Origin of the sequence: Dyadobacter sp. CY261 (assembly GCF_021440085.1) — a bacterium.
In the GTDB taxonomy this organism is placed as follows: domain Bacteria; phylum Bacteroidota; class Bacteroidia; order Cytophagales; family Spirosomataceae; genus Dyadobacter.
Genome location: NZ_JAKCPW010000023.1, coordinates 1 through 57671, shown reverse-complemented (window position 1 = coordinate 57671; position 57671 = coordinate 1). Strand labels below are relative to the sequence as shown.

Annotated in this window: 52 protein-coding genes (1 of these 52 running past the window's edge); 23 read left to right on the top strand and 29 right to left on the bottom strand. The window is 44.5% G+C overall.

Annotation, left to right across the window (positions count from 1 at the left end):
- The 5 genes from LZD49_RS33150 to LZD49_RS33130 all read left to right on the top strand — a co-directional run.
- Nucleotides 1-421: the 3' end of a xanthine dehydrogenase family protein molybdopterin-binding subunit gene (locus LZD49_RS33150; protein ID WP_234672638.1), read on the top strand. 1736 nt of this gene lie to the left of the window's left edge; 421 of the gene's 2157 nt are visible here — the last part of the coding sequence; its start codon lies off the left edge, out of view; the stop codon is at nt 419-421.
- Nucleotides 422-679: 258 nt separating this feature from the next.
- Nucleotides 680-1927 carry a PQQ-dependent sugar dehydrogenase gene (locus LZD49_RS33145; RefSeq protein WP_234672637.1) on the top strand — a complete coding sequence of 416 codons (1248 nt, stop codon included), beginning with the start codon at nt 680-682 and terminating at the stop codon, nt 1925-1927.
- A gap of 188 nt (nt 1928-2115) precedes the next feature.
- A complete protein-coding gene (locus tag LZD49_RS33140; RefSeq protein WP_234672636.1) occupies nt 2116-3096 on the top strand; it encodes an aldo/keto reductase in 981 nt (326 codons plus the stop codon).
- Between the two features lie 40 nt (nt 3097-3136).
- The gene (locus tag LZD49_RS33135) at nt 3137-4138 is read left to right on the top strand and encodes an aldo/keto reductase (protein WP_234672635.1); all 1002 of its coding nucleotides are present in this window, start codon (nt 3137-3139) and stop codon (nt 4136-4138) included.
- Between the two features lie 92 nt (nt 4139-4230).
- On the top strand, nt 4231-5076 hold the full coding sequence (locus tag LZD49_RS33130; RefSeq protein WP_234672634.1) for an aldo/keto reductase: 846 nt from the start codon (nt 4231-4233) through the stop codon (nt 5074-5076).
- Between the two features lie 87 nt (nt 5077-5163).
- Here LZD49_RS33130 and LZD49_RS33125 read toward each other — a convergent pair whose 3' ends face one another.
- From LZD49_RS33125 to LZD49_RS33095, 8 genes are all read right to left on the bottom strand, one after another.
- Nucleotides 5164-5787 carry a flavodoxin gene (locus LZD49_RS33125; RefSeq protein ID WP_234672633.1) on the bottom strand — a complete coding sequence of 208 codons (624 nt, stop codon included), beginning with the start codon at nt 5785-5787 and terminating at the stop codon, nt 5164-5166.
- Nucleotides 5788-5789: 2 nt separating this feature from the next.
- On the bottom strand, nt 5790-8042 hold the full coding sequence (locus tag LZD49_RS33120) for a xanthine dehydrogenase family protein molybdopterin-binding subunit (RefSeq protein WP_234672632.1): 2253 nt from the start codon (nt 8040-8042) through the stop codon (nt 5790-5792).
- Nucleotides 8043-8074: 32 nt separating this feature from the next.
- On the bottom strand, nt 8075-8530 hold the full coding sequence (locus LZD49_RS33115) for a (2Fe-2S)-binding protein (RefSeq protein WP_234672631.1): 456 nt from the start codon (nt 8528-8530) through the stop codon (nt 8075-8077).
- Between the two features lie 148 nt (nt 8531-8678).
- Entirely contained in the window at nt 8679-9659 is a 981-nt protein-coding gene (gene moaA, locus LZD49_RS33110) for a GTP 3',8-cyclase MoaA (RefSeq protein ID WP_234672630.1), read from the bottom strand.
- A gap of 321 nt (nt 9660-9980) precedes the next feature.
- Nucleotides 9981-10109, bottom strand: coding sequence for a hypothetical protein (locus tag LZD49_RS35670; protein WP_255721413.1), 129 nt, complete (start codon nt 10107-10109; stop codon nt 9981-9983).
- Between the two features lie 104 nt (nt 10110-10213).
- On the bottom strand, nt 10214-11176 hold the full coding sequence (locus tag LZD49_RS33105; RefSeq protein ID WP_026632549.1) for a hypothetical protein: 963 nt from the start codon (nt 11174-11176) through the stop codon (nt 10214-10216).
- An 846-nt stretch (nt 11177-12022) separates the two neighbouring features.
- Nucleotides 12023-14263 (bottom strand): molybdopterin cofactor-binding domain-containing protein, encoded by a 2241-nt coding sequence (locus tag LZD49_RS33100; protein WP_234672629.1) that lies wholly within the window; start codon nt 14261-14263, stop codon nt 12023-12025.
- 46 nt (nt 14264-14309) lie between these two features.
- Complete coding sequence (locus LZD49_RS33095) at nt 14310-15206, bottom strand: AraC family transcriptional regulator (protein WP_234672628.1); 897 nt, start codon at nt 15204-15206, stop codon at nt 14310-14312.
- Nucleotides 15207-15367: 161 nt separating this feature from the next.
- Here LZD49_RS33095 and LZD49_RS33090 point away from each other — a divergent pair, with 161 nt between their 5' ends.
- From LZD49_RS33090 to LZD49_RS33080, 3 genes are read left to right on the top strand one after another with little or no spacing between them, the layout of a single operon-like run.
- Nucleotides 15368-16468 (top strand): aldo/keto reductase, encoded by a 1101-nt coding sequence (locus tag LZD49_RS33090; protein WP_234672627.1) that lies wholly within the window; start codon nt 15368-15370, stop codon nt 16466-16468.
- A 54-nt stretch (nt 16469-16522) separates the two neighbouring features.
- Nucleotides 16523-17098, top strand: coding sequence for an NAD(P)H-binding protein (locus LZD49_RS33085; protein ID WP_234672626.1), 576 nt, complete (start codon nt 16523-16525; stop codon nt 17096-17098).
- 46 nt (nt 17099-17144) lie between these two features.
- Nucleotides 17145-18194, top strand: coding sequence for an NAD(P)-dependent alcohol dehydrogenase (locus LZD49_RS33080; protein WP_234672625.1), 1050 nt, complete (start codon nt 17145-17147; stop codon nt 18192-18194).
- Nucleotides 18195-18266: 72 nt separating this feature from the next.
- Here the strand turns inward: LZD49_RS33080 and LZD49_RS33075 are convergent, their stop codons facing one another.
- Nucleotides 18267-19460 (bottom strand): S8 family peptidase, encoded by a 1194-nt coding sequence (locus LZD49_RS33075; protein ID WP_234672624.1) that lies wholly within the window; start codon nt 19458-19460, stop codon nt 18267-18269.
- 147 nt (nt 19461-19607) lie between these two features.
- Complete coding sequence (locus tag LZD49_RS33070) at nt 19608-20087, bottom strand: nuclear transport factor 2 family protein (RefSeq protein ID WP_234672623.1); 480 nt, start codon at nt 20085-20087, stop codon at nt 19608-19610.
- A 232-nt stretch (nt 20088-20319) separates the two neighbouring features.
- On the opposite strand from LZD49_RS33070, the gene LZD49_RS33065 reads away from it, so the two are divergent.
- Both LZD49_RS33065 and LZD49_RS33060 read left to right on the top strand, forming a co-directional pair.
- Nucleotides 20320-21168 (top strand): SDR family oxidoreductase, encoded by an 849-nt coding sequence (locus tag LZD49_RS33065; RefSeq protein WP_234672622.1) that lies wholly within the window; start codon nt 20320-20322, stop codon nt 21166-21168.
- Nucleotides 21165-22385: an MFS transporter gene (locus LZD49_RS33060; protein ID WP_234672621.1), complete on the top strand. Its 1221-nt coding sequence runs from the start codon at nt 21165-21167 to the stop codon at nt 22383-22385. The genes LZD49_RS33065 and LZD49_RS33060 overlap by 4 nt, the downstream gene beginning before the upstream one ends.
- 348 nt (nt 22386-22733) lie before the next feature.
- Here LZD49_RS33060 and LZD49_RS33055 read toward each other — a convergent pair whose 3' ends face one another.
- The 3 genes from LZD49_RS33055 to LZD49_RS33045 all read right to left on the bottom strand — a co-directional run bounded on the left by LZD49_RS33055 (nt 22734) and on the right by LZD49_RS33045 (nt 25484).
- On the bottom strand, nt 22734-23054 hold the full coding sequence (locus LZD49_RS33055; protein WP_234672620.1) for a helix-turn-helix domain-containing protein: 321 nt from the start codon (nt 23052-23054) through the stop codon (nt 22734-22736).
- A 168-nt stretch (nt 23055-23222) separates the two neighbouring features.
- Nucleotides 23223-23780 (bottom strand): antirestriction protein ArdA, encoded by a 558-nt coding sequence (locus LZD49_RS33050; RefSeq protein ID WP_234672619.1) that lies wholly within the window; start codon nt 23778-23780, stop codon nt 23223-23225.
- 285 nt (nt 23781-24065) lie between these two features.
- Nucleotides 24066-25484 (bottom strand): HEPN domain-containing protein, encoded by a 1419-nt coding sequence (locus LZD49_RS33045; RefSeq protein ID WP_234672618.1) that lies wholly within the window; start codon nt 25482-25484, stop codon nt 24066-24068.
- 140 nt (nt 25485-25624) lie between these two features.
- On the opposite strand from LZD49_RS33045, the gene LZD49_RS33040 reads away from it, so the two are divergent.
- Nucleotides 25625-26029, top strand: a complete 405-nt coding sequence (locus LZD49_RS33040) for a helix-turn-helix domain-containing protein (protein ID WP_234672617.1) — start codon at nt 25625-25627, stop codon at nt 26027-26029.
- A 26-nt stretch (nt 26030-26055) separates the two neighbouring features.
- Here LZD49_RS33040 and LZD49_RS33035 read toward each other — a convergent pair whose 3' ends face one another.
- From LZD49_RS33035 to LZD49_RS32990, 10 genes are all read right to left on the bottom strand, one after another.
- The gene (locus tag LZD49_RS33035; protein WP_234672616.1) at nt 26056-26733 is read right to left on the bottom strand and encodes a nucleotidyl transferase AbiEii/AbiGii toxin family protein; all 678 of its coding nucleotides are present in this window, start codon (nt 26731-26733) and stop codon (nt 26056-26058) included.
- The gene (locus LZD49_RS33030) at nt 26691-27002 is read right to left on the bottom strand and encodes a DUF6922 domain-containing protein (protein ID WP_234672615.1); all 312 of its coding nucleotides are present in this window, start codon (nt 27000-27002) and stop codon (nt 26691-26693) included. The genes LZD49_RS33035 and LZD49_RS33030 overlap by 43 nt, the downstream gene beginning before the upstream one ends.
- 104 nt (nt 27003-27106) lie before the next feature.
- Nucleotides 27107-27580: a hypothetical protein gene (locus tag LZD49_RS33025; RefSeq protein WP_234672613.1), complete on the bottom strand. Its 474-nt coding sequence runs from the start codon at nt 27578-27580 to the stop codon at nt 27107-27109.
- Nucleotides 27581-27634: 54 nt separating this feature from the next.
- The gene (locus LZD49_RS33020; protein WP_234672611.1) at nt 27635-28480 is read right to left on the bottom strand and encodes a relaxase/mobilization nuclease domain-containing protein; all 846 of its coding nucleotides are present in this window, start codon (nt 28478-28480) and stop codon (nt 27635-27637) included.
- A complete protein-coding gene (locus LZD49_RS33015) occupies nt 28477-29136 on the bottom strand; it encodes a plasmid mobilization protein (RefSeq protein WP_234672610.1) in 660 nt (219 codons plus the stop codon). The genes LZD49_RS33020 and LZD49_RS33015 overlap by 4 nt, the downstream gene beginning before the upstream one ends.
- Nucleotides 29137-29345: 209 nt before the next feature.
- Nucleotides 29346-29870 (bottom strand): hypothetical protein, encoded by a 525-nt coding sequence (locus LZD49_RS33010; RefSeq protein WP_234672608.1) that lies wholly within the window; start codon nt 29868-29870, stop codon nt 29346-29348.
- Nucleotides 29863-30561, bottom strand: coding sequence for a hypothetical protein (locus LZD49_RS33005; RefSeq protein WP_234672606.1), 699 nt, complete (start codon nt 30559-30561; stop codon nt 29863-29865). The genes LZD49_RS33010 and LZD49_RS33005 overlap by 8 nt, the downstream gene beginning before the upstream one ends.
- Nucleotides 30551-30937, bottom strand: coding sequence for a hypothetical protein (locus tag LZD49_RS33000; RefSeq protein ID WP_234672605.1), 387 nt, complete (start codon nt 30935-30937; stop codon nt 30551-30553). The genes LZD49_RS33005 and LZD49_RS33000 overlap by 11 nt, the downstream gene beginning before the upstream one ends.
- Before the next feature lie 13 nt (nt 30938-30950).
- A complete protein-coding gene (locus LZD49_RS32995) occupies nt 30951-31259 on the bottom strand; it encodes a hypothetical protein (protein ID WP_234672604.1) in 309 nt (102 codons plus the stop codon).
- A gap of 361 nt (nt 31260-31620) precedes the next feature.
- Nucleotides 31621-32403 (bottom strand): hypothetical protein, encoded by a 783-nt coding sequence (locus LZD49_RS32990; RefSeq protein WP_234672603.1) that lies wholly within the window; start codon nt 32401-32403, stop codon nt 31621-31623.
- A gap of 831 nt (nt 32404-33234) precedes the next feature.
- On the opposite strand from LZD49_RS32990, the gene LZD49_RS32985 reads away from it, so the two are divergent.
- The 12 genes from LZD49_RS32985 to LZD49_RS32930 all read left to right on the top strand — a co-directional run bounded on the left by LZD49_RS32985 (nt 33235) and on the right by LZD49_RS32930 (nt 50370).
- Complete coding sequence (locus LZD49_RS32985) at nt 33235-33435, top strand: hypothetical protein (protein WP_234672602.1); 201 nt, start codon at nt 33235-33237, stop codon at nt 33433-33435.
- A 107-nt stretch (nt 33436-33542) separates the two neighbouring features.
- Nucleotides 33543-33776, top strand: coding sequence for an OB-fold nucleic acid binding domain-containing protein (locus tag LZD49_RS32980; protein ID WP_310590523.1), 234 nt, complete (start codon nt 33543-33545; stop codon nt 33774-33776).
- Between the two features lie 204 nt (nt 33777-33980).
- Nucleotides 33981-34181: a hypothetical protein gene (locus tag LZD49_RS32975; RefSeq protein ID WP_234672601.1), complete on the top strand. Its 201-nt coding sequence runs from the start codon at nt 33981-33983 to the stop codon at nt 34179-34181.
- Nucleotides 34157-34420 (top strand): hypothetical protein, encoded by a 264-nt coding sequence (locus tag LZD49_RS32970; protein WP_234672600.1) that lies wholly within the window; start codon nt 34157-34159, stop codon nt 34418-34420. Before LZD49_RS32975 ends, LZD49_RS32970 begins: the two co-directional genes overlap by 25 nt.
- Nucleotides 34421-34917: 497 nt before the next feature.
- Nucleotides 34918-35370 carry a very short patch repair endonuclease gene (locus tag LZD49_RS32965; protein WP_234672599.1) on the top strand — a complete coding sequence of 151 codons (453 nt, stop codon included), beginning with the start codon at nt 34918-34920 and terminating at the stop codon, nt 35368-35370.
- Entirely contained in the window at nt 35363-37078 is a 1716-nt protein-coding gene (locus LZD49_RS32960) for a DNA cytosine methyltransferase (protein ID WP_234672598.1), read from the top strand. The genes LZD49_RS32965 and LZD49_RS32960 overlap by 8 nt, the downstream gene beginning before the upstream one ends.
- Before the next feature lie 6 nt (nt 37079-37084).
- Nucleotides 37085-38824, top strand: coding sequence for a nuclease-related domain-containing DEAD/DEAH box helicase (locus LZD49_RS32955; protein WP_234672595.1), 1740 nt, complete (start codon nt 37085-37087; stop codon nt 38822-38824).
- A gap of 68 nt (nt 38825-38892) precedes the next feature.
- Complete coding sequence (locus LZD49_RS32950) at nt 38893-41304, top strand: hypothetical protein (RefSeq protein ID WP_234672593.1); 2412 nt, start codon at nt 38893-38895, stop codon at nt 41302-41304.
- Nucleotides 41297-45556 carry a helicase-related protein gene (locus LZD49_RS32945; RefSeq protein WP_234672591.1) on the top strand — a complete coding sequence of 1420 codons (4260 nt, stop codon included), beginning with the start codon at nt 41297-41299 and terminating at the stop codon, nt 45554-45556. The genes LZD49_RS32950 and LZD49_RS32945 overlap by 8 nt, the downstream gene beginning before the upstream one ends.
- 1 nt (nt 45557) lies before the next feature.
- Complete coding sequence (gene drmB / locus LZD49_RS32940) at nt 45558-47828, top strand: DUF1998 domain-containing protein (protein WP_234672589.1); 2271 nt, start codon at nt 45558-45560, stop codon at nt 47826-47828.
- A 601-nt stretch (nt 47829-48429) separates the two neighbouring features.
- Nucleotides 48430-49425, top strand: coding sequence for a DGQHR domain-containing protein (locus LZD49_RS32935; protein WP_234672587.1), 996 nt, complete (start codon nt 48430-48432; stop codon nt 49423-49425).
- 3 nt (nt 49426-49428) lie between these two features.
- Entirely contained in the window at nt 49429-50370 is a 942-nt protein-coding gene (locus LZD49_RS32930; protein ID WP_234672585.1) for a hypothetical protein, read from the top strand.
- Between the two features lie 134 nt (nt 50371-50504).
- Here LZD49_RS32930 and LZD49_RS32925 read toward each other — a convergent pair whose 3' ends face one another.
- From LZD49_RS32925 to LZD49_RS32900, 6 genes are all read right to left on the bottom strand, one after another.
- Entirely contained in the window at nt 50505-51281 is a 777-nt protein-coding gene (locus LZD49_RS32925; protein ID WP_234672583.1) for a hypothetical protein, read from the bottom strand.
- Between the two features lie 230 nt (nt 51282-51511).
- Entirely contained in the window at nt 51512-52984 is a 1473-nt protein-coding gene (locus LZD49_RS32920; RefSeq protein ID WP_234672581.1) for a carboxypeptidase-like regulatory domain-containing protein, read from the bottom strand.
- Nucleotides 52981-53814 (bottom strand): FUSC family protein, encoded by an 834-nt coding sequence (locus LZD49_RS32915; protein WP_234672579.1) that lies wholly within the window; start codon nt 53812-53814, stop codon nt 52981-52983. Before LZD49_RS32915 ends, LZD49_RS32920 begins: the two co-directional genes overlap by 4 nt.
- Nucleotides 53815-54806: 992 nt before the next feature.
- The gene (locus LZD49_RS32910) at nt 54807-55520 is read right to left on the bottom strand and encodes an SDR family oxidoreductase (RefSeq protein WP_234672577.1); all 714 of its coding nucleotides are present in this window, start codon (nt 55518-55520) and stop codon (nt 54807-54809) included.
- 80 nt (nt 55521-55600) lie between these two features.
- Nucleotides 55601-56530 carry an AraC family transcriptional regulator gene (locus LZD49_RS35900; protein ID WP_234672573.1) on the bottom strand — a complete coding sequence of 310 codons (930 nt, stop codon included), beginning with the start codon at nt 56528-56530 and terminating at the stop codon, nt 55601-55603.
- 878 nt (nt 56531-57408) lie between these two features.
- On the bottom strand, nt 57409-57671 hold a 263-nt coding region (locus tag LZD49_RS32900), incomplete at its 5' end, for an integrase core domain-containing protein (protein WP_234672571.1).

Sequence of the window (57671 nt, the reverse complement as noted above, 5' to 3'; positions counted from 1 at the left end):
CGTGGCGATCACTGAATGTTTTGCCAGCACGGTTGGTCAGGTTGTGAAAATCTCCAAAGTAGCTGGCGGCGGTGTAAAGATTGATCAGGTATGGGCTGTAATGGATTGTGGCTGGTATGTAAACCCCGATACCGTGCGTGCCCAGGTCGAAGGCTCAATCGTGATGGGTCTTGGCGCGGCGACAACACATCAGGTAACTTTCAAGGACGGAATGGCCGTCGACCGGAATTTCAGTACCTATAAAATGCCGCGAATTAATGAGATTCCACCCATTGAAATCCACATTATGGAAAACGATGAAAATGCCGGAGGTGTTGGGGAGCCAGGCTTGCCCGCATTTGCACCCGCATTGACCAATGCGATTTTTGATTTGACCGGTAAGAGGATTAGAAAGCTGCCATTTAGTTTAGGGAGTGTGTAGGCAGCAGTGTTTCAAATTTTCTCATCAAAAGCGCGATGAACATGGCAATCATCGCGCTTTTGTTTTCCGATATGCCTAAAACAGGATTGTCGTTGGACTAATCAACGCTGTTTTTCGGAGGGCAAATGTTACCGTTTGGCTAAATGCGTAATTTTCTCCTAACGAAAGCCTCACATCAGGCGTAACTATTTACAATTAATGCCCGAATTGTCGGCAAGCGAAACGATAACATCACCTAACTCACAAATTTAAAACAACATGCAGTACTACATTTTTAAAGCACTACTTATTTCGTCACTATTATTAGCCTCTTGCAAGCAGGAAGAGGCTAATTCTTCCGATCCATCGCCAGGGGGCGGCACCGAGCAGGAAGGCGACTCCACGAGCGTGGAAACCAACGCACCAAATGCTACTTACTCGCCAGCATTCGCTGGTCAGACGCGCATACGTGCGGTAAAAACGCAGGCGCAGTACGCTTCAAGGATCCTGACCGAACAACTAAGCAGTCCCTGGGGAATCACATCCCTGCCCGACGGTCGCTTTTTGATAACACAGAAATCAGGGGAAATGCGGATTGTGAACGCCAGTGGGGTGATTGTCGCTTCAATTTCCGGTTTGCCCGCTGTAAATGCATCGGGGCAGGGCGGTTTGCTAGGATTGTGCATTGACCCGAATTTTGAATCCAACAAACTCGTCTATTGGGTGTTTTCGCAATCGGTGTCGGGAGGAACGCTCACAGCAGTGGCAAAGGGCAGATTATCCAGCGATGAGACAAGAATGGAAAGTCCCACTGTGATATACCAAGCAACTCCTGCATTCAATAGTAGTGCGCATTACGGCGGCCGGATTCTCTTTGACCAGACAGGCCACTTGCTGGTCAGCACCGGTGAAAGATCCTCGACTGTTACCAGACCTCAGGCCCAATCAATGAGTTCGGGGCTGGGTAAGATTGTGAGAATCACTACAAATGGTGCGCCAGCCACTGATAATCCATTTGCAGGGCAATCCAGCGCAAGGCCTGAAATCTTTTCGCTCGGCCATCGCAATCCCCAGGGCTTAGCTCTTCACCCGGTAACCGGCGACCTCTGGCAGAGCGAGCATGGGCCACGCGGGGGCGACGAGATCAACCGCGTACAAGCTGGCCGAAACTACGGCTGGCCCACCATTACCTACGGGATCGAATACAGTGGACAACCTGTGGGAGAAGCTGCCCAGCAGCGCAACGGACTTGAACAACCCGCCTACTATTGGGACCCGGTGATATCGCCTAGCGGGATGGCCTTCTTTTCGGGAACATCTATTCCTGAATGGCAGAACAATCTATTTATTGGCTCATTAAGCGGGATGCACATCGCACGGCTTGTAATCGAAAATAACCGAATTGTAGGAGAAGAAAGATTGCTTGCTGACCAGAATCAACGCTTTCGGGATATTACCCAGGGTGCGGACGGTGCATTATACGCGATTACCGACGGTGGTCGCCTTTATAGAATTGGATTAAACTAAACTTCGGACTATTACAAGGCGGGGGCTGTCGGAACTGACGGTTCCCGCCGTTTTTTTGAGGGCATTGGTGTACGGTAATATTGGTAGACATACCCGTAATCTGTGTAAGTGGTGTATCCCAGATAAGGCTGAAATTTGTGTCATCAATTTGAAAGATCAGAAACACAAACAAAAAGCCATTATCAAATATGAAAACTCGAAAATTAGGAAGTAGCGGATTAGAAGTTTCCGCGATCGGCATGGGATGCATGAATCTGAGCTTCGGCACAGGGATGGCAGTCGAAGTGAGCGAAGGCGTTAAAGTGATACGGGCAGGGTATGAAAAGGGCATTACTTTCTTCGATACTGCCGAAGCTTATGGGCCTTTTACAAATGAAGAACTCGTTGGCGAGGCATTAAAGCCTTTTCGTAAAGAAGTAATTATTGCCACCAAATTCGGAATGATTTCCGACACAGGAATTAACAGCCAGCCCTCCCACATCCGCAAGGTGGTTGAATCTTCATTAAAGAGGCTACAAACGGATTATATTGATTTGCTTTACCAGCACAGGGTCGACCCCAACGTGCCCATTGAAGATGTGGCAGGCACAGTCCGTGACTTGATTCAGGAGGGCAAGGTAAAATACTTTGGGCTTTCCGAAGCTGGTGTCGACACAATCAGAAGGGCTCACGCAGTGCAAGCGGTTACCGCAGTACAAAATCAATATTCTGTCTGGACGAGAGAACCGGAAGCAGCGGTAATCCCTCTCTGCGAAGAACTTGGCATCGGTTTTGTGCCATGGGGCCCGTTGGGAACGGGATTTTTAACCGGCACAATTTCCTCTGACGCAACTTTCGATGCCGCAAATGATTTGAGGGCGTCATTCCCAAGATTTACGAAAGAAGCCATGAAGGCAAATATGCCTCTTGTAACAATGCTGGGCGATATCGCCGCACGAAAAGGCGCATCTACCGTTCAGATCGCACTTGCCTGGTTGCTCGCTCAAAAGCCCTTTGTCGTCCCAATACCTGGAATGGATAAGATCCCCTACATCGATGATAACATTAAATCCGCAGATGTGTCCCTTACCACGGAAGATCTACAGGAAATCGAGAACGGACTTTCTCAAATCAAAATTCAGGGTGAAAGACTCCATAAGGACTTGCTGGACTTGTCAGAAAAGCAGTAAGAAGCTTCATCAATTTTTATCATTTAACTAAGAAATCAATATGAAAACTCGAAAGTTAGGAAGCCACGGGTTAAAGGTATCAGAGATAGGTTTTGGCTGTATGGGCTTAAATTTCTCATATGGTCACAGTATCAGTAAAGAAGATTCCATCTCCCTATTACGGGTAGCCGTAGAGAAGGGAATTACTTTTTTCGATACGGCGGAAGTGTACGGCCCATACACCAATGAAGAAATTGTGGGCGAGGCATTCGCACCAATTCGTGAGCAGGTAGTGATCGCGACAAAATTCGGTTTCAATATTCAGGATGGAAAAATGGCAGGAACTGACAGCCGCCCGGAGCAGATTAGAAAAGCGGTCGAGGGTAGCCTGAAACGATTGGGCACAGAATATATTGATCTCTTATACCAGCACCGGGTCGACCCTAATGTTCCTATCGAAGATGTCGCCGGAACTGTAAAAGAATTGATTAGCGAAGGCAAAGTAAAATACTTTGGACTATCGGAGGCCGGGGCGGACACGATCCGGAAAGCACATGCCGTGCAACCCGTTTCCGCTCTGCAAAATGAATACTCACTGTGGTTCCGTAGGCCGGAAGACGAAATAATTCCGCTACTGGAAGAATTGGGCATTGGCCTGGTGCCTTACAGTCCGCTGGGCAAGGGCTTTCTGACAGGTGCATTTGATGAAAACACAGAACTTGCAGCAAACGATTTTCGCCAAAATTCTCCTCGTTTTAGTCCGGAAGCGAGGAAAGCTAACCTGGCCTTTGTCGACCTGCTAAAAGATTTTGCATCCACAAAAAATGCGTCCGGCGCTCCGGCAACACCAGCCCAAATTGCCCTGGCCTGGTTGCTGGCCCAAAAGCCATGGATTTCCCCAATCCCAGGCACTACTAAGTTGCACCGGTTAGAAGAAAACATTGGCGCTGCCAGTGTAGAACTTGCGCAAGAAGATGTGAAAGCGATCACCGAAGCTGCCGATAATTTACAGGTAGTAGGCGGTCGTTATGTCGAAAGCATTGAGAAAACAACCGGACTGTGATAGAAACATCCAAATAGACAAAACCTTTGAAAACAGCATGTGTTCTCAAAAATAAACAGTGCTGAAAATCAACAGAATTAAAGCAGATTGATATGAAAACAGTAAGATTAAACAATGGCGTCGAAATGCCTATATTAGGTTTGGGCGTTTACCAAATTCCCGACCATTCAGAGTGTCAAAAAGTAGTTACCGATGCTCTGGAACTTGGCTACCGCTCGATCGACACGGCTGCGGGTTATCAAAATGAAGAAGCGGTAGGCGCGGCCATAAAGGAGAGTGGCATCAAAAGGGATGAGATTTTTGTGACCACAAAACTTTGGATTTCCAATAATGGTTATGAAAGAACCAAAGCCGCAATCGAAACCTCATTAAACAAGCTACAACTCAACTATTTGGATCTGTACCTGATCCATCAGCCTTATGGCGATGTCCATGGCTCGTGGCGGGCAATGGAAGAGTTGTACGAGGCCGGCAAAATCCGGGCGATCGGTGTCAGCAATTTCTTTCCTGACCGTGTCATGGATTTGATCGTCAACAACAAGATAGTTCCAGCAGTCAACCAGATTGAAACTCACCCCTTTTACCAGCGCGAAGAGGATCTTTCATTTTCGAAGGAAAATGGTGTCCAGCTCGAATCATGGGCTTCGTTTGCGGAAGGGAAGAACGACATGTTCACTAATGAAATGCTTTCTGCGATCGGTAAACAGTTCAATAAGTCCGTTGCCCAGGTAATTTTGCGCTGGCTCATTCAACGCGGCATCGTCGTGATCCCGAAATCGGTTCGGAAAGAAAGAATGAGGGAAAATTTCGAAGTTTTTGACTTTGAGCTGACCGCAGAAGATATGCAGGCGATACAGGCAATGGACACGAACCAAAGTCTGTTTTTCAGCCACCGTGATCCTTCGATCATCAAATGGTTTTCGACGATGATCAGGTAAGTAAAGTATTACCCTGAAAACCGAAACAGCCCGGAAGCTAGATCTTACGGGCTGTTTGCATTACTACTACACTATTCTCTAAATAGATCAGGGAAGTTTCAGGTTCCGCAGCCAACTTGCGACTTCATTGTTCACTTGCACCTGCTTGTCTCCCTGCATCACAAACAAGACACCGTCCCGCTCGATACCGCCCTGGGTCGAGAAACCATCGACTACATTACTGCGTGAGGCAAGGTTTCTAACCTGGTCGAAGCTGGTCCCGATGCCATAACCCGCGTTGGTGTTGAATGGGGCAATCGTTTTTCCTTCAAGGTTATACTGTGCCAGAAAGCTTTTAATTGGCGGCGGCAGCTGCATTCCCCAAGTTGGAAATCCCAGAAAGATCAAATCATATTTCTCTATCGAATCAATTTTGGTTGCTAGTGGCGGCAAAAAGCCTGACGCATTTTCACGGGCAACCTGATCGACCGTAGTCCTGTAATCGGCCGGATATGGGCTTTGTAATTCTAATGCAACAAGTTTACCGCCCACCTGCTGCTGGATCATTTCAGCTACTGCTTTTGTATTTTTTGTACGGGAAAGATAGACAATCAGGATCCGATCCGCAGATGCGTTTAGTGTCGGCGTTTCCGTAACTTCCGGCTGGCCACTGGTTGAACACGAAAGCACTGCTATCAGCAATACGATCGACATTAAAACACTGCTTTTCATACTTATATCGCTTTGTCCAGTTCAGGTTTGAATGGCTGGTTATAGAACCTCCGCCCTTTGTTTTTATACAACGCATTTGCAACTGCCCCAAACACTGGAGGGAACGGCGGCTCTCCCAGCCCGGTCGGATCTTTGTCGTTTTGCACGAAATGCACCTCGATTATCTTTGGAGCTTCGTTGTGACGGATGATGCGATAATTGTTAAAGTTAGTTTGCTGGGCGGCCCCGTCTTTGTGGGTCAATGCTCCGTAAAATGCATTTCCGATGCCGTCGACCACAGCGCCCTGCACCATGTTTGTAGCCGCATCGGGATTTATTACGATCCCGCAGTCCATCGCGCTGAAAACACGCTCCACATACGGCTGACCATCTCGGGTCACCATATCGACAATGTGCGCGGCATACGACGCGTGACAGAAATAGGCGGCTACGCCACGGCTGTATTTTTCGCTGCCCGGCTTGCCCCAGCCCGATTTGTCGCGTACCAGTTCCAGCACGCCTGCATAGCGGTCGGGATCATAATCATTGTTCTTGCCGACCGGGTTTTCCTTCGCCCTTTTCAAAAGATCTAGCCTGAATTCGATCGGATCTTTGCCCATTGCTTCGGCGACCTCATCCAGAAAAGATTGCTCGGCCGCCGCATTGAAATTCGAGCGCGGGGCACGGAAAGCCCCGATAGTGACATTGGATGGAATCTGCCAACCTTCTGCCAGATAATTATCTACGGCTCCCGCAGGAAAACGGTTTGGGTGTATCGGATGTTCGGGGACTCCTCCTCCTTTCACATGAAATGCGATCAGCTTTTTATCAGCATCCAGCGCGGCACGATACGTTGCTGTATACATGGGTCGGTAAATACCGTAAGTCATATCGTCCTCCCGTGTATACATCAATTTTACTGGCGCCTTAACCTTTCGCGAGATTAAAGCTGCTTCGGAAAGATAATGGCTGTAAGCCCTGCGACCGAAGCCGCCACCCATACGGGTCATTTGTATCTCGATTTTTTCAGGAGGCAGGTTCAGTAGTTTGCTAAGCGTGGGCTCTACCCATCCCGGAGCCTGTAAAGGCCCTACTAAAAGTGCTTTTTCATCGGTAACATGGGCGAAGAAGTTCATCGGCTCCATGCAGTTGTGCGCCAGGAACGGTGCGGTGTAAGTGCGCTCAATCACCTGTGCGGCATTTTTAAAAGCCGTTTCGGGATCGCCATCTTTGCGCAGCTCCTGGGCTGGCTTTTTGGCATATTCAACCATTTGCTCCATTTGAGATTGGGAGCTTTCCAATGCACCAGGGACGACCACTTCCCTTTTACCACCTCTTCCGCCGACCACATCTTTTACATCACCTGCCGGTTCCCATTGGGCCACCAGCTTTTTGCGCGCGTTCATGACTTCCCAAGTGCTCTTACCCACCACCACGAGCAGGTCGTTGAATGTGCGCGTATCGAAACCTGCCTGTTCAAAGCCTTCGGGGTACATTTTCAGGTTGAAAACATCTTTAATTCCCGGCATTTTTAATGCGTCTGCCGCATCGAAGGATTTCAATTTCATCCCAAAGGCTGGTGGGTGCTGGATCATCGCGATCAGCATGCCCTCGGTCCTGTAATCCAATCCAAAAAGCGGCTTACCGGTAACCACTTTTTGTCCCTCGACATTCTTTTTGGATTTTCTCACGATGGTAAAATCCTTTGGCGATTTCAGAATCAGATCCTTGGGCACGGGTAATGTCGCTGCTTTCGCTGCCATCTCCCCATATTTTGCCGTTTTTCCGCTTGAATGTGAAAGGACGCCCGCTTTGGTTGCTACCTCACTTGCAGGCACATTCCATGTTTGCGCCGCTGCCTCACGAAGCATTTGCCGTGCCGCCGCACCTGCTTCACGCAGGGGCTTCCAATAGGACCTTACAGAATTACTCCCGCCGGTGAACTGCGCTCCAAGCTTTGCATTGTCATGCGGCCCCATTTCGACGGTGACATTCTTCCAGTCCACGTCAAGCTCCTCGGCTACGATCATCGGTAGCGAGGTCATTACATTCTGCCCAAATTCAGGATTGGGACAAATGAGTTTGATTTTGTTATCCGCGGTAATCTGAATATAGCCGTTAAGCTGCGCCCATTGGTCCGGCAGATTAAGCGCCTCAGCTTTATCGGCCGACTTGAAGCTGGACAAGAAACTTACAGTCAGCATCATGCCGCCACCCGACAGCAAGGAAGCTTTTAGAAACGAGCGCCGGTCTAAGGCATTTTTATCATTGTTCATGGTCAATATCTTTTTGCAGGTTCAGGAAATGATTACTTTTTCGCCGCCGATTTAATCGCCTCTTTTATCCGCAGGTATGTGCCGCAGCGACAGATATTACCACTCATTTGGGCTTCAATTTCCTCATCGGTTGGGTTGGGTGTGCGTTTGAGCAAGGCGGCTGCGGTCATGATCTGACCGGTCTGGCAATAACCGCACTGGGCCACATCATGTTCAAGCCATGCCTTCTGCACGGGGTGATCGGCTTTTTGTGACAAACCCTCAATGGTCGTTACAGAAGCCTTCCCGACCGCTGATACCGGGAGCTGGCAAGATCGGACGGCGTTGCCTTCCAGATGGATCGTACATGCGCCGCACTGTGCGATGCCACAACCATATTTAGTACCAGGCAGGTCCAGATGGTCGCGCAATACCCAGAGCATCGGGGTTGCCGGGTCTACGTCGACCGCCCTGGTTTTTCCATTGATTTTCAGATTGAATGTCGCCACGGTAATGATGTTATCTATGTTGTGAAAGTTCTCTTAATGGAAAATTAGTGGGCTGTTGAAAGTCTTTGTAAAGGAAATAAAGGTCTTCAATTCGGAGTTGCTACTACTTATATGGATTCCTGTTTTTGCTACCATTTTTACTGATTAGTTATCCGCCGATCGTGATCATGCTCCGGTTGTGAATTTGATCTGCCTGTACATCGTTTAGATCAGGCGCTAACTGCCCTCCCAGCTGGAAATGCTTATCCATGGCGCATTGCCGGATCAGTGGCTCCACATCCTGCCCATCACGCAGGGCGGAGAGAAGATCCGTTTCGTATTCGGAGAAAAGGCAGTTTTTGAGTTTGCCGTCGGCGGTGAGGCGCATCCGGTTGCAGCTCCCGCAAAAATGCGAGCTCATGGTGCTGATCACGCCGAAAGTGCCAGCGAAGCCTGGCACCTGAAAACGTTTTACCGTTTCGTTCGGGCTGGCAGTTACGGCAGAGAAATCGTACTCATTTGAAATCACTTGCAGCATTTCATGCAAGGTCATCACCTGATTGTTTGTCCAGCGATTGCCTGTGAAAGGCATGAATTCGATAAAGCGGACATCTATTGACTGGAATTTCGTCCAGGCAACAAAGTCAGTCAGTTCGTCGTCGTTGACTCCCTTCATCACAACTACGTTTACTTTAACACGAATGCCGATACGCAATAGCTCCTGAATGTTATCGTAGACGACGTCAAACTGATCCCTTCTGGTGATGCGCTTGAATTTTTGCCTGTCTAGTGTATCCAAACTCACATTGACCGAACGAATGTTGGCCGCTAGAAGTGTATCGACAAAGTGGTGCAACCTGGTCCCATTCGTTGTAAGCGATAGCTCGATTTGAAGCTGGGATAGCCTATTAATAATATCGACTGCGTCGCGTCGCACCAGGGGTTCTCCGCCGGTTAACCGGATTTTATCGACCCCGGCTGCAACAAATACTTTTGCCAGGGACTCGATTTCGGAAGCTTTCATCAGCCGGGAGGTCGGTGTAAATTCATAGTCCTCCTCCGGCATACAGTAAAAGCAGCGGAGGTTACAGCTGTCAGTTAAGGATATGCGCAAATAGTTGTGTGTGCGGTTGAAGGAGTCTGTGATCATGAAATGTGTTATTTGAACGTCACCGCAAGCTGTCGAACTCAAAAGCATGAAGTCGGGGAGTTTATTCTTCATGAAGATAAAGTGACGTGCCGCTATATGAAATAGCGGTTTACGGCTATTAGCCCAACGACATCAGCAGCACGTCAAACGACCTGAATCTTCGACCAAAATTGAAAGCCTTTGAGATTCAGAAGGCGGCGAACGCTCATTTCTCAGGTTTGAAGTACAGATTTGGCCGTCTATTTTACCTTGTTTTGGTTAGGAAGCATGAAAAAAGGCAACTAGCATAAACCGGCTGCCTTCGTCTTTTCTTCGTTTCTCCTAAGCCTTCCTTCCCATCGCCCCAACGTCCTGGAAGAAGAAGACCAGCTCTTTGAAGCTCACGAATCGGTTGTGACCTCTCGGATCATAACCGCATTCCTGCGAAAACAAGGGGAAGCCGGTGTACATGTCATAGAGATCATTTACCCAAACAACTTACTGGAGAGGGTACGCTAAAGCATCTCAAAGCTATGCGTTCAAAGAGAGCTTAATTTAAAATGGTAGTCGTGATATTATTTCTTTACTACGCCAAATCGATTGGTTCTAAAATCAATGACTAGAATCTGATCAAAAAAATAGCTATTGCCGATACTGCCAACCACGCCCGCTTCATCAAAAATGGGCTCATGATACTTATCCGGATCAGGGTGGTAATAGATTGTCTTAGAGCTGAGTGGGGTATCCCCCAGATAAGCTTTAGCGGCAAGAGGGGCTCCATATACATCATAATATTTTCCCCATGTACTGACGCCCTTAATCGTATCACTAGTCGCTACAGGATTAATGGAGTCCCAACCCTTTTTAACCGTCATGATGGGAAATAAACTGGCACCCGAATCGTAGAGAAAGTAAAACTCCTTTCCATTAATGGTAAGCGGAACTTTGATCCGGTTTTTCTCCAATTTAAATGGTACAAAACTGACCAGTTTTTCATTGACGGATTGGTCTAAGAAAGCAATACGTTGATTCCGAAAGTCAAGAAGTACGATCTTTCCTAAACAAGCATCCAATCCCCATGAACCGATATGAATTGGTTTGCCTTCCTTGAATTCTTCAGCCGAAACGGTTTGACCATAGCGATTCATTACGTAGGCTTTGCTTACTCGGGAGCCGGTGAGTGGCATGGATAACTCAACATTGATTTGTGTCCACTGGTTTACTGTATCGCTTTTTAACTCAGGCCATTGAGCGGCTAAGCTGGGTTGTACTTTAACCAATGATTTAAGCGTGTTGCCATACAAAATGCTGCTGGAAGCCCCCGTATCAAATTGTAGTTCGAGGGGATAAGGTACATTGTTGATTTTACCATCAATATTGATCGACAAACGGTCAAAGAATCGTCCACCCAAACTGTCACTCGTCCATCTGAAGGGTATCCATAATTTTTTGTCAATTGATTTTAAGAACGTTTTCTCTTGTGCTTGTGCTTGAATTGAGAAAAAAACAAAAATCATTAAACGGAGAATTTTTTTCATATTTTCCAGGCTTTCAGTGTCGGAGTAAGTTTTATGAATAAAATCTTGATACCATCAGTTCAATTTTCGATTACGGCTGTGTTTAGGCTTACGGGGATCAAGTACCCAATGCTCCCCATAGATTGACCTATAATAGATCACACAACTTATAAATTGACATTGTTGCTGCCATTGGCTTACTACCGCCTGATTGGTGGTTTGATACAGATAAATTTTCTCTCCTTGCGGAATTACCTTGTCTTCCCATAAATCGCTTATTAATAAAGTTGAGTCCCTAATATACGCTTTTACCTTCATCTCTTTGATAAGGCTGTACATATCGTAATAGCGTTTATCTTGATAGTAATACTGGATGCTATCAATCAGAGCTGGCCCAAGCCCCGAATTAGCTACTGTCGCAGCCGAGCCTCTCATGTTGTCATCTAGTCGGCCCGTATGATACCAGTCAAGTATTGGTATGACCGATGCGTATTGTTGAGTTCGTTGCAAATAAGCTTGATAAAATGTGATGCCTATCGCACAAAAACTGGACACAACCGCTAAGATGCTTAAATAAGTTTAATAAATATCCATCAGTAGAAGATTATCTATTTTCGCTATCTGGGGGTGATCAATTGGAGAGATGTAAAAAGATTAGACTTCCTATTGATCAAACGTCAGAATTAAAGGAATTGCTAAGAAGAGAGAATATAACTCTTTCTCGTTTGATGCCAACTCTTGATAATGTTGCCAAAGAGATAAAAGAGAATCTCCAACGACAAAAATAAACCATCTACATATTTGTTCCAAAGTAACATTTCGAAGAGCAACTACCTTGCTTTCATAAACAGTGGAAGGTAAATGCCATTAATTTAGGAACTCCATCCCAAACGGCTGATCATATAACCGCTTCCCAGTAGCCTTATACAACGCATTCGCCAATGCCGCAAAAACCGGCGGATAAGCAGGCTCGCCCATACCCGTTGGGTCAATCTCATTTTTCACAAAATGTACATCGATTTCTTTCGGAGCTTCATTCATCCGGATCATCCGGTATTGGCTGAAATTTTGCTTGTCCGGCACTCCATTCTTAAATGTCATGTTTCCAAAAAGCGCAGTTCCTATGCCGTCGACGATTGCGCCTTCGGTCATATTAACAGCTGCGTCCGGATTGATGACAATGCCGCAATCCACGGCACAGCACACTTTGTTTACCACGGGTTGTCCGTTTTTAATCTCAACATCAAGCACGTGGGCAGCATAGGAGTCGTGGCAGAAATAGGCTGAAACGCCCAGGTTTCTGGACTTCTTTGCTTGGTCCCAACCGGATTTCTCCCTTACTAGTTCAAGCACGGCGGCATAGCGCGTCGGATCGTAGTCGTTGTTACTGCCGACTGGTCGTTCTTTTGCGCGTTTCAAAAGTTCCAGTCTAAAATCAATGGGATCTTTTCCGGCAGTCTCGGCGACTTCGTCGAGAAACGATTGCTCAGCCGCCGCCATGAAGTTTGAACTCGGTGCCCTGAATGAGCCGACTGTTACGTTAGAAGGAAGCGTCCAATCTTCGGCGAGATAGTGATCTACTGCGCCCGCAGGAAATCTGTTTGGAGAAAGAGGAGACTGCGGAATTCCTCCGGCTTTGACATGGAGGCCAATAAGATTATTGTTTGCATCCAGGGCAGCCTTGTATGAAATGGAATAGGCTGGACGGTAGATGCCGGATGTCATATCGTCTTCTCGGGTGTAGATCAGCTTCACCGGTGCTTTTACCTTTTGGGAAATGAGTGCTGCTTCCAGTGCGAAATGAGCGTAAGACCTTCGGCCAAATCCGCCACCTAGGCGTGTCATTTTGATATCAATCTTTTCCAAAGGCAGGCCAAGGCGAGCTGCCAAGGCCTTTTCCGTAGGTTCAGGCTTCTGGAGTGGCCCGGAAAGTTCTGCTTTTTCATCGGTTACGTGCGCAAAGAAGTTCATAGGCTCCATGCAGTTGTGCGCTAGAAACGGTCCTGTATAAGTGCGCTCAATCACCTTTGCAGCGTTTTTAAATGCCGAGTCCGGGTCGCCATCCTTTCGGCGGACCGTAACTTGCTTGCCTTTCATCTCCGCCATCTTTGCATAATGATCAGCGGTGTTTTCCAGCCCGGCGGGGATTTTGATAGGCTCCGGCCGGCCTTCCCTTTTTTCAGAATAATCTTCAAAAGGCTCCCATTCGATTTTAAGCGCCTTCTTTGCCTGCATTACCGCCCAGGTATTTGTACCGACGACGGCAACGACTTCGGTGAATGTACAAGTATCAAAAAACTGTCTGACATAATCGTCCTCCATGGATTTGATTAGAAAGATAGCTTTGATGCCCGACATTGCTCTTGCGTCTTTGTCATCGAGCGTTTTCAGTTTCATACCGAATGCAGGCGGATGCACGATCATCGCAATCAGCATACCCGGTGCGGATTGATCGATCCCGAACAAAGGAGCACCTTTGGTGATATTGGTAAGCTCGACGTTCTTCTGCGAATGGCCGATAATTTTAAAGGCTTTAACGCTTTTCAGGGATACCTCTTTTGGAACGGGAACCTTTGCGGCCGCGGAAGCCATTTGTCCATATTTGGCAGACTTGCCACTTATTTTGTGATGTAAAACGCCAGCCTCGGTTGTAACCTCGTCAATTGGGACATTCCATTGATCGGCGGCTGCGGCGCGGAGCATTTGTCTTGCTGTTGCGCCAGCAGTACGAAGCCTCGTCCAACTCTGATGGATGGCCTGGCTTCCTCCGATAAACTGGCGCGTGTAGCGATCTGTATTTAAGGGAGCTTGTTCGACAACGACATCCTTCCAGTCCACATCCAGTTCCTCGGCCACGATCATCGGCATCGATGTCTTTACATTCTGCCCTCCTTCCGGATTCGGGGACATGATGCGGATGACATTGTCAGGAGTAATTTTGATGTAACCATTTAATTCACCGCCTTCAAGCCCGGCAGCAGATGTATCTGGCATATCAGCTGCGTAAGAATCAGACAACCATCCGATCCCCAATAACATACCGCCTCCTGCGAGCGCGGAAACTTTCAGAAACGAACGTCTTGTTGAGGCTGTGTTGCTGCGAGTCATTTCTTTGATGGGTTCAGGTGAATTTGCAATGTCGCATTTCTTTCTGTCAGTTCAGCGCTCGGTACTCATTAGGGGTACAGCCCACACGCTGTTTGAAAAGCCGGGTGAAATGTTGAGGGTACTTGAAACCCAGATCATAAGCAACCTGAGCAACAGATTTCTCCAAATCAAAAATCCGTTCCTTGGCAATATCAATTACTTTGGCTTGAATGTACTCCTGAGCCGTTTTGCCGGTTTCTTTTTTGATTACATCCCCGAAATAATTGGCAGAAAGATTGAGCTCTGCTGCGCACCAGGCAACCGACGGCAGCCCGTTTTCGTAAGGTTTTTCCGATGAATAATACCCATTCAAAACACCTTCGAATCTCTCAAGTATGCTGTTGTTAGAATGGTCGCGTGTTATGAATTGCCGGTCATAAAAGCGGGTGCAGTAATCCAAAAGCAGTTCGATATTGGCTGAAATTAGTTTGCGGCTATGCTTGTCGATCGACTGGTCCAGTTCGTGCTGGATTTTGCCGAAAAGGTCGAGAATGATGTGTCTCTCTTTGTCAGAAACGTGTAAGGCTTCATTGACATCGTAGGAAAAGAATGAGTAGTCGTGAATGTGCCTTCCCAGCGATGTTCCTTTAATGAGCTCGGGGTGGAACAGCAATGCCCAGCCTTTCGGCTCAAATGTCTTAACACCAGGCTGCACGCCCATCACCTGGCCCGGCGCAATAAATACCAGCGTACCTTCCTGATAATCGTAGTGGCTGCGGCCATATTTCAATTCCCCGCAAACCAACTCTTTCAAATACACCGCATACAGGCCAAAATTGAAGGTCTTTGCAGGCATTGCCTCTGCTTTGGACAAGTCCAGCAGGGTTACCAGCGGATGCTGCGTTTTTACGCCACGCATGCTGTTGTAGGCAGCGACGCTATCGAGCTTAACTATCTCTTCCATAATCATTTATTATTTACTGACTTAAAGTTACGCAGTACACTTGCCATCAAAAAGCCCAGGCTCGCGAATCGGTAATATTGGTAGCGAAAACCGTAATCTGTATCCTACTTGACTGGCCGCAGCGACTGAAATTTGCATTATCAATTCATAGCAACGAACAAATGGAAAACAGGAGAAATTTTATCAAAGCTACGACGGCACTGGGTGCAGGGCTATTCGTGCCATCGGTGCAGTCAAATGCACAGCCAGCGAAACCGTCCGCTAAACCTAAAACGCGGACACTGGGCACGGGTAAGAATAAAATCGAGGTTTCCTCGATCGGACTGGGTTGCATGGGCATGAGCTATCACCGCAGTTTTATCCCCGACAAAAAATACATGGTCTCCCTTATTCACAAAGCTGTGGATATGGGTGTCACTTTCTTTGATACCGCAGAAGCTTATGGGCCTTACCGGAATGAGGAGTTGGTCGGCGAGGCGCTGGGTGCGAAGCGGAAAGATATTGTGCTATGCACCAAATTCGGCTTCAACATCCAGGACGGAAAGCTGGTGGGGCCAAACAGCGACCCTAAACACGTTCGTGAAGTGGTCGAACAATCCTTAAAAAGATTAAAAACCGATTATATAGACCTGCTTTACCAGCACCGCGTCGACCCGAAAGTGCCGATTGAGGATGTGGCAGGTACGGTTAGGGATCTAATCAAAGAAGGAAAGGTCAAGCATTTCGGGATGAGTGAAGCCAATGCTGAAACCATCCGGAAAGCCCACGCCGTGCAGCCACTGACCGCTCTGCAAAGCGAATATTCTTTAATGACACGCCAGCCGGAACAAGACGTCATCAAAGTCTGCGAAGAGCTCGGGATTGGTTTTGTGCCATACAGTCCGCTGAGCCGCGGTTTTCTTTCTGGATACATTACCGAACATACCAAATACAACCCGGCCAACGACAACCGTCCGACGCTGCCCCGCTATCAGCCCGATGCGATCAAGGCCAACTGGGTGATGATCGATACACTTACAAGTTTCGGCAACCAATGCGGACTATCGGCTGCTCAGGTTGCACTGGCGTGGCTGCTAGAACAGAAACCCTGGATTGTGCCCATTCCCGGAACGACCAAGCTCGCGCATTTGCAGGAAAACCTTTGGGCAATGGACTATGAGTTCACGCCCGACGAGTTGAGACAATTAACGGCGGATCTAAACAAGATAACAATCGTGGGCGACCGGTACACCGGCCAGTCAGCGCAGCAGGTAAATAAATAAAAGGACCTATTTCCCGGTTGTGATTCAAGCCACAGGAAATTAAACAAACTACAAATGAAGAAAGTAATCATTATTGGTGCAAGCGGGAGCCTTGCCCAATATGTAATTGAGGCAATCAAGGCGCTAGAAGGCATCCAACTAACATTATTTGTTAGAAACCGGCGGAGGTTGCACAAGGGTGCTGAACAAGGCACAACCGTTATTGAGGGCGATGCGATGGATTTTCTCAGCGTTCGCCAAGCGATCGATGGACAGGAAATAGTTTATGTAAACCTGGCTGGTAACCTGGAAATTATGTCTGGCAATATTGTCAAGGCAATGCAGGAAACAAGTGTCGGACGTATTATAGCGATCAGTTCGATTGGCATTTATGAAACACCATTACGGCCAGTGCTGCGACCTTACAGAAAACTGGCTGATATAATCGAAAAGTCAGGGTTGACCTACACCATACTGCGGCCTGACTGGTTTACAAGCGATGATGAAATCGACTTTGCACTAACTAAAAAAGGCGAGCCCGAATCAGGTACTGCTATTTCCCGAAAAAGTATTGCCGCATTTGTAGCGCAAATTGTTGAGAATCCTGATTTGCATCAAAACGAAAACCTGGGAATCAGCAAGCCAGAATAGCGTTTTTGGGTTACCACTAATTTAAAATTTAAACTACTAGACAATCATGCAACAAGTAAAAGCCTACGGAACCGAAAATCCGTCAACACCCCTGCACGAGCTCACCATCGAGCGCAGAGAACTGCAACCACATGATATCGAGATGGAAATATTGTTTTGCGGAATTTGCCATTCCGACCTGCACCAGGTAAAAGCCGACTTTGGACAATATCCTGCTCCCATCGTTCCTGGCCACGAAATCCTGGGTCGAATAACCGCAGTTGGCAACCATGTCAAAAACTTCAAAGTGGGTGATCTGGCGGGTATTGGCTGTATTGTTGATAGCTGTGACCATTGTGAATATTGTAATGAAGGTATCGAGCAATTTTGCGAAGAAGGTGTAACATTTTCCTTTAACAGCCCTGATAAAGTGTCTGGCGGCCATACTTTTGGTGGCTTCTCGAAAACCTATGTCTGTAACGAAAGATATGTGCTGAATATGCCTGCTTTCGAAAATCTGGCGGCTGCGGCTCCGCTACTTTGCGCGGGTATTACCGTTTACTCGCCGCTGAAACACTGGGGCGCCGGGCCAGGCAAAAAAGTAGGTGTGCTGGGAATCGGTGGTCTGGGCCACGTGGCAATCAAAATTGCCAAAGCAATGGGTGCCGAAGTGGTTGTTTTTACGACGTCAGAAAGTAAAGTGGAAGACGCCAAACGTCTGGGTGCCGACTTTGCTGTGTTATCGAGCGATGCCGATGCGATGGCAGCCTATACCAATAAGCTGCATTTCATCATCGATACTGTTTCGGCCAAGCATGATGTGAACACGTATCTGGGTCTTCTTCGCCACGATGGCACAGTCGTGCTAGTCGGGCTTCCTCCACAACCGCTGGAAATCGGGGCATTTAATGTAGTGATGGGAAGAAAAAGTTTCGCCGGTTCCAATATCGGGGGCATAGCCGAAACACAGGAAATGCTCGATTTCTGCTTCGAACACAACATTACTGCTGAGAGTGAGATTATAGATATTCAGGACGTAAACACAGCATTCGAACGTCTTGACAAAGGCGATGTGAAATACCGCTTTGTGATTGATATGGCATCTTTGGCCAGCTAGCAGTACCTAACAAATCAAAGCGGGGGAAGATAAAAATCTTCCCCCGCTTTGATTCTGGATACTAATTAATAATTACTGAATCTCCCCTAACATAGGATCTGATACAGCATCGCGGTCGCCGGACACCGTGCCGTGCATGGGTAAGTTGGCACCTCGTATCAGTAATAAACCCGCAACATGCGGGGCAGCCATGGAAGTGCCACTCAAAGTGGCATAACGCCCTCCTGAATACGTTGATCTGATCCGCACTCCATAAGCACAGATATCAACGCTGCTTCCGTAATTTGAAAATGAAGCAAAACGGTTGTTCTGGTCCATTGCGGAAACCGTAAAAACATTGGCATGATTAACCCGAGCAGGGGAATAGCTTGCAACGTCTTTATTATCATTTCCGGCCGCGATAGCAAATAATATCCCGGCATTAGCTGCCTGAAGAATTGTTCTTTCAAGTGTCGTTGATATTCCTTCGCCGCCCAGGCTCAGATTAACGACATCGCCCGCCTTGCCATTCTGTATTACGTAATTCACTGCCTGAATAATCCCCGAAAGTCTGCCTTCTCCCTCATCGTCCAATACCCGCAGCGCAACTAACGAGGCGCCGGAAGCTATTCCAGTAATGCCAATGGTATTGTTGACTGCGCCGATTATCCCCGCTACGTGCGTGCCGTGGCCATTTTCATCATCCGCAGAAGTCTGTCCGCTGATAAACGATCTACTTCGTGCGGCATCCACATTCAGATCAGGGTGGTCGAGATCAATGCCGGTATCTATGATCCAGGCAGTTTTGGTTGTCTGCAAATCCCCGCGACCGTACCCTGTCTGAGATACATTCCAAGTCAGCGTGGATGTGGTAGCAACATCGACACAACTACAAATAGACATGATCCTGTCGGGTTCCACAATCGTTACAGATGGATCATGTCGCAGCGCCTCCGACTCCGCCTCCGTCAAATGTGCCAGGAAAGTAGTCTGCTCACCCGCGGCAAGAACCTCTGCTTGCGCATTGGCTATTCTTTTGCCATTCAAAAACTGTCCAGTAAGTGCTTCCGCTGCGGCTACGCGTGCCGTGGAAGCATTCGGCAGTGGTTGTACAGGCTGGTAAGTGACAATATAAGCCCCCGAAACGACCTGGCCCCTGTTTGCAGAAGCTGCTACCAGGCAATCGGCCGAAAATTCAGGCTCCAATTCATCGTCGGTCTGACACCCGAGGAGCGCAAAACCGAACAGAAATGTATTAGTAAGAGAGAAGGACAAGTATCGCGACATGTAACTGTACGGATCAGGTTAAAAATTAAATCCAAATAGAAACGTACAATTATGCCATGCGTGCTGATGTTGGTTTGTTCAAAATATTAATACGCGAAAACGTCGCTGAACGTGTAAAAATGTGGTATATTTTTTAATTCAAGTGCCTCAAAAAGTAGAAGCAACTGATTGTAAAATGATCCACTTTCCATTACGTTTTTCCAGCGTCATTTTCTGCTGCAAACGCCATGTGTTCCTGCTGCCCCAAATGCGGGCATCAACCCTGTTCTTCACGGTTACTTCGGCATTATCGCGATTCAACTTTACATCATGAGCGACCTCTTCAGCAGAATAATACTTCATGGTCTCTTTTTGCACTTCGCCGAACCATTCTTTTTTTGGCTGGACGTATCCTGTCATGTGGGTCAGCGTATAATGCTCGTCCAAAATATCATTCATAGACACAGTATCCCTTGCTATCATGAGCTGGGCTAATTGCCTCACTGCGGCAAGCACTGCGTCTTCGTCGTTTCTTGTATTTTGTTCCATTGCCGGTTTTCTGTTTTGAGCTGTCACAGCAATTGAGCCGCCAAAAATGAATATTGTTAAAAGGATGTGTTTCATTACGCAAAGGTCGTCCTCATTCATTTAGAGGAGGTTATACTAATTACTGCAATCCTTACCATTTTTACTGATATAGCTCAGGCATCTCGTATTGGGAACAGTTCGAACCTTTGGCAACTAATAAGCTGCGTCGGTAATATTGGTAATTCAAACCGTAATCAGTATAACCGGTTCATCAAGGAATGCGACGAAGTTTGTGCCATGATATTTTGCTGACATTAACAGCAACCACATTATCAGCTTAAAACATAAAATCATGAGCACAACAAAAGATATTATCGTACTTACAGGCGCTGGCCAGATTGGAATGGCGATCGCCAGAAGGATGGCTTACGGAAACAGAATTTTTGTAGCCGACTGGAAATTCGAGAATGCGGAGGCAATTGTCAAAACATTGAAAGAAGCTGGCTTTGACGCGGTTCCGTTCAAAGTGGATATTTCGTCCAAAGAATCCATCCTTGACCTCATTGCAGCGGCAACGAAAGAAGGGGAAATTTCTATGCTAATCAATGCGGCTGGATTATCTCCCAGTCAGTCTACCAAAGAACACATTCTGGCAGTCGACTTGTACGGAACTTCGGTGTTGCTGGAAGAGTTTGGCAAAGTGATCAAAAAAGGTGGCTCGGGCGTCACGATTTCTAGCCAATCTGGTCACAGAATGTCCGCACTTACGCCGGACGAAGACAGATTGTTGGCATTAACTCCTGTCGAAGAATTGCTGAAACTGGAAATACTCAAACCGGAGAATATCAAAGATACGCTTCACGCCTACCAGATGGCGAAACGTTGCAACGTCAAACGCGTGATGGCGGAAGCAGTAAAGTGGGGCGAACGAGGTGCACGCATCAATTCCATTTCGCCGGGAATTATCGTCACACCACTAGCCCTGGACGAGTTCAGTGGTCCGAGAGGTGATTTTTACAAAAATATGTTTGCCAAATCGCCAGCCGGTCGCCCAGGCATCGCAGATGAAGTTGCTAATGTTGCCGAGTTGCTAATGTCAGAACAGGGTGCATTCATTACTGGCGCTGATTTTCTGATCGATGGTGGTGCCACTGCATCCTACTTCTACGGCCCACTTCAACCCGAAATGAATCAGTCATGATCGGCACCACCAAATTTCACTATAGCTATGTGATCGTAATTTGCTGCTGTCTAATCATGGGGGTGGATATCGGACTAGTCATGAGCTGCGCTGGCATTTTCTACAAACCTGTGAGTTCTGACCTTGGCGTTTCTGTTGGAGATTTCGGACTTTATATGACCTTCATTTATGCATTATCCTTCCTAATGCTTTCACTTGCAGGAAGGATGATGGATAAGTTTAGTGCAAGATGGTTGCTCACGATCAGTTCCGGGATTTTGGGATTGGTATACATCGGTATGTCGACATTCTCTGCTGTTTGGCAGTTCTATGCGGCAGGAACGTTGATCGGTGTGGCGCTCGCTTTCCTTTTATATCTCAGCTATCCTGTTTTAATTAATCGATGGTTTAAGGTCAGGGTCGGTTTTTTCATCGGCCTGTGCAGCGCTGCCTCGGGTGTGGGTGGGGTATTATTCAATCCACTCGCCGGTCGTTTAATCGCGGAATTCGGCTGGAGAAATACCTACCTGATCTTCGGGATTGTCATTTTGTTAATAGTTACCCCAGTGCTTGCATTGTTACTGCGTAACCATCCGAAGGACATGGGTTTAGCTCCTTTTGGAAGTGATCAGCAACAAAACGACGGATTAAGGACAGGGATCGCATTTGGGGAAGCTATCAAAAACCCTGTCTTCTATCTGCTACTTGTGTTTGCTTTTTTTATGATTTCAGTTTCAACACTGAATTTATTCCTGCCTACTTATATTACCAATTCCGGATTTTCAGTAGAACAATCCGCCTTGGTAGCATCTTCGGTAATGCTTGGGGTTACCGTTGGTAAGGTGGCCTTAGGTTTGATTAATGATAAAAGCTCTCTTATAGGGGTGTTAGCTTCCACAGGACTTGGCGTTCTCGGATTTGTGTTTTTGCTTACAGGCCAAGACAACATTGCATTCATGCTAATTGGTGCTTTCCTGTTTGGCTGGGCATATGCGGGTGTGACTGTCGAAACGGCTCTGCTGGTGCGTTCGGTTTTTGGCAGCAAAGACTATGCTCGTATTTTTGCCATCATATCGATAGCGCTGGCCGCAGGCGGGGCAGTTATGGCTGGTGGCTGGGGTTACCTTGCTGATTTTATTGATTTCAAAATTATCCTCATGACTGGGATCGGGTGTTTAGTGATTTCAGGGGCGATAGGGTGTTATGCGCTGAAAAAAAGTATGAGGCGTACAATTTGAAGGCTTCCAACCTAGCCCAAAAAGCAAATAGTATTGAAAGAATGAAGTTCTGAAAAATTCTCGATCCTACAACGGTGCTTTGAGTGTCAATTTTTACCTTTTCGTGATCGAGAAGTTAGCAACGAATACGCAAGGGAGAGCACTACTTGTAAAATATCCATGTCCAGGCAAGTCTTTTCCAATTCCGGAGCATACGACCACTTGCATTTGCCCACCCCTTCGCCCCGTAGTGGTTGAAAAATATTGAAGAATCCTCGGGAGTCGAGCCTTGCTGCAAAAAATAAACCCTGACGTGGATTTCGTCAGGGGGACATTGGCTTCCAAAGCCAGATAACAATCTTTTTTGCTTCATTTGACCGCAGCAGTTTTAAACTTTTCGAACATCTTGTCAATGTCTGTTCGATCGTAATAGATCACACCGCCAATCCGCATAAAGGTGAGCTGACGACTTGCGCGCATGGCATGCAGCTTGCCGGGCGAAACATCGAGTAACTTCCTAACCTCCCGAGATTTGAGCCATTGCTTGGATAGCTGAGTTCCTCCACCTGCAAGCAGCCGTCTCATTTCGGAGAGCATTTGCTCCTTAAATTTTTCCAGATCCGCCAAAGTGACTAGTTGATGCGTGAATAATGCCGATCCCTCCTCTGTTTGCTTTCGCCTCTTTTCCATTGTTCCCTGTTTTACGTTACCAATCCAAAACATCGATTATCACGTGTAATCAATGTCTTTGCCTGGAAAATAATAAACAGCATTTGGTTATTGCTTCCTCTTTTTCGCGGTGGAACAAAAAGAATAAAGTGCAGTTCGATGCGGGCCGCATCGAACTGCACTTTGCCTTCAATAATCTGTGAAGATATGACCTTCGTGTTCGCTGTAACCTTCTAAAAACAGGTCTCTGGCGAAGGCTTCGTAATCGAAATAACGTTCGAGACTCGCTGGAGCCCCTGACAGCAAACCTGTGTCTTCGACATATTGATAGGCGTATTCAAGTGTAGCGTCTTTCCCTGAGCCACCAAAGAATCCTTGGTAGCTTTCCTGGAAACTTTCAATTTGGTCTTCCAGTTCGTAGCCGTTGGATGGCCAATAGTTGATCTGCTTACAGTAAATCTCGAAAGCTTCCGCAGTCTCATCGTCCATTTCACCGGTGGCCTCAAAGTAGGCGAACGCCTCTTTATGAAGGCTGCATTCCGATATTAAAAAATCCGGGATATTTTCCCAGTCTTGGAACATGAGCTCTGGGTCCAATTCATTTCTATGAAACTCAAAGCAGTCTTGCAGGAATTCTTTGAGGTCTAAATAGTCCGTCAGGTCAAACCACTTACCGAACAGCGACCCATTGTTATATTGACCATAGGTTCCTACATAGATTCTTGGAGCATTTTCGAGATTTCTCATGATTGAAAGGCATTTTAGTTGCTTTGGCCCCGGCTTTGTGCTCAGGGCAATCGCTGCCTATCAATCGAAGAAAAAATGACGGGGCCGGTCCCCCCTGGTTGCAAGCCCATCCGGCGGTTTAAGGTGCGGCTGGCAGTTGTGCGGTCAGCTAAAAAGCCAGATGACGCAGTGTAGGCTAGCAACCGTCATTTTTTGCTTTGTAACTTTCGTTTGCACTGAACGCATCTTTTAGTGATTCTTTTCAGCAATCCGAGCAACTTAAAAAGGCAGGTAGTCACCTCCCCGCTAAAATCCGACAGCAGTCATTCGCTCTTCGAACACCGTTTCGGCTAATTCCAGTAGGCGGAAGACTCGCGGGGAAATTAAATGAAGATCTTGGTCGCTGATCTGATAATGCAGATTGTACCTAGCTTCCAGGTATGCATCTTCCAATAGCTGTAAAAGCCTTTCCTCATCCGGCGAATCGCCAGGAAAGATGTTGTTCAATTGAGGAGCTAATCTATGGTTGAACCTTTTAAGCGATCTGATGGAATGTGTGCGCCGTTCGCTTCCGTAAAGCGCGATAGCGGTAGTACGAAATGTAGTTTCAGCGGCTTGTTGAAGCAAGAACATCGATAGTGCGTACTCACTTATTTGCCGGTAGTATTCTGCTCCCTCGAAGAATTTTCGGGCTTTGCTCATTCCCATCGTAAAGCCATGCCTTGACTGCTCAATCAATCGTTCGAGCGCTTCGGGCAGTACTTTCGGCAATGGTGAAGGGCTTCTTTGGTAAACCAGGTTTTCGCTGGTACAGGCCATAGAGAAATACACTTGCCCGCTAGTAAGCGCCTGATGGATATCCGATAATTTGTGAACTGAGCAGCAGAGTTTTTCATCGCCCATACTAAATAGGTCAACTATGGGTTGATGCACTTTGAAGGGCTTTTGGTTATCGTCAGCAAATACAATCAGCAGGTCCCTATATGGCTTCTGCTCCATTGAATCTGGCATGGGATGCTTTACCTCATATATTAGTAGTGGGTCGAGTGCTGCAATTACCAGCTCTATGATTGCCTTGTTACCAGCCAGCTTCCCAAGGCGGCGTTTCTGATACGGAATTCCGTGATCGTCTCTTGAAATGAGATAAACGGCTTCGAGAAGCGATTCTAATAACTCGTACTGGATGATTTCAGCACATTCGCCAGTCGCCTCGCAAATACTCACCTTACTTAATCCATACTCCACCCAGTCTTCCAGAATTCCTTGCCACTGATCATAGCTGTAAGCATCAAAAACGCGCTTAATCGCTAGAAGTGGTTGCTCGGTCTCTGCGAGCGACAGCCTGCGGATCATGCCTCCATGCCGGTCGTTGAGCTCCCGGACATCACGCATATACTGCCGATCAGCTTCAATTTGCGCATGACTGAAAGGCTGAAAATCGCCCGCATGCAGATCAGTCTCACCGTCTTCGGCAACATCTAATAGCAGCCTACATGCCGAAATGATCTTTTGCAAATGTCTTTGCAGGCAAAGTACCGTGGACGGATCACCAAGAAATGAAAACGGCTTCTCCGTCGTCACTGCTTTTAGGAATTGCCACAGTTCGACACGTACGAATTCCAAGTCAGTCGCGTGAAAGAAATCTGCAATAGCTTCGCGGGCATCGGCAAGCTTTCGCTCGCTCGAACCCTGATTCTCAGTTGATGTTAAGTTTACAGTCTCCATAGGCTTCTCTTTTTTTAGCAAAAAAGAAGCTGCGATTCAGCGTACCGAACCACAACAACTTGTATACTACCATAGACCATTGGTAAAACACTTTCTGCCGTATGTTGACCTTAGCGTAGATATTTCCTTTATTTGTAACCATGAGCACAGCAACAAAGCCAAATCACATCGGTCACAAGATCGGCCGCATACGTGAACTTCGCGGTCTTAAGCAGGAAAGCCTTGCCTATGAGCTGAAGGTCAGCCAACAAACGGTATCGAAAATCGAGCAGAGCGAAACGGTCGATGAAGAGTTGCTAGAGCAGATCAGCAAGGTTCTCGGCGTTTCAGTGGAAGGGATTAAGAATTTTAATGAAGACGCGGTGTTTAACTACTTTAATAATTTTAATGATAATAGTGCAGGAACATTTAACCATCATTGCACCTTTAATCCGCTCGATAAGCTTGTAGAACTTTTCGAAGAGCACAAAAAGTTGTACGAGCGTCTATTGCAAAGCGAACGCGAAAAAGTCGAATTGCTTAAAGCAAAGAATGACCAACCGTAAATCTCCGAATTCGCTATCTGATAGGCTCACAACCTTGGCCTCCTTCCTCGTTTCAGCGATTGTTGGGGCTGCTTCTCCTCAAATGTAATCCATGGTCTGTATACAGCCTGACTAAGACGCATACTTGTTTCCTGCCAATCGAACTGTCTATCAAGTAGTTTGATCGGCACAGAAAAATCGATGTCCTGGTGATACAGCAGACTCGTTTTGGCAATCTGCGAACTGGCTTGAGGATATTTGTCTGTATAAGCCTTTACAAGCAGCCCTAGTGGTAATTTTTCCAAAAGCGAATAGACATCGATAAAGTCTTTGATTCGGCTTCCGTTTTGTACGATTGCTGAAAGCTTCATTGCACCGATATCTTCCAAGGAAAGCATTCTGATCCCGCTTGTTAGCTCTACGGGTTTGACCAGTGGGTATTGATGACTGATGAAATCTACTTTGACATCGTCAATAAATCCGAAGATGCCATTCTTGACCGTTTTTTCGTCTGTCAACCCATATACGGCTTTAAGGTGTTCACAGACGGCAGCGGAGTCAAAGTCTTTGCCGATAAAAAGGTCGATATCGATGGAAATTCTGTGCCCTAACTTTAAAGACAGTGCCGTTCCACCAACAAGATAAAAATCCGCAAGATTTTCATCGGCCATCAGGCGTCGGATCAAAGCCAGTGTGCTGGCTTCGACAATTTCTTCGTGTAGCATAGCATTTCCTCCTTTTTGATAGGAAAGTATGTGCAGGCCTCCTCGATGGCATAATCCGGCAAAAATACAATTTCGTTTTTAAGGGTGTCAATAACTTTTTGCAACCCATAGAAGCGGACCAATTCTTGCCACTGCTCTTCTTTACCGCGTTCGACAATTCGGGCAATAACGGTTTTGTAAGATGCCTGCCAGTCTATCTTCTCATAGTCCAGATCCCAAAACCATTTAGGGGCAAAATCAGGTTTTTCAAGTGTTTTTGGCTGTTGCATGGTCGTCAAGGTAAGAGATGCCGGAACTTTTAAGTTCAAAAGTTAATGAATCTATCGTGAAATCAGCTGCCTGTAAGCAAATAGCTGCTCACAGGCAGCTGCATTTATTCCGAGTCAGTCACAGCTTTGGCTTTTCTGCCACGGGGCTTGCCTGTGTATTCAGGCTTTGGTGCTTCTGCCTCTATGGTCAGCTCATATCCTTTGGTAGCCTGATCGAAATCAAAAGTCGAGATTTTGAAAACCAACTTTTGACTTTCAAAATCAACCCCACCTTTTTTCAATATAATAGCAAGCGGAATTACGTGCCCCCGGCCGCTTTTTTCGAAGGAAAATGTCTGATCCGAATTGACAGCCGGAACAAGGTATACCGATTTGATTTTTCGCTTTCCTTCCTGTACACCGATTTTAAAATTGGCCGACTCAGGATCAATTCCCAAGTCGCCAAGCGCAGCAGCTGGGAAAACAAGCTTGCCGGAATTAGAAATGTAACCAGTCGGAAGTGGCGCTGCTTTTGATGTGGCCTTAACTTTGGAAACGTTTTCCTCTGGGGAAAAGAATTTGATAGCTTTCAGTTTCATGGTGTTATGGGTTATTTGGGCTAAAATAAGTCATTCTCCCTAGAAACTGGCATTTTAAATACCCAGGCCCTGTTTTTTCTGCCTTTTTTGCTCATGCTGTAACTGCTCTTTAACCTGTATTCCGATGTTTTGAGCCAGCCGTTTTTCAATGGCGGCCAGGGAATAGCTTCGTCCTAGGTCAGAGCCCTTAATCTTGATGTTTTTCCGCATGTTATAAAATGCAATCCCTCTTCCAATATAAGTCTTGTAGCCTTGGGTTAACAATTTCGCTTTAAGTTCGTCAATCGAAGTCTCGTTATTTAATGCCTGATCAATAGATGATTTGAGCTTCAGATGCTGCTTGTCGGTCAGTACATTTTCAGGCCCCGGCCGTTTATTAATCCTCATTTCCGGCGCTTGGACCAATTCAAGCCGTTGCTCCATTCTGCGGCAGAAGTCGCCCGTTCTGGCGTAGTTATGAAAATGCTTTGAGGTATTTTTACCATTGGAATTAATGCGGTTGGCCACAATATGAAAGTGCAAATTAGCGCTGTCCTCATGTTTGAAAACCAGCATCTGGTTCTGTTCAAACCCAAACTCCTTGGCGAACTCCGTGGAAATCTCTGCGATCGTTTCGTTGCCGGGCTTTTCGCCTGGTGCGAAACTAAATGACTGGTGCCACATGAATTTTTTCAGGTTCGTATTTTGCATATGATTACTAGTAAACTGGTTGATCAAATAGTTCAGGTCCAACTTTCCGTTTGCCTGCATTTTTATACCGAGGTTTTGAATGTAAACCAATTCCCCTCGGACATCCTGTTCGTCTAGCTGTTGCCGCATCTTCGCGGAGACATGCTTGTCGTAATAGCAATATTCGATCAGCCCTTTGGCGTAGTTGCCCAGGCTTGCCTTTCCAATCATAACTTCATCCTTTTCATGGTTGCGCTTATAGCTTTTTCAATCTCAGCGTGAACGGAAAGGGCATCGGTTTCACCCGATTTCCAGAGCTGCGTTAGCTCTTCAAGTGGCTGCGAATAGTAGGCCTCATATTTTTCCTGCAAATCACCGATCAGCCGGCTGGTCGAACTGCATCGTAGTAGTAGCTGATATTTGCCTTCGGTTTCAGGTAGCATTTGAGAAAGATAAGACGTAAGCTCATTTGACCATTTGAGAAGCTCGTCGAACGCCTTTTTCACGCGGCGGATCTCAAAGCCTTCAAACACCCAAAGCGTGATAAGATCGGCGAGCAGCCTAACCCGCTGACTACTCTGCTGCCACTGATTTGAAACCATTTGATGCCCCTTAGTTTTTAAGGCAGCCAGTGACAAGACGCCTGAAAGTTGTTGGAGCACCCTAACCATCTCAGCAGTTGCCTTAGGCAGCGCCCTTTTCTGCGGTGTTTTAAAAGGAACGTCCAGCGCCAGGACCAAAAAGTATTGGCTGGCTGAAAGCCCGCTTTTTTCGATCAGCTCATTAATCTGTCTTTTCTGATCAGCGCTTACCCAGACTGAGAAGTGCTCCCTTTTTGCAGTGCCTTTCTCCTTGAGCGGTCTGCCTTTTTGTTTCTGATTTCTCATGTGTCTTTCTTGATTAGCTATGAGCCGGAGGCGAATAGCAGGGGTCCAGGGGTTTTCCCATGGCCAGCTCCCGCCGGGGAGTCGCTTTTTTGCGACGTACCGGCGATAGCTGGCTATGGAGGAAAACCACCGCAATGCATACGAAAGCTTACAAATGGCCGCGTTTGGCAACCAAAGTTCATAAAAGTCCACTTGACCGTTTTTTGCCTTTATTTTCTGCCCAAAGGCACAAGTACGCGCTTGTTTTTGTGGTCATACACATAATCCTCTCCGATCATGATATCCCCTTTTGAAGGAGCAGGACGGAGCACCAAATAATTCACCCCGTCCTTTTCAATGACCTTCCCACCCTGCATGAGCAGCTTGTAGTCGGATACGTTTTCAAAGGCATCGATAATGTTTCTTCGCTTCTGAAAACGCTCTTCTGTATACGCATACCAAAAAATCAGTACCGAGACTATGGTTACGGCAATGGCTCCCGGAGCCGTAACACCAAGAGCGTAAAACAAAGCCTCGCGGGTCGAACCAAAATGAACTGCCCTCTGACTTGTTTTGATTTTGGTCTGCGCCTGGCCGATGGCCTGCGTACAGCTCTTAATCTCAGCAGCGAGCCCCGCAAAATTCTCATGGATTTCCTCAAGCAGCATCGAAGTCCAGTCGTCCATCAGATGCCCGTACTTTTGTCCGTACTTCCCATTTAACCGGTTGAGAAGCTCTCTTAGCTGATCATTCATAGCCGAAATGGTCTCTAAGTTCCTTTGTCAAGCGTATTCTCGCACCTGGCCGGTACTGATCTAGGCTGTACCCGTTTCTAATGCCATCCAGTATTTGGATGCCCAAAAGGCTATTCGCGTCGAAATCTCCGAATTGCCGGTGCTTGATGCCGGTCAATAAGCACTTTTCTGCGAGTTCATCAGATAGGGTCGGATACTGTTTAAAGGTGTAGATGTTTTCCCAGGCAACAATTTCAAACTGCCCATCCAGAACTTCGAACATCTTCCTGAGGTAGTCCGCGCAGGCAAGGTATGCCCCGCCCGCTGCCATGATGATGTGGAAGGTGACCTCAAAACCCAGCTCATTGCACCAGGCCTTAAAGTCCAGATCGCGGGATATTAGTGCAGGGAACTGCTCGCTTTCAGGTGCGCCGAAGTCCATGTAGATTTGCTCAAAGGGACAATCTATCAGACTCTCCAGGTATCCCACGAATAAGTCCCTGACCAGCACATCCCTCTTGTCAATCAGCGACACGCTTTCCAGCCTGTCTTGCCCTAAAAATAGCAGTTGCCTGCTCGATGTTTTGGTGGAACTGTCGACATCGACAAACAAGGAAGAGTTGCCTGTTTCAGAGACCGCCCTCAGGTAAGTGTACAGACTCTTGCCAACGCCACCTTTGGCTTGGAGTATAAAATGAAATTTACGTTTCATGATTTTTCTTTTTAGCGAATTTGGACTCAACTATCATGTTGTCTATTAAGCTGATTTTTTCTGGATCGGTCCAAGTCCCATCCAGCCCGGTAGAAGAAGCAGTTTCCATTTTTCGATCCTTTGCTCGGTTAGTAGGCGGCGTCGAACCAGAAGAATGCGGGAGTTTTTTGAGCGGCCTTTTTTTGAAGTGGTACCGACAGAACTTAATATCGGTGCTGCTTATCAGGCCTTCACGCTCCAATTCCCAGCTGATTTTTTCTGCGATGTAAGCAGCCGTCAGATCCGAATGGATCAACTCCTGATAAAGCCGGTAAAGCAAGCGTCTTCTTTTTTTGTCCCGCCTATCAAATAAATCGACCAATGTTTCCTTATCCATGTGCTTATCCTATTTAAGGCACTGTCAAATCCTGAGCCCCATTTGTGTCGGCTTGAATCTGACGTTCATCGTCCGTATTCTTTACATCCTGGGGTATCCGCTCTAATTTCCATCTGTGCGCATTAGCCCTGATGTACTTGATATCGCCTACTGCGACCAACGCTTTGCCTAGATCTTGATTGATCAAGTCGACCAGAAAACCCATTGAATAATACTGAGCGAAGAGGTTTTCGTAATGCATGTAAAGAAACCTTCTTCTCTTGACGTCCTTGCGCGCATAGAGCATCAGGAGCAATTCTTTGGTTGATGATACTGGCTCCATGGTTATGCGCTTTGGGTTGGCTTTAAGTGTTTTTTTTCCAGCATCCGATGGCAGAAATAAAGCATACCGGTTTGAGCACATCTATGACACCGCGGTATCGGGCCGACTTTGAACAGCAGATGCCTCCGGCAGTAAATCCTGTTTGCGAACCGATGTCCAGGATTACCTCCGGTCAATTTTGGGCGGATTGATTTCAGGTCTGAGGGCATCAGGCCTGAAAAGATGGATTGCAGATTCTTCATTTGCGAACTGTTTTAGTTGAACATATCGCAAATCTCACCTCAGATTTTCACAATAACGTTCCTGCTATTCCGGCAGGAATAAAAAGAATTTTTACCAAAATTTTAGGGACAATCCGGCTTCAAAGATCTCGTAGTAGGAGCCTGCATTCGGTCACATATTTGTAGCGGGGCCGGTTGGTTGAACAGTTGAATGTATCGAGTTGTTCGGTTTGAAAGGCCTTAATAAAGGATTTTGGTGATATGTCATGTGAGAGCCAACTGTTAAAGAGGCCTGCCACCTGCGGCGCGGGCAGCTGCCTGTCAATGTGGCCTTGTTTGCTCAGGGTATAATAGAGAGCAGCCAGTTGAAGTCTTCCTCCGGTTCCGCTATTGCGGAATTGATAGATTCCTGGCTTCTCTGTCCCTGAAATCCATTGCTCTCTAAGAAGAATATCAACGAGTCGCTGGAATTTGTACTGCTTCTCGGGTTCATCTTTCCCTTTCAAGATCTGATGAAAGTGTTCAAAAGAAAGTTTTCTCGATGGTTTCCTATCCTTGGCCTGCTTGCTTTCTTCAAAAACTTGACCGAATTGGGCTTTCAAGTCCTTTCGCCAGCTCTTAACGTCAATTTTCTTATCGGCTTCACTACCCAACGCCAACCATTGATAGATGTCTTTGATCGTTTGCCGTTTGGCTTCGAAAGAGCTGTAATCTGGCCTCGATAAGAGATTTTGAAATATTTGGCGGTTACTTTTCAGAACAAACCTGATCCTGGCCCGGAGCACATTGATGTGCGTCCGCTTATGGGCCGGAATCCACCAGTAAGTCACAGGTCTTTCTAAATACCTGGCAAACTCATCCAAAAAGCTTGAAGTATTGTCGTCTATCGAAAATGACAGCCGATTGTGGTACAGAATCAGCATCCTGTTCAGACAGGTTAGTTCGCTCCTATAGAAGCTGCCTGTGAATTCTTCTGATAGATATTTGAGTAAAGGATATTGTAAATTGGTATGCAGGTTCATCTCTTTCTCTTCGTTTCGTTACACTTTGACCTACACAAAAGTCCTTTTAAGAAACTTTGCCAAGGCAAGATACAAAATCAGCTGGGATTGGACAAGACGCCAAAGAGACTCTATAGTGGCTGATAAGGTCAATGCACCGTTTTACCGTCAACATCCGCCGCTTAATTCGAACATTCAGATAGGTGTTAACTGTTCGACATCAAATCCGAATTCAATTCCACATTGGCGCGATTGAAGCTACTTTTGATAATGCGCTGGCACTATGGTATCAGCTTTCAAAATGATCATGGAGTGCGGGATAAGATCAGGATATTGTTTGAATAGCTTGGCGAATAACTAAAAAAGAGTCGAATAAACCTCCTCTTCTCATTGCAGCCCTTCTGGGTCAAGGCAACAACTGACCACATCCGTCAGTACGGATCAATACATGACTGACCTAGTCTTATTAGCCACCTGCATTTGCCGAAATTTACCGTCTGTTTTTTGTCACGCCAATAATTGAACCGATAGCAACACCTACGGATAATCCAATCGCTACAACGACCACAACATTTCCCGACGAAGCGACGAAGGCGGTCCGAACGCGCCCCCTAGGGCGGCGCCAAGTCCAATACCAATTCCTGGGTATTTATTTTTGCTTTCTGCCATGATCGAAGTTTTTACAAAGCTAGAAGAGTTCACGACGTTAGCTGCGAAAAATTCTTAATTTGCTTAAAATCAAACCCTTTGCTCATGTCGTTATTCCAAACAGAAAAAGACACAATTGTCTTCCTGGGCCTGATGGCCTATGCTTTCAGGAAATATGATGCCCCGAAAGATGCAGCCGAAAATGATGGGAGCATAACGCACACCAAAGGCCTAAACATATTCGCGACGATTGCTGACTTTCTGAACATGTGGTGCAGGATTATGCCTCGCTATCTCTTTCGCTGAAAGCGCAACCGGTAAGTTTTCATCCGCAAGCAGCTTAACGAAATGAATTCGCTTTGTACACAAGATTTAAGTACGTATAAGGATGGCAGTATCGTTCGGGTCGCGGGATTGGTACTCGTCCGGCAAAGACCTGGTCCGCCAAAGGTATCTGCTTCATTACTGTCGAAGATGAGACGGGAATTGCCAACCTGGTTGCTTTCAAAAATACATTCGCAAAGTTCCGCAAAGAAGTACTTAGGTCACGGCTGCTGATGGTGGAAGGGAAACTGCAGATAGAAGGCGTAGTGATACATGTAATCGCAAAGAACCTTTATGATTGTCTTATTTGTTACGTGGCTTGAACGCCACCCAGAAAGAAGAACCGGACGTAATGACGTTATCGCGAGCAGATGAAAAAGATGAATACACCTCCGAAATGGTAAATAAAAAAGCCACTGCGAAAAAGCCGGTCCAGATGGAGATATTTCCAGCTGGCCGGAATTTCAGGTGATGCCACGGACATAGAAAGTTAATTTGCCAAAACATAACCCGTTAAACGATTATCAATGATGACAACTGCCTATAACCCTTTTCTGGTGCTGGACATGCCTTACCTGAAAACGCTGCTGACAAAGGGTATGTATTATATCGTGCTGCAGCGCTTTAACTGGCCGGGCCTTCAGCCTGGCCGGGCTTTCATTGCCACTGCTTACAAGGAAAAGCTCAGAAACACGCCCTTAATTTGGAACCAAATGAGGGGCGGGTGATCGACGCATTACGCGAGATGGTGAGGTTTGTCTGGCTTTTTAACGATCCCAAGTACTTGTTGTTTGTCATTAAATGCAAGACGGACGACTGGGTATCAAAAGTCATCAGAAACTATCATAAAAATATTGCCTCCTTCATAGCTGCAAAAACAGGCATTTTACCCGATACTCCTATCGACATCAATATCGTCATCGAAGACGGTCGGGTGACGGCAGAGGTCCAGTCGGGAGAAAGCTAGCATAAGTTTGAAATGTACGAGATCATTAAATAATGCGTAGTTTCCACGTAGAGCAGTTGAGGTGGGGAAATCATAGCGCGAGTGTAGTCAATCAAATTCAAAACTTGATGTTTTTGAGACCGTTAGATAATTTTAATGCTGAAACGTAAAATGATTCGACTACGTCTTAATTTGTTATAATTGCTTCCTGTCTCACGGTCGAGCATGGAAAGCCCGGCTACGTGGATCTATCATTTGCGCCCGCCAGGAATAGTAACGAAGAGGCCCGCAGCCCTTTAAGAATATCCAACCACAAAATCGTGTTTATTCTTATATTTACACGTAAAGAGTAGCATAGGGGTAACAATTTGCAATGGTCAAAATTTGTTTCACGACTTTGTAGGTAGCAAAAAGACAAAAGTTCATTTCGAAGACAGTCAGATCGTCCAACTCGGATTTGCCACCTAAGACCCATATTTGACAAAGTTGCACCTCTTAACATGTTAAGAAACCCTAGAATGACGACAATAAAAGCCATAGAATATTCAAGAGATCTTAGAAGCCCTGTCCCGACCACGCCGCATATCTCAAAAATAATGAGTGCCAATAAGAGCAAAAATACTCTACCTGAGTTGGCGCTCCGTAAAAGATTGTGGAGTGATAATCTTCGCGGCTATAGGCTTCATCCCAACAAAATCCCAGGCAGGCCGGACATTATATACCCCAGATTCAAAGTGGCAATATTCGTAAATGGTTGCTTCTGGCACCGCTGCCCATATTGCCAACTACGCGAACCATCAGGAAATAGGGATTTTTGGGTAAAAAAATTTGACGCAAATATTGAGCGGGATACGAAGAAACGGAAACTACTTGAAGAAGCCGGCTGGAAGACAATAACAGTGTGGGAATGTGAAATCAAAAAATCGATCGATCAAAAAATAAAAGAAATTCAAAATATTTTAAATGAGTAACAAACTGACACTTCTTGATTTTTTTTGCGGAGCTGGTGGCTTCTCCGAGGGGTTCAGGCAGGAAGGTTTCGACATAGTCGCTGGCTATGACCATTGGGAAGCAGCTACCAAAACCTTTAATCACAATTTCGGGACGACCAGTATGGTAAAGAATATACTTGATTTCGAAAGCTCCGTTGAGGAAATTGAGAAGCTACCCGACACCTCGGTTATCCTCGGCAGTCCCCCATGTGTGACCTTCTCATCATCTAACATATCTGGCAAGGCAGACAAAACTTCTGGAATAACGCTCACTCAAATCTTTCTCAGGATAGTTGCTGTAAAGAAGTGGAAGAAAGGCTCGAAATTGGAAGCTTGGCTTATGGAGAACGTACCGAGTTCAATAAAACATCTAGGCAAAGAATATACCTTTGAAGAGCTCGGTCTAGCCGAGTGGGCAATTAAAAATAGGATAGGCAAGTCGAAAGTTGCAATTAAGTTAGATGGTAATCAAAAAGTTATTAACTCTGCAGACTATGGCTGTCCGCAATCTAGAGCACGTGTTATTTCCGGTGAGATAGTCAAATGCAAGAGACTTACTTTACCGGCGTCAACGCACGATGAACAACCATCGTCCCCCACCTCTTTACCAAAATGGCGCACATTAAGACAAATTAGAGAAGGTTTGCCTAGGCCAAGCAGTCCGAAAACTCCGATACTAATGTGCGACCCAAATTATCCATCGCTTGTTATCAGCTCTGATAACTTGACAGACCACTTCTACGACACAGGCCTGTTCAAATGCGAATGGAAACAGTCGAAGTTTTTGAAGACAAACCACCCATATATGGGAAAAATGGCTTTTCCAGAGAACGAAGATAGGCCAAGCCGGACGATTACTGCAACTAAGATCGGAACATCCCGTGAGGCGATAATATTTAAGTCGGAATATGACAGAACTGGTGACGGAGAATTCAGAGTTCCGACGGTACGTGAAGCTGCATGTTTGATGGGTTTCCCAGTCACCTATCAGTTTCTCGGTGGAATAACTGTAAAATGGCGGCTTGTCGGCAATGCCGTGAGCCCAAATGTATCACGCGCTTTTGCGAGACAAGTTAGGTTTGAATTAGGGCTGCCGCTCAACACAAAGCCAATAATAGAGCCGATGGAATCGGTCACTGACAGAAGCGACCTAAATACTTTTAAAGAAAGGATATTTCTTGCACCTCCAAAACGTAACCTTGGCTCTAGATTTAGGAGGCATCCTTTCAAAAATGGCAATATGACTGTTACACTTTCGAATTACGATATTGAAAATGGTGAGAAAGTGGCGAGTCATTGGAGGACATCGATACAGTATGGGAATGGGGAAGGGTTTCCAACCTTCAATGTTCCAGATAATTATTACAGAGAACTTGAAGCGAAAATAGTCCGCATGGTCGAAGGTAAGCACTTCATTTATGAAATTAATCATCGTCTCAACCCGCGAATCGCTCCACGAACTATATTGCAAGACCTCTACGAAAAGCAAAAATCTGAAAACGGCTATCTCGAGCCCACTGAATTGGTCGAGGAAGTAGGGGCTTTAATAGATGAGCTATGTTTGGAAAACTCGCTCTGTAGTCCAGAGGATATTCTAGTATTTAAAAACAAGGAAATAGTTCCAACAAAACAGGTTTTCGCACTATATGCTATAAATAAAATATCAAGCCTCGCTAACAGCAAATAGACTTACATGCCGGTAAACTTCTATCCCAGTAATCCAATAGATGCCCTAGAAGATATCATTGTAAAAGATGACGGGACACCACTGTATGGAGAAATAAGTATCTACCGGTTGCTAAGTGCCGAATTAGGCAAGAGCGCTCTTGATTGGGATATATGGCATGACTTAAAACTGCCAGATCACTCCGGAAGCTTCAACTATTATCAAAAAGTCAGTTGCCAAATTGACTTCTTGATACTCTGTAAGCATGGTCTGCTAATACTTGAAGTTAAAGGAGGTGCTATTTCAACGAAAGAGAATCATTTCTTTTACGGAAAAAATTTTGAGACGAAAATCAACCAAAATCCATTCAGACAAGCGGAGGGTTGTAAGTACACGATAAAAGACAACATATTAAACAATGTAAATGGTTGCTTCTTCTGCGAGGCAGTTGCATTCCCACATGTCGATTATCCATTTGAGTCTAAACTTTTCGACCAAAATCTTCTTTGGACAGAATATTTATCAAGAAATTATGGCCGATCTATCGAAGCATTTATTCTAAGTGTCTTCCACTACTCGAAAGCAAAGCACACGAGGTTTGACAGAAGCTATGCTGAGGTATCTCCGAAGGAACGGTCGTTAGTTCGAAAAACGCTAAGCCCCACTGTCAGTGACAGAAATTCACTAAATTCGATAAGTACAACTGACTGGCTTGGAATTCAAAATATAGACATACTGGACGGACTTAATAAGAATGAGAGAATTATGATCGAAGGGCCACCAGGCTCTGGCAAAACGACGCTTGCGAAGGCATACATAGACAAACAGTTTAATAAGCGGGGAATATACTTGTGCTGGAACAACCTTCTGATGCATTACACTAAGGACGTTCTTTCTCACCGGGGATGCATGTCTTCGATTGAAGTGACAACCTACTTTCGTTATTTTCAAAAGCTCAATCCCAAGTTAAGCTATAACCTTCTTGCATCGTACAACGAAGATAAGTTTTACAATTTAGTTAAAGACACGATATCGAGATTCATTGACGATGCTTCATTTTTACCATATGACTTTGTTGTCATTGACGAGGCGCAAGATCTTTTTGACCGAGGGTTAGACCTATTTCTTAATAAATTTTGCGGATCAAATGGACAGGGTCTAAAAAACGGCAGTTCATTGCTCCTTTATGACATTGACCAGAGTTACTCATACAACGGCAGAAATGTTCACGAGATCGCTGATTTGTTTTCGGAATATTACTGTCACTACAAGATCAACGAGGTAAAGCGAAGTACACAAAGTCCCGACATTAGAAAATTATCTTTAGCCGTTCTAAATGACCCAACCACTCTACTGAAAGGAAATATCAAAGGCACTTATCCCTCAATAGATATCGTGACTCATAAGTCTCTCTCAGAGGCAAAGTCGCACTTGGTAAAGAACGTCCTTGCGTCGATCAGAGCGCCGAACTCATCGCTACGTGGTGAAGATTGCACGCTACTCGTCGAATCAAGTTTACTTAGAGGACTTTACAAAGGTGAAGATCTTGCCGAACTCCTAATTATAAAAGATATTGAAGAAATTTCTGAGGCCAATATTGCTGATCGCTCAAACAAACTTCGCTATACCACCATCCTTAAATTCAAGGGATTAGAGAAAAAAAACATATTTCTCATCATTACTGAGCCCACTTTAATAAACCAGTATGAGATATATATAGGCTTAACCAGAGCAATACTTAATGTTCAAATTAATATTATTCGATAATGGACCTCGTAAACGACCATATTCGAAAGTATTTGAACGAATTTTTGATATCGTCTGACTCAACATTCTTGGAGCTATTTGAGGTTCTTACAGCGCCTGGCAAGTCTCGCTATGAGAAGACCTTGCAATATCTCTACTGCTTATTAATTGAGGTGGAGAATTTAGATAAAAGTCACCTAAAGGCGTTTCACGTGCAGTTCCAAGAACATGTTCCGGAAGACGGGAAATTATTAATAGCCGAATTTATCTGGCAGTTTTACTTTCGGATGTCAATAAATAACGACAACGGCAGCCCCGAGAGTACGACAGTAACTGACACAATTAACTATTTAAGAGCAAAAGCTCAACAGCCAATTCAAGCCCCAGAAAGAGTCTCTAAAGCACAGCTAACAAAACTTAGGAATGAAAAAAGAAGGCAGCGGCAACATTTAGGCTTCTATGAGACCCTCAAAGGTACTGCATCACTTCTACCAGAAACCTTGTTAAACCTTCACATGGCAATGGCGGAAAGACTTCGCCAGGTCATGCATGATAATCCAACATTTATATCCACTGCGCAAATAAATAATATAGATGCACATTCGTATGTAATCTATAATACGGAAAAGTTCGACAACATTTCTAAATTGAAGGTCGGAAATACCCCGCTTCTAAAAGTAGCTAAAAAGATCGTTCTCTTCGATTGTGAAAGTAGCATTAAGAGGTTTGGAGAATTGAATTTTATCCGACTCGCTGACTTAAACAAAAATCACAGAACCAACTTTGAGCAATTGCTAGTATTTTCATGGTCGCCAACGCCGAAATCCTTCTACCGATCAAAATCTCGAAGAGACCTTATAAATGAACGGTATAAGATCCCAGCTAATTCATCATACGTAATAACCGCGATGGAATCGCTTTTAGATCAGTCTGGTTGTAACCAAATATCAGTTCATTTCACAGGTATAGAGAATTCACATTTTTGGGACGCTTTTGTAACGGAAACAACAATTAGAGAATTATACGAGCTTCGGTCAATAAAACTATTGAATATATATTCCTTATGCTACAATGAAGACATCAAAAACTATCTGATTTCCGATTTGTTTGGCCACGATGATTCAAAGTTTATATCAAATTCAACTAAAGAAGCAATTAGTGAACTTGATATAGACACCTTGGCACGGATTAGAAATCTACTTGACAACGTATTTGATTTAATCATACAATCAGAACACAATCTAGAAATAGCGAAATTCGTGAGTAATGACAGTATAATTGTAGTTTCTGATCTTGTGGTGGCTAGCCAGGAATTGACCTTGAAAATTTCAGATGCACTTGGCCTGGGCGGGGCGAATAAAATTGCCTCATGGGCCGCTGTGGAAAACCTGATCGATTCTAATATCTTACTACTGTGCTACCAAGATCAAGGAAGATTTCCAAACCATATCCTTCCGAACATATTTGAATCAGCGCTTGCAACTTGCAACATGATCATTGCGGTGTACGTTAGTTTTCTCTTCCGTCTCCGCTATCAATGGTCTCTATACGCATTTAATCGCGATAGAATTCACTTTTTGTCTCATGATATTCGGCGGAAGCACTTCGCCTGGGGGGAGCTCCAACAGAAACTAAATTATTCGATTCCGAAAAAGAAGATGAACTTAGATTGGAGTCAAGAAAACCAATACTCAAGTTCAAAAATTGGGGAAACATATCGAATAAGATACAAAGCCGGGAAAGCCAGAACCTACACGTCGTCCGACTTATTTATCTTCAATAATTTTAATAATGGAGTCTATAGAGTAGATAGGATGGCAAATATCTTTGAAAACTTTCATGAGGGGGACGACTCGCTTGTAATTCAGAATTTGGATGATATTCAAGAGGATATTAATATTTATGATAAAATTGTTGATACGACAGTTCAGGAACAAGAACTGAGAGTGATCCGAAAACAATTTCAACTTGAAATCGATACCGCGGGAAGCCTTTGGAAGGTATTGCTCAAAGAACAAGCAAGTAAACACGGAGAAGTGTCTGCTTATGAGAACTTGCGGGACTATCTAAGGACGAGGAGGCTGAACATAGTATCATTCCAGCACTATAAGAATACATGGATAAATCCAGGTAGTGACTCGACAAGCCCATTAAGTAGGAACGTTTTCCTATCTCTATGTGAATACCTCAATCTGCCGCGAACTTATTTTGTAATCGTCCAAAGACTCAAGAATTCCGCGAAACAATCTAGTAGACATAGCACCCGTCAAATGAACTTGTTGTTAAAGGACCTATTTAATGACGGTTGCTTCGATGTAGGGGTCGATCCTCAAGCAGTTTTGGTCGATAGATTAACTTTTTATAAGAAAAATCACCCGCTCGATGAGCTTGGTATAGATGAAAACCATCTACTCGGAAATCTTGTGACCTTAGTGGAATTGATTATACCTGAACTAAGACTTTTTGAAATTGTGACCTTAGAAAAGATATACAATGAATAAGATATTTGAAAAACGTAATACCCTCGAACAATTCATACGTGAACAAACAATTGGTCCCGGAATAGCGGGCTATAGATACATTGACATCGACGACGTTATGCTCACACAGAAGTCGATAGCGGAGGCCCATCCGATAGACTATCATAATGAAATTCTAGACATTGTTCCCGCTGCTATTTACAGTACAGGGATATTGTTCCCCGAAGATTCGAGTGGAACATCAAGACTCGGAGTTTCCCGAGATGTCAATGAATACACTGATCCCGATGGTCAGCCTGCGGATGCTAGCTTAGACGAAAACACGGAAGACGATATTGACACATCCGATCCAGTTGAGCTAAACCAAATGTTCCCGAAAACAATGGGATTCTCTTGCTGTCTCGATGAGAAATGCCTTCTGGCGGGCACTATTGCCGTGAAAGTTTCTTTCAGGTATTACAGAAAGATCAAGCAGGATCGAAAAGGAAAATTCAACGAACGATATGGTGTTCTTTGTGAGATAGATAAAGATGAAGTCGAACGCTTATTAAATATATATTCTCTAAATCAATTCAGTTTGCGAACCGTATACGGGAACAATGTTCTTTTGCTATCAAAGCAGACTATTGATCAGCTAAAAGCGTTGAAGTTCACATTGCTGAATATTCAGAAGAGTGCTGCGGCGGTTTGGCATTCCGATACGGTACGCATAGTTCCGCTGACCAATTTGAAAGTGGAGAATACTTACTTAAGTAATTTAAAGTCATCTATTTACTACGAACTAAAAAATACAATTCACGATAATTCAAAAAAAATTGAGCTCTACAAAATTACCCAGAAGATCGAACTCTTCGAAAATTTTACAGATCATCTGAAAAATTTAATAGACATAAATTTGGATGGATACGGCATTTGGCAGTCAGAAAGTGTCCAGAAAATAATAATTATCGATAACATCGACTTCCCGAAGGATCAGAGAAAAAAGGTGTTTTTATATAACAAGGACAAAGAGTACAGCGAAACGATAACTGTTTTTGGAAATGGAAGTTCCGAAAAAAAAGGTTTAAAGGACATATGTTTATTCGACGTTGGTCAACAACAGGACTTCGCGTCACTATCTGTAAACCTTCAACTAACTCGTGACAGCAGGCGAGACAAAGGCAGCTTTTTCTTAAAGGTTCAAATCGTCAACACCAGTTCACCCTATGATGAGGGTCTGCAAAATCGTAGCCGGTATTACTCAACTTTCAATGAGCTTGTAAATCAAAAGTGCTTTTTTGGCGTAAATGCATCTATAACAAGCGAGTACCTTGTTCCATATAATAATCAAGCTTACGGTGCTAAAAACGGCATGTTCGATGAGGACACGACCACACAATTCATATACTCTCAATATAATGACTTTGGTATCGGCCATGGTTGTTCAGTAAAGTGGGATAATATGAGCGACGTGCAGACTATCCAAACAGAGTACATACCCGCGTGCGAAATCCCTGATGTCGATCCAATTCCAAGAGACAAAACGAAGGCAGCGGTTCTGGATCGGAACGGACAAGATTTCGTGGCCGCGAAATTCTTGACAAATACGAAGGTGCAAGAGTTTAAATGGCTCTCGAAGTTATCCGATGCGTCCGATGAGGAGATTGTGGCGTCGCTTTTAAGTTTTATAGACGCTTACGGCAGTTGGATATCTAACAAAAGGAAAAAGTACCAAGGCGAATTTGTTCATATTGCAACACAGGAACTGGATAAATGTGAAAAAGACTACCGTAGGATGCGAAAAAACGTCATCCAACTACTCTCAGGAAATGAAAACACCGAACATGTAATGTCTTTTCGGCTAATGAATACTGCGATGTTCATTCAACTTTGGCACTCTATTAAGGTCAAAGAAGATGGAGTTCGTTCGTTCTTTAATGACGAAGCATTTAAAAAATTCGATTTTGATTTTTACAGGACACACGCTAGCGACAGGTTGTTTCCGACTGAAGAGTCGGCGTCTTGGCGAGCATTCCAATTGGCCTTCATTCTTCTAAATTTAGACGGAATCTTCCAGCTTGGCGATGATCCCCAATGGGAGGCTAGAAATAATCTAGTCGATCTCGTGTGGTTTCCAACTGGAGGCGGCAAAACCGAAGCATACTTAGGATTAATTGCTTTAACCATTATTAATCGACGACGACTCACCAAGGAAAGCGGTGGAGGAACAGCCGCTATAATGCGGTACACTTTACGCCTTCTGACAATGCAGCAATTTCAACGTGCTACAATGATGGTCATGGCGCTTGAACAGCTTAGGCGTTGGGATATGTATGGCCTTGGGGCTGAGCCAATCACAATCGGCCTTTGGGTGGGCGATAAATCACTTCCAAATAGAATCGAAGACCTACTTGTAGAGTTTAACAATCTTAGCAACGGAAGAAGCAATAAAATTCCTTTTTCAAATTGTCCGTGGTGTGGATCAGAATTGAGACCTTGCCCTACCGGTAATGCGATAAGTAACCGAAATGATGTTTACAATTTTAATAAAGTGCACCTATTTTGTGATAACAACAAATGTAGCTATACTGAAGCAGACTTTTTTGATGAGGATATATCGAAAGGACCAATTCCGGTTAACCTTTGTGATGAATCAATATATCAGCAACCGCCAACGCTCCTGTTTGGAACCGTCGATAAGTTTGCTCAGTTAGCGCACAAAGTGAATGGAAATGCAAATGACCAAAATAGTGATTCTCGAAGGATATTTGGGAAAGGCACATGGGAAGCAGGTAAGCCCGTGGGCGGTTACTTACCACCTGACCTAATTATTCAGGATGAGCTACACTTACTTTTAGGACCGCTCGGTTCCGCTGTCGCACTTTTTGAAACAGCGGTCGATCAATTGTGTACATCGGAAAATGGGAGAAGGCCGAAAATTATATCTTCAACTGCTACTACCAGAAATACGCAGTTACAAATAGCTGCCATTTTTGATCGAGAAGTCAATCTTTTTCCGAAGCCAGGGGTGGAATGTGACGACTCTTTTTTTGCGTTCTACAGGCGAGTGTTTACTGATGCAGCGAGAAATGGTGAACAATTTCTTTCCAAGAGAAAGTACCTCGGGATTCTTCCCACCGGAAGAACGCAAATATGGATGCAAATGAGACTGGCTGCAATAATTATGACTCATCGAGCTATTTTTGAGCTAAGACAATTGGAAAACGCTAGCCCACTGGATTTCGAACAATATGAGACTTTCGAAAAAGCAATGGATTTCTACCACACAATAATCTCCTATTTCAATAGCTTGAAAGAGGTCGGCAAGACGCAGTCCCAAGTCCAGACCTATATTCTTAAGGAAGTGAGAAGGGTTTTCACCCGTGTGGTACGGCCACAAAAGTTGATGCATGCTCTGTATACGTATGGGCCGATGCGAGAATCGGAGTTAACCGGGCGACTTTCAGGCGAAGAGGTAAAAAATGAACTCGAAAATGTAGAAGAAACGTGGCGGGCCAAAAATCGTTTTGCGTGGAAACAGGAGACTGAGACAGTCAGAGGAAAGGTTCCTCCCGAGTTCGTTGTTGCAACAAATATGATTTCCGTTGGAATTGATGTGTCACGGTTCAATCTCATTATAATGAACTCAATGCCAAGAAATACAGCGGAATATATTCAAGCAAGTAGCCGGGTAGCACGAAATAATTATGGACTGGTCTTGACGGTGCATCATCCATTCCGGGCTAGGGACATTTCACACTATGAGAAATTCATCGAATTTCATGAAAAGATGTATAGTTATGTCGAGCCAATTTCAATAACTCCATTTACAAAAAAAGCAATCGATCGATACATGGGACTGTATTTAGCGACGATGATTCGACACCAAGTGGGCTTCATCGATCGAGACTCGGCAGATAGGATTTCGTCAATGTCTGAATTAGAGCTCAAGAAAATGGCCGACGACCTCGCTAGCTACTTCCTGAGAAGGCAAGAAAGAAGTTCGCGACTTGATGACTCTCTAAAAGGGTTGATCACCAAGGAGAATGTAGAATATATTGAAAGTTGGATTCTCAAGGCAATATTCGACTGGAAAGAGCAATCAGACAAAGCACTTACTGCGAATATGGACTTTGTGTTCAATAATAAAGCCGTTAGGTCAACTCCATCCCAAGAACAACTTTATGTTGACGTCGAAGAATACGAAGCGAATATACACAGCAAAAAATGGCAAATTCCAATGTCACTTCGGGTAATTGAACCCGAAGCAGCCGTAAAAATCTACCCCAAATAGAATGAAAATCATAAAGCAACATCAATATAACCAGGGAGTCGGAAAGTACAAGCTCCTGTCATCGACCGCAGGCGTCGGCTCGATTCTTACAAGTAAGTTAGGGTCATATGTATTAATCTCTGACATCAATAAATGGAATTTCATAAAGTGGGCAAATGCAAAAATTGAAGGAATTAGATCAAATAATTCTGATGATAAAAAAGTGTATGCTCTGAGTAAATTGGAAATCATGAATCGAGGATTACAATTTGTGGATGACCAGCGATTCATCAATTTCATTAAGAAAGAAAGAGAAATCGAAAATCTAGTTTGCTTCGTTGAAGTTCCTCACATGGCTTTGGATGAGAAGTTTAACACGCCAAAATGGAAGAGCCATCCAATTAAGGCAGCCCTACAAAAATCCGGCGAAGAACATAAGGGGGCTGCAAAGAACTACATGGTAAGTGCTACTCACTTTCCAAAGTGGTTTAGAAACAGCGATGGCGATTTAAAGTTAATCAGTGAATGGGGAGAACTGTGGGAGAAAGAGTGCAAAAAATTTCCCTCTACTTTGAGGCTTGATAACTTCGCTCCTCCAAGAGATGCGAGCAAATTTGTTAGAGAGATTAATGTCAAGAACGAGGACGGCAATACAATTACAATGCGTGAGTACAAAGTTCTTGATCAGACAAATCTTGTTCTCATTTGTCCCAATGGCCACCTCTCCGACATTCCCTGGGCAAATTACCTAAGGTGGAAAACTGAAAAAGCACTTCATCAACGACCGCCGAGTGATAAAGGCGAGGAACTCCTCTCGACGCAAATGGGAAGGCCTTGTTGCGGAAGTCCAAAGCTAAAATGGACAGAAAGCAAGACCAAGTCCGAGGGTTATGCGAGTGTCCATATCGAATGTTTGAACTGTAAACTTGGGTCAGGGATCAATAATGAGAAACCAAAAATAAATCTTGAAGGAATCAACTCGTTAGAACCGACCTGTATTGGACAAAAGCCTTGGGAGATTGATATAGCGGAGGTTCGCGGTATCCCAGTAGAATCCTGCTATGTAAGAGAGATACCACAGAACGGCCATGAAAAAATGAAGGTGGCTCTAGTAACGGCAAACAACGTGTACTACGCGACGGGCTTCTCCAGTTTATTTATCCCGTTACATTTGGCAGATGACAAGTCCAAGGAAATAATTGAAGCCATGGATGTTCTGGGGAGAAAATATAACAAATACTTAGAAAGGCTGGAAATTTCCCGAGTGCAATATTGGGCTCAAAAGTTTGATATCAACGATTTCATAATAGACAACGACCTACAGGTTGATAACATTGATGAATTCAAAGCGCAGCTTGAAGCGGCATTTCTGGAACAGCCCAAGGACGACGAAAGTGTAGATGAATACGAGAAATACCGATGGCAAGAATTCAGATGTTTTTCTCAAAATACGTTTATACCAGCATCGAATGATGTCGGGATCAGCTTTGCTGACATCGAGCTGCCTCTACCCTTACAGAACTATTTTAAGAAGGTTCAGCAAGTAGAGGAACTTAGGGTAACGAATGTCCAGCTCGATTTCGCGAGAGTTAAACCGAAGGAAAGAATTGTCGTCGATGGTATTGTTCAGGAATCCGTGCGGGGAAAGAATGTTTTCTCCACAAATCCAAAGGCGGTTTTCGTGCTTCCCGCGAACGAGACAATTGGGGAGGGACTGTTTTTTGAATTCTCCGAAGAGTACCTACAAAAATGGATGACAGATCACGAAGAAGTTTTGCAGACCCGTTTTTCAAAGCACATAAATCAGCGACCAATGGCTGATGCTCAGGGGCTAAGTTCAAAAATGAAAGTATACAACAATCGCTATAAACAATTTTTGATACATTCATTTTCACATTTAATGATGCGCGAACTTGAATTCTCCTGCGGATATCCGACAGCTAGTCTCAAGGAACGCCTATTTATCTCAGAAAGTCCTGAGCGAAAAATGGCCGGTGTGCTAATATATACGGCCGAGGGATCAGAAGGTAGCATGGGTGGTCTCGTTTCACAGGGTGAGCCGAAGAGGATATTGGAAATTATAAAAAAAGGCTTAGAGCGTTCAATCAACTGTTCATCCGATCCTTTGTGCTGGGAATCTGAAGGTCAGGGAATTTTTGATCTGAATCTTTCGGCATGCTTTTCATGTGGACTTGTCGCCGAGACTGCATGCGAGGAAATGAACCTAGCATTGGATCGAAGAGTACTTGTCGACGAACAGTTCGGCTACTTTAAGCACCTTTTGGCGGAATGATTTAAAATTGACATTGTCACTAGGGAGTTATGAACCTTATGCTCTTTCATGGAGTTGACGCTCTTTCACAGACCCGCGCTATGAAAGATCTAACACGTATGTACCGGTAAAACTGTATAGTAGACGTTATATGAGCCAAAGAGGTGTCTTGCTAAAATTGGGTTCAAGGATTAATAAAATTGTCGCCGACTGATCGACATTTTTTTTTCGTTATGACTCTATGACTGCTTAGGTGATTAGCTGCAAATACTATTTTGGACATGATTGGACAAAAAGGGGCAACCGAGGCCAAAGACATAAACCTCCACCTACAAAATTGCGAATAAACAACCGGCGGAGTCTTTTTAGGTCGTTCCATTTCTACTTGGGATTTCCGCGAGGTGGTGAGAAATCTAAAGTCCAGGAATTTCCAGTTTTGCAAATATTGAAATGTTGCCGACAGAAACAACATTGGACACTAACATCAATCGAAAGCGATGGAGCAGATCATAAAACCTCTTCTTTTCCTTCAAATACGTCAGCTATTTCAGTTACATTCGATACTCGGTATCGATATATGCGATGTAATGACACTCAAACATTAAAATAAAATCAATAATCCATGGCAAAAACAGTCCGATACAAAACCCTTGAGTGCAAACAGAATGACAAGGTATTCTATATTTCCGTACTTCCGAACTCTGTATTAAAATCGGTTTGCTTCGTTGCGCGAAGGGACGAAGATGCCGAAAAAGGGTTCCAGCGCACATTAAATGAATCACGCGCAAAAGATATTGCCCGGTATCTGGATGAATTGAAAGGGACAATCCCTTCAGCTTTAATTTTAAGTGCCCAGGATACTGCTCGCTTCGCTTTTGATTCGGGTAAAGGTGAAATATCGTTCCAAACAGCTACTAACAGCTTTATGGTCCTAGATGGGCAGCATAGACTGTTCGGGCTGTTGAAAGCAACGAAAGAATATGTAATACCGGTTGTTATCTTCAACAAGCTAAATACTACACAGGAAGTGAATCTTTTCATTGATATCAATACGACACAAAAGGGAGTTCCCACGACTCTCCTCTTGGATATAAAGAATCTCTCAGGAACAGAGACAAAAAAGGAGGAACGCCAACGGCAGCTCTTCGATCGACTTAATCGAGAAAGCATTATGGCGGGGCTTTTGTCTCCTTCCAAAAGTAAAGTGGGAAAGATCACCAGAGTTTCTTTTAACCAGTCCACTAACGATATATTCGAGAGTGGCTTCTTCTTAGATAAGGATAATGATACAATCTATAAAGGCGTGAGAAATTATTTGGAAGCCGCGGAGAAAATTTTCAAACGAAGCAAATCAGAAAAAGCAAAATTAACGAATGCGACTTTTTTCAGGGCATTGTTTGCAATTTTCCATGAGGCCGTTGACAAGGCACTACGAGAACATGGAGACCTTAAGGTTGAGTCATTCATTAATGTTATGGAACCAGTTTCGAGGCTGAATTTTGACTCGTATACCGGCACTGGCAACGCAACATTTAATAAAGTTGTATCGGACATGAGGAAAGAATTGAATGAGTACGAACGACGCTATAACCTGTTAAACGGCGGTGATTTATTCTAATGTATGGGACTTTATGGAGATAATTTTTTGAAAATTCGGAATCAACACGTTCTTCCGTTGGTTAGCTACGGTATTGCTAGAAAAAAGTATCAGTACTGGTCCTTTAAAGACATTATAACCAAAAATGTCATCTCTCTCAATAAGCTTCAAGGAAAATCTGTTGAAGTAGAAATCTCAAAGAGCGACTATTACCGTGCATTGCATTGTGAGATCGAACTTTTTATGAATAAAGCTACCATTCAATATGCTGATTACATTAAGTCACAAACCAGCTCCCCAAGCTGGTCTTTCGTAACCCTATATTATCTAACATTTTTTTCGACAACATGTTTTTTTAGGTTTTTAAATCGAGGCTTTATATTTTTTTCCAGCGAGCAAATCAAACGGCTTGAAGACTTCTCCCAGGCTGTATATTCGGACGTTATTTCTCTGGATAGTGGCAACTATTACTTTAATCTAAAAGAGACGACCGAAACGGATACAGTAATCATTACTTTGACATTCAAGGGCGATAACATTCATAAGCAAAATTGGATTCAGCTAGAAGCAACATTTCGAGAAATGTTAGCAGACTGCGATGAAACGGAGGAAACGATTATAAAGACGTTTATTTCTCACTTCGCCGCTTTTAAAACTGAATACCCGTCTTGGTTGAGAAATCGACTAAACTACAACAGCGACTCATCAATCCTCGACTTAGAAGCTAGCGTGATGCATGTAGATTTGAGTTCTTTTCGCAGCGATTTCCTAAAAGGGCTGGTGGGTGTTGACCTAACACCGGATATGAATAGTCAAATCGCAAGCATAGGTTTTTTATCATCATACCTTTTAGGTTTTATAACCGAATTGTACAAGGAATATCTGCAACGTAGTGAGCACGGAAAGGATTTTTCACTGGAACGAAAAATTTATCTCGAGAACAACAATATCAAACAAGATTATTAAATAAGTTGTTGACTAGTCTGTTTAGCATGTCATATTGGCTGGCGAACCGGTTTTAGATTCGCCCATCTGTTTTAAGCTTGTCCAAGAGGATGCACAAGTTGAATTTTTGTTTCATAACGCGATCTACGACAAAATCAAATTTTGCTGTAGGTCAGTATGACATTCAAGTTCCGAACTACCGTTCTGAATTGCAATTCGGACTCACAGACAAATAGAACTTCCAATTTTTCAACAAAAAGCTTGCTATCTTGAATATCTATATTGTAGCCATCAAAAGTGATAGATCTGAAAACATTTCCTTCGAGATAACCGTAGGGTTCTTGCGAACCGGCTTCACATGCTTCACTATCAAATTCAAAACTTAATTGATTTGGTACGCCAGTCACCGTTATTGGCAGGCCGGATTGCGCATCAGTGGCGGCCTGCAGTTTCCAGCTACCAAAAGGATACCTGGTGCCGGCGAGATTGCCAATTAGAAAACTTAATGAAGGAAATTTAAAGAATCTTTTTTCGACTATAAAAGGAATATTTGCACTTGAGTATTCGATTTCTTTACCTTGGTCATCCCAAGACCACATACTGAAAAAATAAAATCCTCCACTTGAAAGCGGCTCTGCCTTTGAACTCATGCCTACTACGCCATCTTTGACCATTTTTCCCTCCGAGTAGTCAACAATTAGTTTGCCCCCGGAAATCGTGCCAGATTTCAATCCGGAATTCCAAGTCCAGACGATATCGTTCACGTTTTCGACACTCTTGTTATCCAGTCTAATCTTCAAAAGAGAGGTAGAAATACAAATAGCAACCAGCTTGGAAGGAAGAACAGGTACAATAAACTTCGGAACCGAGGAGTGTAAACTAACCTCTTTCAAAAATGAGCAAAAATCTCCAGTCGTCAGTTGACGCTCCATATTTATCAGATAGCGGACACCATTCCTAGAATATGAATATTCACTAAAAGAAATAAGCTTTGTATTGGGGAAAACACTCGCCTTTGTGTTGGTTTCGCCAATAAGATTCAACAAATCCGTATCCGACAAGTTGAGCCGACAACGGTTAGGCGTGGAACTGTAGTCATTGCAGGACAGCAGCTGCCAAAAAAACGACAAAGTGGATAAGAGTTTAAGACAGCTTATAAGTTTCATAAGTTATAGCTCATCGAAATATTAAAATTCGCCTTCAAACGTGTTTGCTGATACGTTGCTTCATCTGCCCTTCCGAAATAATTGAATTGGTAATTAATACTCGAAACTTTTAAATAATCGACGCAGGCTTCTCCGTAAATGGAAACGCGAGGATTCAAATTATAGCGAACACCGGCATTCACACCGTGACCAAAGAAAGAGGAATGATGCTCATCTTCATCAATCTCCTTATCCGATGTTAAACTCTTAAATGACTGACGGTAATAGGCACTATTTAATCCGACATACCATGATGGTCTCGTCCCGTTAGGGCGGCGAAGAAAGTATCGAGCCCGCAAAAGCGGTAATGCCTTAACGAAATAAAAATTTGATACAGCCCCTTCGTTTCCGGGAAGAGTTAGGTATTTGTTACGCTCAATGAACCAGGAATTCCAGACATCTATCGCCGCATCAATCTCAAACCAATGACCAAGAACTGAAAATATTCTCGCGACGCCAACCTTAGCAGAATTACTGCTTCGTCGCTCCATATTGGGACCTGAAAAAATATCAAATTCACCGCTGCCGTAAACTCTTAAGGCATTGATTGGATAAGACATTCTGGGTCTAAGGTCAACTTCGAATGTTTTGCCTATAAGGTCTGAGGTATTGATTGAGAGGCTATCAGTTATACAATTTCGACAATCAAGCTTAAGTTTAACTACACTCGGGAGAATGTCTCTGTTGGTGACCAATTTCCAATAGCCAATCCCAGCTAGGCTAATTGTAAAAATCTCACTTCTAAGCAAAATGCTGCCAAGAGCTTTTGGTGAACCGTAGAATTTTATGTGTCCAGTTTTGACTGGCTTGGCCTTTTCGCGAATTGTCAAATCGTTGAGGCTGACGATTCGTTGTTTTTTACGGAGGAAACACAAGGAGTCAAATTGCGCGTACGACGGATGCCGTAGCCCTAATACGAAATCTGTTCCAATCAGGTTTTTACTGTCCTTTAAAATGAATTGAAAAAAACCGGAACTGTCAGTAACTGTTTCCCTCATACCAGAAGACTCCATACTGATTTGCACTCGGCAGCCAGGTAAGTCGTAATTATCTGGTCTTTTAACCCTCCCCTTTATTATTATATCTTTTTCTTCGGCAGACGTTAGGTCGATTGTCACGACATTGGGCTCCCCTTTCCGTACATTCAGGCTCATCACTTGGGCACGCCTAAGATAATAGTCATCTGATACAATGGTGTATATCAACGTTGTATTAACCGGATACTTTACTGAGGTTGTTCCATTGTCAAACTCATGATCGGCCCCCGCCCCATAGTTCTTATACAATATCTTTAACGATACCTCGCCTTTACGTATCATTTGACCTGACTCTTCGTCCATAATAACAAATTCTACGTCGGTCATATCTTGCGCCTTGGTAAAAAATATATTTGCGAATATCAGCGCTAAGCACAATAATGCGGTCCTCATAGTTTTACAGTTACATCAGTTTGAAATATGCCAACACGCTTTCTTGCATTTTTTTGTTTCCAGTTAATATCGATCAGAATGTTATCCTGTTTTACACCATAAATCTGAATTCTGAAAAAACCAGTTTCATTCGAAGTAGCTACCTTTGCTCCTTGATAGTAAATTGTGGCGCCCTTGATCGCCTGACTATTTTCGGTCACATGCCCTTGTATGTTGGTCATTGTATCAAGATGCATCTTTGCTATACGCTTGGCTCCACGTGACACCTTTTTGACATTTTCTTTATTGATGTCTGCTTTGGGTAAGTCGGAAAGTTTTGTCAATTCCTGATTTGTTGGAGTGTTGTCTGCTTTTTGATTTGCCTTATTAGCAATCGAACCACTGTCACTCGAAATAGTGTCTCGTTTGGCTGTGTTAAGGGCTTCTGAATAGGTTGTATCCACTGAAGGGCTATTAACACTTGGAAACACGTTTTTATAAAGCTCAGGTTGCCCCCAAATAATAAAACTTCCAAAACTCAAAATAGCAACTGACATCGTGATCGTAAGGGAGGCGATTAGAACGTTGATGAGGGCTTTTTTAAATTTGTCATTCTGTGCTTGTAACGTTGACAATAAGAATCCGATAAAGGAAATGAAAATCACAGCCAAAGCATATAGAAAAACGTCCTTGTTTTGCAGTTTATAAAAAGCTACCAAAGCCAAAATGCAGATGGTGGCAATTAATACCCAAGAATATTTTAAGAGTTTAAAATTCTTGATAGCCATAGAGTAGACATCTAAAATGTCTTTCAAAGGCCCCTTATTGTCTCCTACTTCTGACCCAGCCATTGCCTTCGGTATAATGTGAAATTATTTCTTAAAATAGACAGGTACGGCCAAAACCTAAAATTGGTGGATAATTACTATAACTGAGATTCGCCTCATCATGATTCATTATGTGCCTATCTCCTCGGCTAACTGGCACCCCACAAACGGTTCGTAATCACTTAGAGAAATTTAGTTAAATTTTACATAACCATTCTGCCCGGTCTCATACAGAACGCGAAAACTTATTAAACGGCAGGACAAGGTTGAGAATGGCGAAATAAACATATGCTAAGTCCTAGTATTCGCTGACTATCACTGTGATTTTTACATCTATCCACTTTCGCCACTAACACGCCGTTGCTTAGTAAATCATTGCAAATCAAGAAAGGGCAGTAGTTGGGTGGAATCTCAGTCGTGTGCGATCAAAATGATTTTCTGAATCTATCTCTCTAATTCTTAATCTGATCAGATCCCAATTTTTTCTTTTTTTTGAATCGGATAGATAGTGAGGTGTCTAAAATGCATTGAAGCGAGCTAAAGTAATCGGTTACCCAATCGGTCACCCAGTGGCAACTGAGGAGTTAATTTATTGATAATCAAGCGCGATTTTTATACGGTTAGAATCCCGGCGGGATTATATACTATGCGAATTGAGGATACCGATGGAACCGTTATTGCACATAAAGTGGTGAAGAGGTAAGACGCTATCGACGATCGCTAGCTGGCAATCCGCCCTGGGTATCCCTAAGCCATGCAAGCTATACGTAGTTTGAAAGCCTGGACGGATTATAGTTCCAGCTTTTTTCACCTGATAAATCAAAACATCGCTTGTTACGTATTACCGACGTATTTGCCCGGAAAATAATAAACAGTATTGGATTACTTCCTCTTTTTCCTGGTGGAACCAAACGTATTAAGTGCAGTTCGATGCTAGCCGCATCGAACGCGCTCATCCGCTGTCGTGACAAAAAAATAGCATCGAAAGGATGCTATTTTTTTGATCCTGATTTCGCTCAGGCTAATCCGCCATCACAGCCGATTACTTTGCCGGTCATGTATCCGTTTCCTGCCAGAAACAGGACGACACTGGCTATATCGCCCGGTTGTGCAATGCGCCCCACAGGGATTTGGGAAGCATAATAGTCGAAGGTTTCCTGTTTGGTTTCAGATGTGAGAAAATCCCACCACCCGGTATCCACAACGCCCGGCGAAACGGCGTTGATCCGCAGCTGTTTGAATTCTTTGGCCAGGATGGGCACCATAATTTCCAGCGCACCGTTCATTGCGCCAATGCCGGATGTACCCGGCATTCTGGCGCTGCCGGTAATAGCTGTCACCAAAGTAATGCTGCCGTTAAGGCCCATGTAAGGAAGCGCTGCTTTGATCGTCGCCAGGTGCGCCCAGTATTTCTGCTCAAAGCCCTCACGGAGATCCTGCAAAGAAAGGTCTGCGAAATTACCCAGGCCCTTGCCTCCGCTAAGGGCAATAACCAGATGATCGATCGCGCCCTGGCTGTTGAAAAAAGCTTCCAGGCCTCCGGTGTCTGAGCTGTCAACCTGCGCTGCATTCAGGCCCGATTGCTGACTGCTTTTTACTTTGTTTGCGTTCCGCCCTGTTACCGTTACTGCTGCACCGGCATTGGCGAAAAGTTGGGCAGTGACCAGGCCGATACCGGAAGTGCCACCGGCAACAATGACTTTTTTGTTTTGAAATTGGGATGTGTCCATAATCTGCTTTTAATTTTCCTGCTGCAAAGGTGGCGCAGTATTACGGCAGGTTTATTGACAGGATCATGCTTTGTATAGTCTCAATGGTGCCTGTTCCGGTATGTCAGCGGGGTTTCGGCGGTCAGCGTCCTGAAAAAACGGTTGAAAGATGCGGGGTCGCTGAAATCGAGTTTGTAGGCAATTTCGCTGATGGTCTGATCCGTATAGCGAAGCAGTGATCTGGCTTCCTGTAATAACATCTCTTTGATGCTGGCAGAAGCAGTACTGCCGGTGGTGTCCTTAATGACCCTGTTCAGATAGTTAGGGCTAACCGAAAGCAGCTGCGCATAATCAGAAACCTGCCTTTTGGCAAGATAATGAACGCTCACCAGTTTCCTGAAACGTGTGACCAGCGCATGGTGGTCGCTGGTGGCCGGGCTGATTTCTAGCCCCTGTCTTTCGTAGCTTCTTTTAGCTTCCAGCAGCAGTAGGTATAAATACATTTTCATGGCTTTCTCGCGTCCGGTTCTATGCTGCTGCAATTCACTATCCATATGAATGATAAGGTCAGTTATGCTGCTGAGCTCCTGATCACTGATCTGGAATACGGGTGTGCCCGTCGTATCGTAAAACGGAAACTCCTCCGCCACTTTCACGGCGGGCAGGATATCGTTTAGAAAATCGGGATTGAAGAGGATGTAATAACCAAAAGCGTCCCGGCTGATATTGTTTTTTGAAAAGATCTGGTTGGGAGAGGTAAAGGATAGTGTCCGTGGCTGATGTTTGTAAGCTTCCAATCCGATGCTCATATCCAGCGTGCCGTAGACCGTAATGCTGATCCTGTAAAACGCCGACTTTAATGGGCCCGTCGAGCTGATCAGCCCCTCACTGGAATAAAGCTCAAAGCCGTCAATGACTTTAACTTCCCCAATCTGGTTATACCCAAACGGCGTAGTGGAACCGTCTTGCCGGTGTACCGGCCTGAACCTGTCCAAGCTATATCTTGGGATATCTGCTTTTTTATTTTTCACTGCCTGTTTATAAATACTGCTCAAAGATTATTTGTCAAAGTTATCGAAACACATATATCCGTCTGTTTGTCTGCATGCCCATTTGAAAACACTGCCAGCATATTTATTGTGCAGCCCCAAGCTGTGACAACCGACTCTTAAGATACCGCTCTACTACTGTATGCCGCCTGAGATGGAAAGCGATATTTTTTTCCACTGAAAAACCTTTCCCCTCAGGCCCGTAACATAAGAACCGTGTCGTTAAAGACCGATGCCCGAGCTTCGCTGAGACTCGTTCATTTGCTGCTTTATCGTTCAGTGTCATTCTAAATAATACTGCGTTGATATACTCTTCTTCTTTGTGTTTCATCCTTGTTTGGATACCGGTTCCGCATGGGATAATCATTTAGGAGGTTGTGATAAAAATGTTGTGCCGATCTCATCTTTCATTTCAAATAACATTTCCTTTGGAACCAAACAACTGATTAAGCGGGCGCCGAGGCATGGGCAGCGATATTTGACATTGTCATTGGGTTTAAGGCAAAAAAACATGTTTATCACTGGCAAGCCAAGCATTGAGTTTGTAAATTTGAAGATAGAAATCGATCAAAATACTACAAAGTCGATCATTTCATCTGGTAACCTATCCGGTAACCTGGAAATTGACGTTTGAAATGTTGCTGTTTTTGAGACAGTTAGGCGATAAAAATGATTCCAGCGGGATCACTGAAAGCGCCTCAAAGGGACTGAACTGTAAGTGTCCCAAAAGTTGGACGGTTTAAAAAATTTAACGACTAGTATGATGAGCTCGGTATTGTACCGGGCTCATTCCATTTAGATTAAGCCTGATGAAGTACTCCCTATTTTTAAGGCCATCAGTTGGCTATGATTGATTAAAATTAAGCAGCATTCAGGTAAAGATTCATTGGTTTTCTGCGGCCTATTCCTTGATGCTTTCTGCAATTGTAATGTTGGACAAATCGAGCGACCCCCTGGTAAAGGTCAAGGCCGTTTTTCTCGGGATTCAGATAGATGTATTTCTGTTTAATTGTCCGGAACCACCGCTGGATATGCGCATTGTCGGTCGCCCTGCCTTTTCCATCCATGCTGATCCGGATTTTCAGATCACTTAATGTGCTTACCCAATGCCCGCAGGTGTATT

Excerpts from the sequence above, each read along its gene's own strand:
- LZD49_RS32930 (WP_234672585.1), top strand. The coding sequence starts at position 49,429 with ATGGGACTTTATGGAGATAATTTTTTGAAAATTCGGAATCAACACGTT.
- LZD49_RS33100 (WP_234672629.1), bottom strand. The coding sequence starts at position 14,263 with ATGACTCGCAGCAACACAGCCTCAACAAGACGTTCGTTTCTGAAAGTT.
- LZD49_RS32915 (WP_234672579.1), bottom strand. The coding sequence starts at position 53,814 with ATGGCTGGGTCAGAAGTAGGAGACAATAAGGGGCCTTTGAAAGACATT.
- LZD49_RS33010 (WP_234672608.1), bottom strand. The coding sequence starts at position 29,870 with ATGAATGATCAGCTAAGAGAGCTTCTCAACCGGTTAAATGGGAAGTAC.
- LZD49_RS33120 (WP_234672632.1), bottom strand. The coding sequence starts at position 8,042 with ATGAACAATGATAAAAATGCCTTAGACCGGCGCTCGTTTCTAAAAGCT.
- LZD49_RS32945 (WP_234672591.1), top strand. The coding sequence starts at position 41,297 with ATGAATAAGATATTTGAAAAACGTAATACCCTCGAACAATTCATACGT.
- moaA (WP_234672630.1), bottom strand. The coding sequence starts at position 9,659 with ATGATCACAGACTCCTTCAACCGCACACACAACTATTTGCGCATATCC.
- LZD49_RS33025 (WP_234672613.1), bottom strand. The coding sequence starts at position 27,580 with ATGAAACTGAAAGCTATCAAATTCTTTTCCCCAGAGGAAAACGTTTCC.
- LZD49_RS32925 (WP_234672583.1), bottom strand. The coding sequence starts at position 51,281 with ATGGAGCGTCAACTGACGACTGGAGATTTTTGCTCATTTTTGAAAGAG.
- LZD49_RS33080 (WP_234672625.1), top strand. The coding sequence starts at position 17,145 with ATGCAACAAGTAAAAGCCTACGGAACCGAAAATCCGTCAACACCCCTG.
- LZD49_RS33090 (WP_234672627.1), top strand. The coding sequence starts at position 15,368 with ATGGAAAACAGGAGAAATTTTATCAAAGCTACGACGGCACTGGGTGCA.
- LZD49_RS33125 (WP_234672633.1), bottom strand. The coding sequence starts at position 5,787 with ATGAAAAGCAGTGTTTTAATGTCGATCGTATTGCTGATAGCAGTGCTT.
- LZD49_RS33005 (WP_234672606.1), bottom strand. The coding sequence starts at position 30,561 with ATGAAACGTAAATTTCATTTTATACTCCAAGCCAAAGGTGGCGTTGGC.
- LZD49_RS32995 (WP_234672604.1), bottom strand. The coding sequence starts at position 31,259 with ATGGAGCCAGTATCATCAACCAAAGAATTGCTCCTGATGCTCTATGCG.
- LZD49_RS33050 (WP_234672619.1), bottom strand. The coding sequence starts at position 23,780 with ATGAGAAATCTCGAAAATGCTCCAAGAATCTATGTAGGAACCTATGGT.
- LZD49_RS32935 (WP_234672587.1), top strand. The coding sequence starts at position 48,430 with ATGGCAAAAACAGTCCGATACAAAACCCTTGAGTGCAAACAGAATGAC.
- LZD49_RS33040 (WP_234672617.1), top strand. The coding sequence starts at position 25,625 with ATGAGCACAGCAACAAAGCCAAATCACATCGGTCACAAGATCGGCCGC.
- LZD49_RS33075 (WP_234672624.1), bottom strand. The coding sequence starts at position 19,460 with ATGTCGCGATACTTGTCCTTCTCTCTTACTAATACATTTCTGTTCGGT.
- LZD49_RS33035 (WP_234672616.1), bottom strand. The coding sequence starts at position 26,733 with ATGCTACACGAAGAAATTGTCGAAGCCAGCACACTGGCTTTGATCCGA.
- LZD49_RS33000 (WP_234672605.1), bottom strand. The coding sequence starts at position 30,937 with ATGGATAAGGAAACATTGGTCGATTTATTTGATAGGCGGGACAAAAAA.
- LZD49_RS33045 (WP_234672618.1), bottom strand. The coding sequence starts at position 25,484 with ATGGAGACTGTAAACTTAACATCAACTGAGAATCAGGGTTCGAGCGAG.
- LZD49_RS33105 (WP_026632549.1), bottom strand. The coding sequence starts at position 11,176 with ATGAAAAAAATTCTCCGTTTAATGATTTTTGTTTTTTTCTCAATTCAA.
- LZD49_RS32955 (WP_234672595.1), top strand. The coding sequence starts at position 37,085 with ATGCCGGTAAACTTCTATCCCAGTAATCCAATAGATGCCCTAGAAGAT.
- LZD49_RS33070 (WP_234672623.1), bottom strand. The coding sequence starts at position 20,087 with ATGAATGAGGACGACCTTTGCGTAATGAAACACATCCTTTTAACAATA.
- LZD49_RS32985 (WP_234672602.1), top strand. The coding sequence starts at position 33,235 with ATGTCGTTATTCCAAACAGAAAAAGACACAATTGTCTTCCTGGGCCTG.
- LZD49_RS35670 (WP_255721413.1), bottom strand. The coding sequence starts at position 10,109 with ATGTACACCGGCTTCCCCTTGTTTTCGCAGGAATGCGGTTATGATCCG.
- drmB (WP_234672589.1), top strand. The coding sequence starts at position 45,558 with ATGAAAATCATAAAGCAACATCAATATAACCAGGGAGTCGGAAAGTAC.
- LZD49_RS32975 (WP_234672601.1), top strand. The coding sequence starts at position 33,981 with ATGATGACAACTGCCTATAACCCTTTTCTGGTGCTGGACATGCCTTAC.
- LZD49_RS33030 (WP_234672615.1), bottom strand. The coding sequence starts at position 27,002 with ATGCAACAGCCAAAAACACTTGAAAAACCTGATTTTGCCCCTAAATGG.
- LZD49_RS33135 (WP_234672635.1), top strand. The coding sequence starts at position 3,137 with ATGAAAACTCGAAAGTTAGGAAGCCACGGGTTAAAGGTATCAGAGATA.
- LZD49_RS32910 (WP_234672577.1), bottom strand. The coding sequence starts at position 55,520 with ATGGACACATCCCAATTTCAAAACAAAAAAGTCATTGTTGCCGGTGGC.
- LZD49_RS32960 (WP_234672598.1), top strand. The coding sequence starts at position 35,363 with ATGAGTAACAAACTGACACTTCTTGATTTTTTTTGCGGAGCTGGTGGC.
- LZD49_RS33020 (WP_234672611.1), bottom strand. The coding sequence starts at position 28,480 with ATGATTGGAAAGGCAAGCCTGGGCAACTACGCCAAAGGGCTGATCGAA.
- LZD49_RS33085 (WP_234672626.1), top strand. The coding sequence starts at position 16,523 with ATGAAGAAAGTAATCATTATTGGTGCAAGCGGGAGCCTTGCCCAATAT.
- LZD49_RS33065 (WP_234672622.1), top strand. The coding sequence starts at position 20,320 with ATGAGCACAACAAAAGATATTATCGTACTTACAGGCGCTGGCCAGATT.
- LZD49_RS33055 (WP_234672620.1), bottom strand. The coding sequence starts at position 23,054 with ATGGAAAAGAGGCGAAAGCAAACAGAGGAGGGATCGGCATTATTCACG.
- LZD49_RS33145 (WP_234672637.1), top strand. The coding sequence starts at position 680 with ATGCAGTACTACATTTTTAAAGCACTACTTATTTCGTCACTATTATTA.
- LZD49_RS33130 (WP_234672634.1), top strand. The coding sequence starts at position 4,231 with ATGAAAACAGTAAGATTAAACAATGGCGTCGAAATGCCTATATTAGGT.
- LZD49_RS33095 (WP_234672628.1), bottom strand. The coding sequence starts at position 15,206 with ATGGAAGAGATAGTTAAGCTCGATAGCGTCGCTGCCTACAACAGCATG.
- LZD49_RS32990 (WP_234672603.1), bottom strand. The coding sequence starts at position 32,403 with ATGCTGATTCTGTACCACAATCGGCTGTCATTTTCGATAGACGACAAT.
- LZD49_RS33060 (WP_234672621.1), top strand. The coding sequence starts at position 21,165 with ATGATCGGCACCACCAAATTTCACTATAGCTATGTGATCGTAATTTGC.
- LZD49_RS32920 (WP_234672581.1), bottom strand. The coding sequence starts at position 52,984 with ATGAGGACCGCATTATTGTGCTTAGCGCTGATATTCGCAAATATATTT.
- LZD49_RS33015 (WP_234672610.1), bottom strand. The coding sequence starts at position 29,136 with ATGAGAAATCAGAAACAAAAAGGCAGACCGCTCAAGGAGAAAGGCACT.
- LZD49_RS33140 (WP_234672636.1), top strand. The coding sequence starts at position 2,116 with ATGAAAACTCGAAAATTAGGAAGTAGCGGATTAGAAGTTTCCGCGATC.
- LZD49_RS32965 (WP_234672599.1), top strand. The coding sequence starts at position 34,918 with ATGACGACAATAAAAGCCATAGAATATTCAAGAGATCTTAGAAGCCCT.